Source organism: Falsirhodobacter halotolerans (assembly GCF_022899245.1).
Classification (GTDB): Bacteria; Pseudomonadota; Alphaproteobacteria; order Rhodobacterales; family Rhodobacteraceae; genus Falsirhodobacter; species Falsirhodobacter halotolerans.
Window position 1 is genome coordinate 1,064,545 of record NZ_JALJAZ010000001.1, and the last position, 54,273, is coordinate 1,118,817.

Below are 54,273 nucleotides of genomic sequence, written 5' to 3' on the forward strand. Positions count from 1 at the left end.
TGTCTGGGCTTGGGATGCACGGCCATTTCCGGCCTTTCCCAATCTGGTCGATCTTTGGAGCGATGGGGAGAACTACCCTCGGGGGCATTGGCTGAACGGGCGGGCGTCGTCGCAACCTCTGGCTTCGGTCGTGGCAGAGATATGCCGCCGCGCGGGTGTGCGCCGGATTGATGTTTCGGATCTGTTTGGGATCGTACGGGGATATTCGATTGCGCAGACGGGATCGGCGCGGGCGGCGTTGCAGCCGCTGATGCTGGCGCACGGATTTGACGCGATCGAGCGGCAAGGGACGCTGTGTTTTCGTATGCGCGGGGGCGGGCCGAATGCCGTCTTGAATCCTGAGCGTTTGGCGATCACGGCCGAGCTGGATGGAACGGTGGACGTCGTGCGCGCTTCGGAGGCCGAGATGACGGGGCATATCCGCCTTGGTTTCGTGGGTGCCGAGGGGGATTATGCCGTTCAGCAAGTCGAAGCGGTGTTCCCGGATGAGGTCAGCCATTCCATATCCCAGAGCGATCTGGACATGGTTCTGACGGCGGCCGAGGCGCGGGGCATTGCGGAACGCTGGTTGGCCGAGGCGCGGATTGCACGGAATACGACGCGCTTTGCCTTGCCGTGGTCGGTTCAGGCAGGCGCAGGGGATACGGTAAGCCTGAACGATGCCCTGTGGCGAATTGATCGCATGGAACGGGGGGAATGCCTTTTGGCGGATGCAGTTCGGGTTGAGCCGCACGTTCATGTCCCGTCCGACGCCGTTGAGGAGCGGGTCGTGCCGAGGGCGTTTGTGGCGCCGGTGCCGACCTTTCCCCTTTTTCTGGATCTGCCCCTGCTGCGGGGGACTGAGGTTGCACATGCACCGCATGTTGCCGTGACGGCAACGCCTTGGCCCGGAACGGTTGCCGTGTGGAGCGCGATGGAGGACGCAGGTTACTCGCTGAACCGCCTGGTGGAGCGGGGGGCGGTCATCGGCGTGACCGAAGACCCGCTGCTTCCGGCACCGACGGGTGTATGGGACATGGGCGCGCCCCTGCGGGTGAGGATGTTTGGGGGCACCTTGGCCTCGGCTTCGGACTTGCAGGTGCTGAATGGTGCGAATGCGATGGCCATCGGGGATGGTAGCCCGGACGGGTGGGAGGTGTTCCAGTTTGCGGACGCGGTCTTGTCAGGGGAAGGGGTGTATGATCTTCGTCGCCGCCTGCGCGGGCAGTTGGGAACCGAGGCCACGATTCCGGTCGAGGGTTGGCCCGCAGGGAGTTATGTCGTCCTTCTGAACGATGCGGTGCAACAGATTGATCTGGCGCCGAGTGCGCGCAGTCTTGCCCGTCACTATCGTATCGGTGGGGCGCAACGGGGATATGATGATCCATCTGTCGTACATCAGGTATTGGCGTTTCCGGGTGTTGGATTGCGTCCCTACGCGCCTGTCCATCTGCGGGGATCCGGCGACAAGGACGTCCGCCTGACATGGGTGCGGCGGACCCGTATCGACGGGGACAGCTGGGAATCATATGAGGTCCCATTGGGGGAAGCGCGTGAAGAATACCTGATCCGTGTTTCCGTTGGCGGGCAGATTCGGCGGGAGGTGACGGTAAGCGGGGCCGAATGGACCTATACCGCCGCGATGAAGGGGGCGGATGGGGTCGCCGGAACATACCATGTGGAGGTGGCGCAGATTTCCGACCGGTTCGGGCCAGGCGCGTTCGCCCGCCTGACCCTCACCTAATCCTCATCCCCTGGGCGGCGGAGCGTGATTTCGCCCGCCGCCTCCATCTGGCGCAAGGCCTCCACCACGGCGTTCATTGCGGCTTCGGCGTCTTTGTCCCGTGGCGGACCGCGTTCGGCCACCCCATCGCGCAGGGTTTGCGCCATGCGTTGAGAAAGGTTGGCATAGATGAATTCGGCGGTGTCGGGGGCGGCGGAAAGCGCGGTCAGAAGTGTCGGCGGATCGAGGGGGCGGATGATCCTTGGCACATCGGCAGGGGCCAGCCGTTCAGGGATGTGGGCGAAGGTGAAAATGGCCTTGCGCACCTCGGCCGAGAAAACGGCGTCTTCGGTATCGAGTGCGGCAAGGACGTCGTTTCGCGTCTGACTGGGCGAGACATTCAGGATCGCACCGACCCGTTCACCCGGACCGGCGGCGAAGGCCCGGGGTGCGGCGCTTTCGAGTTGGTGCGACAGGGTTTGTCCGATCCGACGGACGGTCATCGGATCGACATCCCCCGTCTGGGAGACGGCATAGGCCACGCGGCGCGCCTGGGGGCCGGGGAGTTTTCCCAAAAGTTCCGCGGACTTTGTGACCGGAAGTTTCGACAGGACGATCGCCGCCACCTCTACCGATTCGTCCTGCAGCACATGGACCAAGGTATCGAGCGGAAGGGCACTCAGCCGTTCCCATGGATCGGCGGGACCTGCTCCGGCCCGGCGCAGGCGGCTGGCGGCTTCGTCCGATATATGGCCATCCATGGCCTTGAGCGCACCTTCCATGCCGCCGGGGAAAGCAAGGCCCACCCCCTCAAGCTCCAGAAGGAATTCTTCGACCACCGAAAGCAGGGTGTTTCGGTCAATCAGGCGAAGCTGTCCCATTTCCTGGGTCAGATCGGCCTGCATGTCTTCGGGAAGGGCCGTGACGGGGATTGGACTGCCTTCGGACAGCAACAATCGCACGATTATCGCAGCCTTTTGCGGCTGCGACAGTGACTGCGGCACAATGCGAACCGCGCGTTGCGCAGGTTGTATCCTCGCCAAGGCCTGAGACATTCTGCCCCCCATTCGTTGAGGGGCAGAATGTCACGCGTTCCCTAAGAAAGAATTAGCCGAAAACGCGTTTAAAAATCGTATCGACATGTTTGGTGTGGTAGGCGAGGTCGAACTTCTCCTCGATTTCCGCGGGCGAAAGAGCGGCTGTCACCTCAGCATCGCCCAGCAGTTCGGTTTTGAAGTCCGCGCCTTGCTCCCAGACCTTCATCGCGTTGCGTTGCACGAGACGATAGCTGTCTTCGCGGCTGACACCGGCTTGGGTCAGGGCAAGCAGCACGCGCTGGCTCATGACCAGACCGCGGAACTTGTTCATATTGGCCAGCATGTTATCGGGATAGATGACCAGCTTCTCGACAACGCCTGCCAAACGGTGAAGGGCGAAATCCAGCGTGATGGTCGCATCCGGCCCGATGGCACGTTCCACGGAGGAATGGCTGATGTCCCGTTCGTGCCACAGGGCGACGTTTTCCATTGCGGGAATGACCGCCATGCGGACCAGACGGGCAAGGCCGGTCAGATTTTCCGTCAGGACGGGATTGCGCTTGTGCGGCATTGCCGAAGAGCCCTTCTGGCCAGCCGAGAAAAACTCCTCGGCCTCCAGCACTTCGGTCCGCTGCATGTGGCGCACCTCGATGGCGATGTTTTCGATCGAGGAGGCGATGACCCCGAGGGTCGCGAAGAACATCGCATGGCGGTCGCGGGGGATGACCTGGGTCGAGATCGGCTCGGGCAAAAGGCCCATCTTGGCGCAGACATGCTCCTCCACCGCGGGGTCGATGTTTGCGAAGGTGCCAACGGCGCCGGAGATGGCGCCGGTCCGGATTTCCTCCCGCGCGGCGACCAGACGATCGCGTCCGCGCGCCATCTCGGCATAGAAACGGGCGAAGGTCAGTCCCATCGTCGTGGGTTCGGCGTGAATTCCGTGGCTGCGACCGATGCGGACGGTGTCCTTGTGCTCCATCGCCCGGGTCTTCAGTGCCGTCAGGACGCGGTCCATGCCAGCCAGAAGAAGATCCGACGCGCGCACCAACTGCACGTTCAACGTGGTGTCCAGCACGTCCGAGGACGTCATGCCCTGATGGACGAAACGGGCATCGTCCGCGCCCACATGCTCGGCCAGATGGGTCAGGAAGGCGATGACGTCATGTTTCGTCACGGCCTCGATCTCATCGATGCGGGCCACGTCGAACTGCACATCCTTGGCGCGCCAGACGGCGTCGGCATTCGCGCGCGGGATCACGCCCAGATCGGCCTGCGCGTCGCAGGCATGGGCCTCGATCTCGTACCAGATGCGGAATTTCGTCTCGGGCGACCAGATGGCGACCATGTCGGGGCGGGAATAGCGGGGGATCATCGGCGGGCCTCTCCTGACGGGTTCGCGTGCGTGATACTGTGCGCGGGGGCGAAGGGCAACTTACTTGCAGGTGGGTCTTTGTCGTGTATAAGGGCGCATCTTTCCGCAATCACGAAACCGGCGCAGCCTCTCGTGGACGGGGGCGGAAGATTTGGCCCGTCCTATGAAATGCGCCTGAACAGGAGTGCACATGCCGCTTTACGAGCATGTCTTCATCTCGCGTCAGGACCTGTCCAACGCGCAGGCCGAAGGGCTGATCGAACATTTCTCCACGGTGCTGGCCGACAACGGCGGTAAAGTTGTCGAACACGAGTACTGGGGCGTCAAGACGATGGCCTACAAGATCAACAAGAACCGCAAGGGCCACTACGCGTTCCTTCGCACGGATGCGCCGTCGGCCGCCGTGCAGGAGATGGAACGTCTGATGCGCCTGCATGATGACGTGATGCGCATCCTGACCATCAAGGTCGATGAGCATGCCGAAGGCCCGTCCGTGCAGATGCAGAAGCGTGACGAACGCGAAAGCCGTGGGGACCGCGATTCGCGCGGCGACCGTGGCGGTTTCCGTCGCTGATCGAAAGGACCTGACACATGGCAAACAAACCGTTTTTCCGTCGTCGCAAGGTTGATCCGTTCGGGGGCGAGAATGCACCCGCGATCGACTACAAGGACACGCGCACCCTGCAACGCTACATTTCCGAGCGTGGCAAGATCGTGCCGTCGCGCATCACCGCCGTTTCGGCCAAGAACCAGCGCAAACTGGCCGCGGCCATCAAGCGCGCGCGGTTTCTGGCGCTGCTGCCCTACGCCGTGAAGTGAGGACACCGACATGCAAGTGATCCTTCTGCAACGCGTGGCCAAACTGGGCCAGATGGGCGACGTCGTTTCCGTCAAGGACGGCTATGCCCGCAACTTCCTGCTGCCGCAGGGCAAGGCGCTTCGTGCCAACGACATGAACATCAAGTCGTTCGAGACGCGCAAGGCCCAGCTGGAAGCCGACAACCTCGAATCCCGCAAGGAAGCCGAGGTCGTGGGTCAAAAGCTCGACGGTCAGCAGTTCGTCGTCATCCGTTCGGCATCCGACTCGGGCGCACTTTACGGGTCGGTCACAACGCGTGACGTGTCCGACGTCGCCACGGCCGAAGGCTTTACCGTTGATCGCGGTCAGGTCGTTCTGGATCGTCCGATCAAGGATCTGGGTCTGCACCCGGTCACGGTCGTTCTGCACCCGGAAGTGTCCGTCAAGGTGACGATCAACGTCGCCCGTTCGAACGAGGAAGCCGAGCTTCAGGCGTCGGGCAAGTCGATCCAGGAGCTGGCCGCGGAAGAAGAAGCCGCCGCCGAGTTCGAGATCTCGGAACTGTTCGACGATCTGGGCGGCGCCCAGGGCGACGACGAAGACGACCGGTCGTAAAACCACCAAGCCGCGCCCCGAAAAGGGCGCGGTTTTTTCGTTCTGTCGGAACGACGTCCTGCCGCTTCGCGTTCACACACAAATGTGACGAAAAGGGGACGCGGCATGCAAAGATCACTCAAATCATGGATGCTTCTTGGCGGCGGCGTTCTTGCCCTTTCATTGCTTCGACCGAACCGCAGCCAGACCGAAGTGACATCCCCATCGGCCACAGGCCACGATGCGACATCGCCGTTGGAAATCCCACGGGACGGGTGGTGGCAGATCGCGACCCGTGTGGCCGGGGCGGTAATGGAGGATCGGGTGATGGCCGTCGCGGCGGGTATGACATTCTTCCTGCTTCTGGCCCTCGTCCCCTCGGTCACAGCTTTCGTATCGATCTATGGCTTGTTCGCCGACCGTGCGACGATCACCGATCATATCGCGTTGATGGCACAGGTGCTGCCGGCAGATGCCCTTTCCATCGTGGCCGATCAGGTGACCCGGATCGCTTCGACCGATTCGACAACCATGACATTCGCGTCGATTTTCGCGCTTCTGGTCGCGATGTGGTCGGCCAATGGCGGTGTGAAGGCCATGATCGAGGCGCTGAATGTCGCGTATAATGAACGTGAGAAACGTTCCTTTTTCCTGCTGAACGTCATTTCCATGCTGATGATGTTCGCGGGGGTGGCCATCATTCTGACGATGATCGCCGTGGTCGCGATCCTACCCGCCGTTCTTGGTTATCTGTCGATCGAGACAGGAACGCCCCGCTCGTCGGCCCTGTTCATCCGCTGGCCGGTCATCTTTCTGGTGATGATGGTGTCTCTGGCCGGCCTGTATCGCTTTGGTCCCAGCCGGCACGCCGCACGCTGGCGCTGGATCAGCCCCGGTGCGATTTTTGCATCCTTGGCGCTGGTGGTCTTTTCGATGCTGTTTTCGGTCTATGCGTCGAACTTTGCCAATTTCAACGAAACCTATGGCTCGCTGGGCGCCATGATGGCTTTGTTGATGTGGCTGTGGTTGTCCTCCATCATCGTGCTGGTCGGTGCGGAGATCAATTCGGAAACCGAAAAGCAGACCGCGCATGACAGTACGACGGGCCCCGCTCGCCCTATGGGCGAGCGGCAGGCCTATGCCGCCGATACGGTCGTGGACTAGAAATCCCAGTCCTCATCCTCGGTCGCGACCGCCTTGCCGATGACATAGGACGAGCCCGAACCCGAGAAAAAGTCGTGATTTTCGTCCGAATTGGGCGAGAGGGCTGCAAGAATGGCCGGGTTTACATCCGTGACCGACGCCGGGAACAACGCCTCGTATCCAAGGTTCATCAGCGCCTTGTTGGCGTTGTAGTGAAGGAACTTCTTCACATCCTCGGTCAGGCCGACACCGTCATACAGTTCCTCGGTATAGGCTTCCTCGATCTCATAAAGATCGAACATCAGGGCAAAGGCGAAATCCTTCACCGCCTGCCGTTCCGCCTCGCTCACCTTCTCCAGGGCGCGCTGCAGCTTATAGCCGATGTAGTAGCCGTGCACCGCTTCGTCGCGGATGATCAGCCGGATCAGATCGGCCGTGTTGGTCAGCTTGGCCCGGCTGGACCAGTGCATCGGCAGATAGAAGCCGGAATAGAACATGAAGGATTCAAGGAACACGCTGGCCACCTTGCGTCGCAGCGGATCATTGGCCTTGTATTCCGTCAGGATCAGGTTCGCCTTCTTTTGAAGGTGCGTGTTTTCCTCGGACCAGCGGAAGGCCTCGTCGATTTCCTGCGTCGAACACAGGGTCGAGAAGATCGAGGAATAGGACCGCGCGTGCACCGCCTCCATGAAGGCGATGTTGGTCAGCACGGCCTCCTCATGCGGGGTGACGGCGTCGGGCATCATCGACACCGCACCGACCGAGGCCTGAACCGTATCCAGCATCGTCAGTCCGGTGAAAACCCGGATGGTCAACTGACGCTCATGATCCGTCAGCGTCGCCCAGGACGGGATGTCGTTCGACAACGGCACCTTTTCCGGCAACCAGAAGTTGGAGGTCAGGCGGTTCCAGACCGTCAGATCCGTCTCGTCCTGCACACGGTTCCAGTTGACGGCGCGGGTCACCTGACGGCGGATGGGGCTTTGGGTGTTCATTAGGTGCGTCCTGTAACACGAGGGCGAGCTTTAGAGCCCGCCCTGAATCGCTTTGTCACAGTCTACCGCTCAAAATTTTATGAGGAAACCACTCATCCCTCTTATCCACAATATATAGTGGAGTAAGAATTTTATCTTACAATGTGCAGCTCACGCAACCCTGCACCTCGGTCCCCTCCAGCGCAAGCTGGCGCAGACGGATGTAATAGATCGTCTTGATGCCCTTCTTCCACGCATAGATCTGGGCGCGGTTGATGTCGCGCGTCGTCGCCGTGTCCTTGAAGAACAGCGTCAGCGACAGCCCCTGATCCACATGCTCGGTCGCGGCGGCATAGGTGTCGATGATCTTCTCCGGCCCGATCTCATAGGCGTCCTGATAGTATTGAAGGTTGTCGTTATCCATGAAGGCGGCGGGGTAGTAGACACGCCCGATCTTGCCCTCCTTGCGGATTTCGATCTTCGACACGATCGGGTGGATCGAACTGGTGGAGTTGTTGATGTAGCTGATCGACCCGGTCGGCGGCACCGCCTGAAGGTTGCGGTTGTAAAGACCACCCGCCATGACCTTCGCCTTCAGATCGGCCCAATCCGCGCGGGTGGGCAGCGTTACGCCGAACTTCTCGAACAGCGCGGTCACCGTGTCGGTTTCCGGCAACCAGTCCTGTTCGGTGTATTTGTCGAAGAACTCGCCCGTGGCGTATTTCGATTTGTCGAAACCGACGAAGCTTTCGTTCCGCTCCACCGCCAGAAGGTTCGATGCGCGAATGGCGTGGAAGGCGATGGCCGCGAAATAGGCGCGGGTGAAGTCGATGCCTTCCTCAGACCCGTAATAAATGCGCTCACGTGCCAAGAACCCGTGCAGGTTCATCTGGCCCAGACCGATCGCGTGGGATTCGTCGTTCCCCCGCCGGATCGACGGCACCGAATCGATGGCCGACATCACCGATACCGCCGTCAGCGCGCGCACCGCCGTTTCCACCGTTGCGCCGAAATCCGGCCCGTCCATCGTCTTCGCGATGTTCAACGACCCAAGGTTGCAGGAAATGTCCGTGCCCATATGGCTGTAGGACAGATCGTCGTTGAACTCCGACGCCTCGTTCACCTGCAGGATTTCCGAACACAGGTTGGACATGGTGATGCGGCCCGCAATCGGGTTCGCGCGGTTCACCGTGTCTTCGAACATGATATAGGGATAGCCGCTCTCGAACTGGATCTCGGCAATGATCTGGAAGAAGTCGCGTGCCTTGATCTTCTTCTTTTTTATGCGCGGATTGTCCACCATCTCGCGGTATTTCTCGGTCACCGAGATTTCCGAGAAGGGCACGCCGTAAACCTTCTGCACGTCATGCGGCGAGAAGAGATACATATCCTCGTTCTTCTTCGCCAATTCGAACGTGATGTCGGGGATGACCACGCCCAGCGACAATGTCTTGATGCGGATCTTTTCGTCCGCATTCTCGCGCTTGGTGTCTAGGAACTTCAGAATGTCGGGGTGGTGGCAGTTCAGATAGACCGCGCCCGCGCCCTGACGCGCGCCCAGCTGGTTGGCATAGGAGAACGAATCCTCCAGGAGCTTCATGACCGGAATGACGCCCGAGGACTGGTTCTCGATCCCCTTGATCGGCGCGCCCGCCTCCCGCAGGTTGGTCAGCATCAGCGCCACGCCACCGCCGCGCTTGGACAGTTGCAGCGCCGAGTTGATCGACCGCCCGATCGATTCCATGTTGTCTTCCAGCCGCAGCAGGAAGCACGAGATCAACTCGCCCCGCTGCTTCTTGCCGGCGTTCAGGAAGGTGGGCGTTGCCGGTTGGAAGCGGCCCCCCATGACCTCCTCCATCAACTGCATCGCCAGCGTCTCGTCCCCTTGCGCCAGGGTCAGGGCCAACATGCAGACGCGGTCCTCATACCGCTCCAGATACCGCTTCCCGTCCTTGGTCTTCAGGGTATAGCTGGTGTAATACTTGAACGCGCCGAGGAAGGTCGGGAACCGGAACTTCACGGCATAGGCGGCGTCCCAGATCCCGCGGATGAAGGGCCGGGAATACTGGTCCAGCACCTCGGTTTCGTAATACCCCTCGCGCACCAAGTAGCCGAGCTTTTCCTCCAGCGAGTGGAAGAAGACGGTGTTCTGGTTCACATGCTGAAGGAAATACTCCTTCGCCGCGCGACGGTCCGCATCGAAGCGAATCTTGCCGTCCCCGTCATACAGGTTCAGCATCGCGTTCAACGCGTGATAGTCCAGCGAGGGGCTCTCTACGGGGCGGTCGAGCGTTGCCGTGTCCAAAACCTGTCCAATCCTTGGCTGACCCGCGCGACATCCTCATTGGTGCCCGCAAGTTCGAATGTGTAAAGCAGGGGAACGTTGCACTTGGCGGCGACGATCTTGCCGGCCCAGGCGAAATATTCCCCGAAATTCAAGTTCCCCGTGCCGATCACGCCACGGATAAGGGCCCGGTTCCCCGGGTCGTTCAGAAAACGGATGACGGGCTTGGCCACAGCGCCACGCCCCTCACCATCGGAATAGCTTGGGGTGATCAGCACATACGGCTCGGTCACCCGCGTCTCGCCCTGAATGCGGATGGCCGGACGTCCCAGCCGCTCCACAAACCGTTCCGTGTTTTTCGAGCCAGACGAGTAATAGACCAGCCCGCTCACATCTCAGGCCAATGCGCCGATCTTGTCGGGGCGAAAGCCCGCCCAATGGTCGGTTCCGGCCACCACCACGGGCGCCTGGCGGTATCCCATGCCGGTCACCAGTTCCAGCGCGGCCGCGTCTTCCGACAGGTCGATCAGGGTATAGGCCACGCCCTGCTTGTCCAACGCGCGCTTGGTCGCGTCGCATTGCACGCAGGCAGGTTTGGAATACAGCGTGATGGTCATGGGCGTCGTCCTCATGCGGATGGGCACAGGTCCGGTGCGAGGGATCAGCCCCGCCACCGGGCGGCGTGCCCGTGGTCGATAGATTCGTGTTTCGGTCGCCTGCCGTCCAGATATGGTGGTTCGCCAGACTGCGGGAAAGAGCCAACCCTAGTTATTTCAGGGCCTTTTCCGTCCGCACACCGCAACCCCTAGAGGGGGCATTGGTTCCCGTTCGCAATATATAGCTTTGAAGGGGGGCGCGCTGTCAACCGCCAAACCACCCCCGGCGCGCAGTTTCCGGGGGGTGGTTCTGTGGGTAACTTCAGGCGGATTCCACACGATCTTCCGCAGAGGCCGGAATATAATTGAGGATTGGCATAAGCCAGCGTTCCGCCTCGGCCACGGTCATGTCCTTGCGCGCGGCATAGTCGGCCACCTGATCGCGTTCCACTTTTGCAACACCGAAGTAATAACTGTCGGGATGGCCAAGATAGATGCCCGACACGGACGACCCCGGCCACATCGCCAGCGACTCCGTCAGATGGACGCCCGTCCGCGCCTCGGCCTCCAGCAGGCGGAACAGCGTCGTCTTTTCCGTATGATCCGGCTGGGCCGGGTATCCGGGGGCAGGGCGGATGCCGCGATAGGGTTCGCCGATCAGTCCGGTCGGGGAATAATCCTCGTCCGGGGCATATCCCCACAACTCCTTGCGCACCATCTCGTGCATCCGCTCGGCAAACGCTTCGGCAAAGCGGTCGGCCAGCGCCTTCACCAGAATGGCGGAGTAATCGTCCTTCGCCGCTTCGAAGTCCTTGGCGATGGCGATCTCCTCGGCTCCGGCGGTTACGACGAAGCCGCCGACATAATCGCGCACGCCCTCCGGCCCCACGAAATCCGACAGCGCCACATTCGGCCGTCCATCGCGCTTTGCCACCTGCTGGCGCAGCGTGTGCAATGTGGCAAGCGGCGCTGTCCGTCCCTCATCGGTCCACAGCCGGATGTCATCCCCCACCGCGTTCGCAGGCCAGAACCCCACAACGGCCGCGGGGCGGAACCACTTTTCGTCGATGATCCTGTTCAGCATCGCTTGCGCATCGGCAAACAGCGCCCGCGCCGCTTCACCCTGCTTTTCATCCTCAAGGATCTTGGGATAGACGCCCTTCAATTCCCATGTCTGAAAGAATGGCGTCCAGTCGATATAGCGGGCGAGGTCCGCCAGATCCCAATCGTCCCAGTGCCGCAGGCCGAGGAAAGAAGGCGTCGCCACCTCATAGCCCGTCCAATCCACCTGAAAGGCGTTGGCGCGGGCCGAGGTCAGCGGCAGGCGCTTCTTTTCCCGCTCGGCCCGCGCGTGGTTCTCGGCCACCTTGGCGTATTCCTCACGGATGCTGGCCACATAGTCCGGCTTCTGGCTGTCCGACAGCAAAGCGCCAACAACCCCCACGGCGCGGCTGGCATCGGTGACATAGATCGCCTGGCCCCGATTGTATCTTGGATGGATCTTCACGGCCGTATGCACACGCGACGTCGTGGCTCCGCCGATCAGCAGGGGAATGTCGAACCCCTCCCGCTCCATCTCGGAGGCCACATGCACCATCTCGTCCAGCGACGGCGTGATCAGACCCGACAGGCCGATGATGTCGCAGCCCTCGGCCTTCGCCGTCTCCAGGATCTTCGTCGCAGGGACCATCACGCCAAGATCGACGATCTCGTAATTGTTGCAGGCCAACACGACGCCGACGATGTTCTTGCCGATATCGTGGACATCGCCCTTCACCGTCGCCATCAGGATCTTGCCCGCCGATTGGCGGCCTTCGCCCTTCTCCTCCTCCATGTAGGGCAGAAGAACCGCCACCGCCTGCTTCATCACCCGCGCCGATTTCACCACCTGAGGCAGGAACATCTTTCCCGACCCGAACAGATCGCCGACCACGTTCATCCCGGCCATCAACGGCCCCTCGATGACGTGAAGCGGACGTTCGGCGGCCAAGCGCGCCTCCTCGGTATCGGCGTCGATGAATTCGGTGATGCCGTTGACCAGCGCATGTTCCAGCCGTTTTTCGACCCGAAGCTCGCGCCACGACATGTCGCGTTCCTTGGCGGGGCCGCCCGCCTGACCGCGATACTTTTCGGCGATCTCCAACATCCGCTCGGTCGAATCCGCGCGGCGGTTCAAAACCACATCCTCACACGCCTCGCGCAGGTCGGCGTCGATCTCGCTATAGACCGCCAGCTGCCCCGCGTTGACGATCCCCATATCCATCCCGACCTGAATGGCGTGATACAGGAAGACCGCATGCATCGCCTCGCGCACCGGCTCGTTCCCGCGGAACGAGAAGGACAGATTCGACACGCCGCCCGACACATGGACATGGGGCAGGGTGTCGATGATGCGCCGCGTGGCCTGGATGAAGTCGACGCCGTAATTGTCATGCTCCTCGATCCCGGTGGCCACGGCGAACACGTTGGGGTCGAAGATGATATCCTCGGGGGGGAAGCCCACCTCCTCGGTCAGAAGCTTGTAGGCGCGGCTGCAGATCTCGACCTTGCGATCCTCGGTATCGGCCTGTCCCACCTCGTCGAAGGCCATGACCACGACGGCGGCGCCATAGGCGCGACACAGGCGGGCCTGATGCAGGAACGCCTCCTCGCCCTCCTTCATGGAGATGGAGTTGACGATCGGCTTGCCCTGAACGCATTTCAGACCCGCCTCGATCACCTCCCATTTGGAACTGTCGATCATCAGTGGCACCTTGGCGATGTCGGGTTCCGAGGCGATCAGGTTCAGATACTCGATCATCGCCTGTTTCGAGTCGATCAGGCCCTCGTCCATGTTCACGTCGATGATTTGGGCGCCGTTCTCCACCTGATCGCGGGCCACCTCCAGCGCGGTGCCGTAATCGCCATTGGTGATCAGCTTGCGGAAACGGGCCGATCCGGTGACGTTCGTGCGTTCGCCCACGTTGACGAACGGGATGTCGCGGGTCAGCGTGAACGGCTCCAACCCCGACAGGCGCATCAACGGGGCCTGTTCGGGAAGGGCGCGCGGCGGATATTTCGCCACCACCTTGGCGATGGCGCGAATATGGTCCGGCGTCGATCCGCAGCAGCCGCCCACCACGTTCAGCAACCCGTCGCGGGCGAAATCCTCGATCTGGGCGGCCATCGCCTCGGGCGATTCGTCATACTGGCCCATCTCGTTCGGCAGGCCCGCATTGGGATAGGCGCAGGTGAACGTGTCCGCGATGCCGGAGATCTCGGCCAGATGTTCGCGCATCGCGGCGGCGCCAAGGGCGCAGTTCAGGCCGATGGTGAAGGGGGCCGCGTGGCGCACCGAATACCAGAAGGCGGTCGGTGTCTGTCCCGACAGGGTGCGGCCCGACAGGTCGGTGATCGTGCCGGAGATCATGACCGGCAGGCGGATGCCACGGTCCTGAAACACCTCCTCGCAGGCGAAGATCGCGGCCTTGGCGTTCAGCGTGTCGAAGATCGTCTCGATCAGGATGATGTCGGCGCCACCCTCCATCAGACCATGAATCTGCTGGGCATAGGCGATGCGAAGATCGTCAAAGGAAACAGCGCGGTATCCGGGGTTGTTCACATCCGGGCTGATCGACGCCGTGCGGTTCGTGGGTCCGAGCGCACCCGCGACGAACCGTTCGCGCCCATCCTCGGCCGTGGCGCGATCCAGCGCACGCCGCACCAGACGCGCGCCCTGAACGTTCAGATCATGAACCGCCCCCTCCATCCCGTAATCGGCCTGCGCAATGGTCGTGGACGAAAACGTATTGGTTTCAACGATGTCCGCGCCGGCCTTCGCATACCTGTAATGGATATCCTCGATCGCGTCGGGCTGGGTCAGGATCAAAAGGTCGTTGTTGCCCTGCTGCGGATGATCGGACGGGTGGTGACAACCGCAGCCGCCATGCCCCAGAAACTGATCCTCGCCGAAGCCCAGATCCTGGATCTGCGTGCCCATCGCGCCGTCCATGATCAGGATCCGTTCCCGCGCGGCGGCCTCCAGACGGGCGAAAACTTCGGAACGGACGGGCGCAGGCATGGGCATCTCCTCTGGATCGTCTGAGTTATAGGGGAAACCGCCCCCAAGGGAAAATCGAACTGGTTCAAGATCAGGATGAACCGTGCGCAACCTTTCCAAGCGGTTTGGGGCATGATAAAGCGCCACGGCAAATTGACCTTTTCGAAATGAGGACCATCATGGCCACCGAACGCACCCTGTCGATCATCAAGCCCGACGCCACGCGCCGCAACCTGACCGGCAAGATCAACGCCAAATTCGAGGAGGCGGGCCTGCGCATCGTCGCGCAGAAGCGTCTGCACCTCTCCACCGCTCAGGCCGGCAAATTCTACGAAGTTCACAAGGACCGTCCGTTCTATGGCGAACTGGTGGAATTCATGGCGTCCGAGCCGGTCGTCGTGCAGGTTCTGGAAGGCGAAGGCGCCATTGCCAAGAACCGCGAAGTGATGGGCGCAACCAACCCTGCCAACGCCGATGCGGGCACCATCCGCAAGGAATTCGCACTGTCCGTCGGCGAAAACTCGGTTCACGGCTCGGACGCGCCGGAAACGGCCAAGGAAGAGATCGCGTTCTTCTTCTCGGGTCTCGAACTGGTCGGCTGATCCCGCCCATTTCGCACAGAACCTGTGCGGCGCGTTCCCTGTTCGGGGGACGCGCCGTTTTTTATTGTCATGGCAGTCGTAAAAGGATCCGCCATGACCGAATTTCCGACCCGCATCCGCAACGTGACCCTGATCGTCAACGATCTTGCCCGGATGACCGAATTTTACCAGCGCGCCATCGGGCTGGAGGTGCTGACCCGCGACGGGAGCGAAGCGATCCTCGGCGCGGGCGACGCCCCGTTTCTGACCCTGCGGGCCGACCCCACCGCGCGCCGCGCCTCCCCATCCGAGGCGGGGCTGTTTCATACCGCGTTTCTGCTGCCAACCCGTTCGTCGCTGGGCGCGTGGCTGCGCCATGCAAGCGACAGCCGCCTTCGCCTTGGCGCCGCCGACCATGATGTAAGCGAGGCGCTTTATCTTCATGACCCCGAGGGGAACGGGATCGAAATCTATTGCGACCGCCCGAAGGCAGGCTGGATCTGGACGGACGGCCTCGTGAAGATGGGCACCTATGCGCTGGACCTTGACGATCTGGCGCGGACGGGCGGCGAATGGCGTGGGATGCCGACGGGGGCGACGATCGGCCACGTTCACCTTCAGGTCGGCGCCATTCCCCCGGAGGAGGAGTTCTTCGGCACCTTGGGCGCCGCGGTCACCCATCGTTATCCGGGCGCGTCCTTCCTGTCTTGGGACGGGTATCACCATCACATCGCGGCCAATGTCTGGAACAGCCGGAATGCGGTTCCGCGCATGGGTCCGGTCACGGGGCTGGCGCAGGTCGATCTGAACCTTGAGCACCTAAAAGGAATCGTTGTCGATCCGTGGAACATTCCGTTCGCGCTATCATGAACCATCGTGTGCCAAGGGATACCACGTTGACGGGTTGAAACCTCACGTAAGCGTGTGCTTACTGTCGCGCAATCTTACCACCGAAGGGGATGGCGACTTGAAAATAGGAGCGGCGAGGGAGCTGTTTGCAGGCGAAGCGCGGGTGGCGATGACACCCGACAGTGCCCAGCAGATCATGAAGCTGGGGCATGAATGCCTGATCGAGGCCGGGGCAGGTGCGAAAGCGGGTTTCGCCGATGACGCATATCGCGCGGCCGGTGTCACCGTGGTGGACACGACCACGCTTTATGCGGACGCCGATGTCATCGTGAAGGTGCGCGGACCGGAACCGTCCGAGGTGGAGCATCTGCGCGCCGGTCAGACCCTGATTTCGTTCTTCTGGCCCGCCCAGAACGCCGATCTTCTGGAGGCCGTGCGTGCCAAGGGCGCGACGGTCATCGCGATGGACATGGTGCCCCGGATCAGCCGCGCGCAGAAGATGGACGCGCTGTCCTCCATGGCGAATATCGCCGGTTATCGCGCCGTGATCGAGGCGGGCAACAACTTCGGCCGCTTCTTCACCGGGCAGGTGACGGCGGCGGGCAAGGTGCCCCCGGCAAAGGTTCTGGTCGTGGGAGCCGGCGTGGCGGGTCTTGCCGCCATCGGCACCTCCACCAGTCTTGGCGCGATCACGCTCGCCTTCGATGTGCGCCCCGAAGTGTCCGAGCAGATCGAGTCGATGGGGGCGGAGTTCGTCTTCCTCGATTTCGAGGAGGCGCAGACCGATGGGGCCGCGACGGGCGGATACGCCGCGCCGTCCTCGCCCGAGTTCCGCGACGCGCAGCTGAAGAAATTCCGTGAGCTTGCGCCCGAGGTGGACATCGTCATCACCACCGCCCTGATCCCAGGTCGCCCCGCGCCCAAGCTGTGGACAGAGGACATGGTCGCGCTGATGAAGCCCGGTTCGGTCATCGTGGACCTTGCGGCCGAACGCGGCGGCAACTGCGACCTGACGGTGCCCGACCAGAAGATCGTGACGGACAATGGCGTGACCATTGTCGGCTATACCGATTTCCCAAGCCGGATGGCGGCGCAGTCCTCCACGCTTTATTCCAACAATATCCGTCATATGCTGACCGATCTTACACCAAGGAAAGATGGTGTGATCGATCAGAATATGGAAGACGACGTCATCCGGGGCGCAACCGTCGCCCATGACGGGGCGATCACCTTCCCGCCGCCGCCGCCCAAGGTGAAGGCCATCGCCGCGCAGAAACCGCGCGAGAAGGCCAAGCCCCCCACCGCCGAGGAACGTCGCGCGACCGAGGTGGCCGCATTCCAGAAGCAGACGAAGATGCAGGTCGGCCTTCTGGCGGGCGGCACGGCGCTTCTTCTGCTGGTCGGTCTGGTCGCGCCCGCCAGCTTCATGGCGCATTTCGTGGTCTTTGCCCTGTCCTGCTTCATCGGCTTCCAAGTGATCTGGGCGGTCAGCCACTCGCTCCACACGCCGTTGATGGCCGTGACCAATGCGGTGTCGGGGATCATCATCCTCGGATCTCTGGTGCAGATCGGATCGGGCGGGTTCCTTCTGGTCACCCTGTCCACCATCGCCATCCTGATCGCCACGATCAACATCGTGGGCGGTTTCCTCGTCACCCGGCGCATGCTCGCCATGTTCCAGAAATCGTAAGGGGGCGACATGGATATCGCATTGATTCTGGCGGCCTATGTTGCGGCGGCCATCCTGTTCATCCTGTGCCTTGGCGGTCTTTCCGGACAGGAAAGCGCCAAACGCGCCGTGTGGTACGGCATTGCCGGTATGGCGCTGGCGGTGATCGCCACCCTGTTCGGGCCCGGCATGGGCTATCTGCCGCTGGTGATGCTGGCGATCCTGATCGGCTCGGCCATCGGCTGGTATCTGGCCAAGACGGTGGAGATGACGGCCATGCCGCAACTGGTCGCGGCGCTGCACAGCTTCGTCGGTCTGGCGGCGGTGATCATCGGTTTCAACACCCATATCGTCATCGCGCGGGTGGCGGGGCTGGACGGTGACCTGCTCAGCGGGTTCGAATGGCTGGTCGCACATAAGACGCCCGCCGAGCTTGCCATCCTGAAGGTCGAGACCTTCCTGGGCGTCTTCATCGGCGCGGTGACCTTCACCGGTTCGATCGTCGCGTTCGGCAAACTGTCGGGCAAGATCACCAGCAAGGCGCAGAAGCTGCCTGGCGGGCATATGCTGAACGCCGGCGCGGCGGCGCTGTCGCTGATCCTGCTGATCGCCTATATGAACGGGGCAGGGGCCTGGGCGCTGCTGCTGATGACGGTTTGCGCCTTCTTCATCGGATACCACCTGATCATGGGCATCGGCGGGGCGGACATGCCGGTCGTGGTGTCGATGCTCAACAGCTATTCCGGTTGGGCGGCGTCGGCCATCGGCTTCAGCCTGTCGAACGATCTGCTGATCGTGACGGGGGCGCTGGTTGGCTCCTCCGGGGCGATCCTGTCCTATATCATGTGCAAGGCTATGAACCGTAGTTTTGTCAGCGTGATCCTTGGCGGGTTCGGCACGACCGACGGCCCGGCGATGGAGATCGAGGGCGAGCAGGTGGCGATCGATGCGGAGGGCGTGGCCAATGCGCTGAACGATGCGGACAGCGTCGTCATCGTTCCGGGATACGGCATGGCGGTCGCGCAGGCGCAGCAGGCGGTCAGCGAACTGACCCGCAAGCTGCGGGCGTCGGGCAAGACCGTGCGCTTCGGCATCCACCCCGTTGCCGGACGTTTGCCGGGCCACATGAACGTTCTGCTGGCCGAGGCGAAGGTGCCCTACGACATCGTGCTGGAGATGGACGAGATCAACGACGACTTCGCGTCCACGGATGTGGTGATCGTCATCGGCTCGAACGACATCGTGAACCCCGCGGCGCAGGAGGATCCCAACAGCCCCATCGCCGGAATGCCGGTTCTTAAAGTGTGGGAGGCCAAGCAGGTTTTCGTGTCCAAGCGCGGGCAGGGGACCGGCTATTCCGGGATCGAAAATCCGCTGTTCTACAAGGAAAACACGCGGATGTTCTATGGCGACGCCAAGGACTCCATCGGCCGCCTGGTCAACCTGGTCACCTGAGACGCAAACGCCCCGCATCACTGCGGGGCGTTTTGTTTTGGAACGGGTGCGGCCCGTCCGGCGTTGGCATGAAAACAGGAGGTTTATATGCTCAAGTTCATCGGCGGCACCATGGGTGTCATTTTTCTGATCGGTCTGGTCGTCGTCATCCTGCTTCTCAAGCTGATCTTCTAATCCGGCACGCGGGCAAGATCGTCCAGCCAGACCTGCGGCGATCCGTCGGACGGGGCGCGCCAATCCCCCCTTGGGGACAGCGCGCCCCCGGCAGACACCTTCGGCCCGTTCGGAATGGCCGAGCGTTTGAACTGGCTGAACCCGAAGAACCGCTTCGTGAACACTCCAAGCCACGATTTGATGGTCGCCCTGTCATAGGCGACCTTTTTCGCGTCCGGATACCCGTGCGGCCAAAGACCGACCTCAAGGTCCGACCACGCCCGTTCCGCCAGAAAGGCGATCTTGCTGGGGGCGAACCCGTATCGCAACGTGTGAAACAGAAAGAAGTCATGCAGCGCATAGGGGCCGATGATGCTTTCCGTCCCCTGCAACTCCGCCCCCGGCACCAGTTCGGGCGAGATTTCGGTGTTCAGAATCGCGGTCAGGATGTCGTCCGTCGCGGCATCGAACTGGTTCGAGGTGACGGCCCAGCGGATCAGATACTGAATCAGGGTCTTCGGCACACCGGCATTCACGGCATAATGGCTCATGTGATCGCCCACGCCATAGGTGCACCAGCCAAGCGCCAGTTCCGACAGATCGCCGGTGCCGATCACGAACCCGCCGTGATGATTTGCCAGCCGGAACAGATAATCGGTCCGCAAGCCCGCCTGCACATTCTCGAACGTCACGTCATAGACGGGCTGCCCATCGGCGAAGGGGTGCCCCATGTCGGCCAGCATCTGCCGCGCGGCGGGACGGATGTCGATCTCCGCCCCCTCGACCCCCATCGCGCGCATCAGGGCCCAGGCGTTGCCCCTCGTCTCCTCGCCTGTGGCAAAGCCGGGCATGGTATAGGCCAGAATCGTGGACCGGGGCAGGCCAAGGACATCGCAGACTTTCGCCGCAACGATCAGCGCGTGGGTGGAATCGAGCCCGCCTGAGATGCCCAGAACCATCTTGCCCCCGCCGGTGGACAGAAACCGGCGGCGCAAGGCGTCGACCTGGATGTTGAACGCCTCGAAACAGTCCTGATCGACCTTGTCCGCGCGGTTGGGGATATAGGGAAAGCGGCGCTGCGGGCGATGAAACCCGATATCGCCATTCGCCACTTTGTGCGCGAAGGTGATCCGTCGGAAGGCCGCGTCGCCCGTCGCATCGTTGAACGTGCCGGTGCGCATCCGTTCCGACAGGATGCGGCCCGTGTCCACGTCGGCGATGCACAGCTCCGGCGACGTGTCAAAGCGCGCCGATTGGCCCAGCATGTCGCCCAGTTCATAGATTGCGCCCTGACCATCCCATGCCAGATCGGTCGTGCTTTCCCCGGCCCCCGCCGCGGAATAGGCATAGGCCGCCATGGCCCGCATCGATTGGCTGATGCACAGCGTGTGCCGATCGTCCGCCTTGCCAATCGTTATGTTGGACGCCGACAGGTTCGTCAGGATCACCGCCCCCGCCAGCGCCGCGGCGGTGGACGGTGGGGTGGGGGCCCAGAAATCTTCGCACACCTCCATATGGAACACGAAGCCGGGCAGGCTGTCCGCCTGAAAGATCAGATCGGCGCCAAAGGGCACGTCGACCCCGTTCAGGCGGATCTGCCCCGTGGTGCCGCGCCCATGGGCGAACCAACGCTTTTCATAATATTCGCGGTAGTTCGGAAGGAAGGATTTCGGAACCACACCCAGAACCCGACCGCCGCCGATCGCAATGGCGCAGTTGTAAATCCGGCCGTCGCGCCGCAACGGGGCCCCGATCAGGGTGATGGGCGACAGATCGGCCGTGCGCGCCGCAAGGACGCCCACGGCCTTTTCCGCCGCTGTCAAAAGCGCATCCTGCATGTGAAGATCGTCGATGGCATAGGCGGTGACGCACAGTTCCGGGCACACCATCAGATCGACATGCGCACGATGGGCTTCCTCCATCCGCTCGGCAATCGCGTCGGTGTTGAACCGCACGTCGGCGGGTCGGACCAAAGGCGTCGCGGTGGCCACGCGGACAAAACCGTGCGTGTGAAGGGAAGCGAAGGTGCGCGGATCCATGGCAATCTCCCGTATGCCCGTCCGGTTCTATCGCATCGGGCGGGGGGCGCAATGGAAACGGGTGGGTTGGATTGCGGGGAAAAAGCCGCTAGACTTTCGGTCGGAGGACGACCTTCGCATTCGGTTTCACCCGGGACGGCCCGGCCATATGGGAAACGCCATGCGCACCGCTCCGGATCGTCTTCGCCACGCCATCAGTTTCGAGGTCATCGGCCTCATCCTCGTGATCCCGTTGGGGGCGATGGGGTTCGGGATCCATGCCGGCGATGTGGGGGTGATCGCGGTGGTGGGGGCGACGATCGCCACCTTCTGGAACTACGCCTTCAACCTGATGTTCGATCACGGCCTTTTGCGGATGCGCGGACGGCTGGACAAGCGCCTGAGTGAACGTGTCCTTCACGCGCTGCTGTTCGAGCTGGGCCTTCTGGTTGCGACGCTGCCGCTGATCGCATGGTATCTGTCCGTGAGCCTTATGGACGCGCTGATCCTGGATCTGGCTCTCGTCGTCTTCTATCTGGTCTATGCGTTCGTGTTCAATTGGGCCTATGACCGGATATTCCCCATCCCGACGGATCCGGGGGCAATCCCCCCGCAACGCCCCGGCCTGTCGCAATGACGTCAAAATAATATGGGAACTTATCCGCGTCGGCCGCGTTGGGCGGCCGACCCTGCGAGGAGTGTGCCATGTCGGCCTGGATCAAACCCATTGTATTCGATCATGGACCGGCTGGCACTGCAGTATCCTATGAAAGCACCGACGACGCGCTGGCGGCCCTGAACGGGGACTGGCCGACGCGCAGCGGGCGCGACTATCTTTCGGCCAAGTCCATGTGCGAGGCCGCGGTGAAGGGGCGCGAGTGCCACTCCCGGGCGCGCGATGCGTTTTTGTTCGCGGCGGAAGAGGTCGGCCTTTTTCCGCGATTCTGATCTTCATGCGATCAGGCGGGTCTTGTTCTTCGGTCGCGCCTGCGGCAGAGGGGTCCGATGGCCCGCCGCAAGACATCCCCTCGTATTCCCGGTCCCAAAGTATGGGCCATTGCCGTGGCGCTGGTTCTGGCGGGCTGGGTGTTCGGCAGCGACGATCCGCAGATGCGGCAGACCTTTTTCCGCATGGCCGAAGACCTGCTGAGCCATCGCTCCGCCCCGCCCGAGGTCGTGGCCGGCGGTGCGCGCATTCTGGACGGCGACACGGTCGATCTGAACGGCACGCGCATCCGTCTTTACGGCATAGACGCGCCGGAAATGGCCCAGACCTGCACCTTTGGCGCGCGGGACTGGTCCTGCGGGGTGGAGGCGCGGGACGCCTTGGCCGCGATGATCGGCGACCATCCTCTAAGTTGTGAAAAGCGCGATACCGACCGATATGGGCGCACCGTCGCCACCTGCAGCGCGAACGGGATCAGCGTGAACACCTGGATGGTGCGCAACGGTTGGGCCTTGGCCTATCGCCAATATGGCGGTGCGATCTATGACGCGAACGAGCGCGCCGCCCGTGACGAAAAGCGCGGCATATGGGCAAGCGAGTTCACCGCCCCATGGGACTGGCGCGCCGCCCAGCGCAATTGATCCGGATGGTCGTGCGGGGAGGGGGTGGTAGGCCCGGAGGGAGTGTTGATTCTGTGATATTTCAGGCGGTTGCACAGTAAATGGGGCAGGGTGGCAGTCACAGGATATCAATAGGTTAGGCTTGCTACTGTAAACCAATAACCGCCACTTAATCGACCGAACATTCCATAAACACCTGTTGACGTATGGGGGGGCTTTCACGTTAAGGGTGGAGGATAGTTCCTCTAACGTTCTGGTGCTGCCATGCCTGACGATGCCTACCCAATCGATGTGATTCACGTCCCGCGCCAGATGCCGCTGGCGGCGACCCCCGTTCCGGCGGGCTTTCCGTCCCCCGCAGGGGATGATCTGGAGGATAGCATCGATCCCATCGCATGGGTCGTGCGTCAGGAGCGGTCAACCTTCTGGTGGCGGATCGAGGGCGACAGCCTGGAGGGCGCGGGGATCTTCGATGGCGATCTGGTCGCCGTCGATCGCGCCGGCCACCGGCGCAAGGGCCGGATCGCGGTGGCGGTGGTCGATGGCGCAATCACCATCAAGCGGCTGGCGTTGCGGGACGGGCAGTGGTTCCTCGATCCCTGCGCACGGCGCGAGGGCTACAAGTCCATCCCCGTGACCGAGAGCACCGAGATCTGGGGCGTAGTGGCGGGCGTCGTGCGCCGCCTGCCGATCGAATGACGGGGCGATGATCGTCCCCGGCACCGACCCGATCGCCCTGATCGACTGCAACAACTTCTATGTGTCTTGCGAGCGGGTGTTCGACCTCTCGCTGCACGGCATCCCCGTGATCGTCCTGTCAAACAATGACGGCTGCGCGGTGGCCCGGTCGGACGAGGCGAAGGCCCTCGGAATCAAGATGGGCGCGCCGGTCTTCAAGATGCGCGATCTGATGCTGCGCCACGGGGTGCGGGCGCTGTCGAGCAACTATACCCTCTATGGCGACATGAGCCGCCGCGTGGGCGAGGTGCTGCAGGACTTCTCCCCCCGGCTGGAGACCTATTCGATCGATGAGACATTCGTGGACCTGTCGGGCTTCGGGGATCGCATGATCCCGCAGGCGACGGCCATGCGCGCGGCGGTGCGGCGGGCCACCGGGATCCCGACCTGCGTTGGCATCGGCCCGACGAAGACGCTGGCCAAGCTGGCGAACTTCGCGGCCAAGAAGAACCCGATCTTCGGCGGCGTCTGCAACTTCATGGATGAGATGATCCGCGACTTCGCGCTGGCCCGCATCGCGGTGGGCGAGGTGTGGGGGATCGGCAGCGCCACGCAGGCCAAGCTGGCCGCGCAGGGCATCCGCACCGTGGCGCAGCTGCGGGACATGCCGCTGGCCCTTGGCCGCAAGACGGGCACCGTGGTGCTGGAGCGCACCGTAGCCGAGCTACGCGGCGTCCCTTGCATCGACTTCGAGGACGTGGCCCCGCAGCGCAAGGGCATGGCCGTCACCCGATCGTCGGGCACCCCGATGATGACCTTCGACGTGCTGGCCCAGGCAATCGCGGCCCACGCCACCCGCGCGGCGGAAAAGCTGCGCCAGCACGGGCTGGTGGCGGGCACGATCACGGTCTTCTACCACACGAACAAGCACAAGCCCGACCGGCCGCAGACCTCCGCCTCGCGCAGCGTGAAGTTGTCGCCGATGACCAACAACACCTTCGACATGGTGGCAGCGGCAATGCGCGCGGCGAAGGCAGGCTGGAAGGGCGATCCGGCGGGCGGGGTCTATGGCTACACCAAGGCCGGGGTAATCCTGGGCGATCTTCTGGCCGAGGCGGAGGCCCCGCAGTTGCTGTTCCCGCCCGACCGCCCCCGTGACGCGCGTCTGATGGACGCGCTGGACACGATTAACGATCGGTTCGGGAAAAAGACGCTGGTGCTGGGTCGTGAGGGATTCGGGAAGTCATGGGTGACGAAGGCGAACCTGCGGTCACCGCGCTACACCACGCGGATCGAAGAACTTCCGGTTGTAAAGGTCTAAGATTTGTCTAGCATATCCTGACTTTTATTAATTAAGCCGAGGCGTACATGCGGATTAAAGACGTTGTAGTTTTGAAAAATGTTTCCGAACTTGTGCCTGGGGAACTGTTTTCGTGGAGTAATTTCCATGATCGATACCTCGGGTTTGCTATTTCCCAAGAAGGTGAACGTTGCAAAGTACTCTTGCTTGGCAAAGGCAATGAGACCTCTCACGAGGGAACAAAGCTTTATAATGATGAACTTGTTATTTCCTTTGGAAATGATTGGATTTTAGAACCTATCCATAAATGGCAGAACATCATAGTGCCTGGTGAAGGTCGCGAAATCGGAAAAGTCATCATTACCAAGGATGGGGTTTATCTAAAATATAGGTTCACTCCGCACGGCGGATTTGTTGAGGATGCTTGGATAAATCCCGCCGACCTTTCGGTAATTCAGTACCCGCCGCAAGATAGGGCGGTTCCATCAGGGTATGCAATTTGGAGAAACATGGAGGACAGTCTTGAGACAAAGGAGCCATTATTCGTGATGATGAGCGCACCCGTACAAGCCTGACAACCAGTACTGAAAATAGGTTAGGGGGCAGCCGCCCATCGGTTGCCCCCTTTGGTCTTAAATCAGCCGTTCCACCACGCCGACATTCGAGATGATCAGCTCTGCCGCATCCGTCGCGCCCGCACTCCCTACGGTATACTTCAGCCGGACCTCATCCGCCTCGAATGCCCCGAAAAGACCGCGGATCTCCGGCGTATCGTTGATCGACAGCACGAACTTACCCCGGATGCCCGCCAGTTGCTCTGCCATCTTTGCGAACTGGTCGCGACCGAACATGTCCTTCCCATAATCATCTTCGCCCCCGAAATAGGGCGGGTCGAGGTAGAATAGCGTGTCCGGCCCGTCATAGCGCCGGATCAGTTCGGACCAGTCCAGCGATTCGAACACCACCCCTTCCAGCCGCTCATGCGCGGCGTCCAGTATCGGCTCCAGCCGTGCGAGGCTGAAGCGCGGTCCTTGGTCGGCGGCAACACCGAACACGCCGTTCAGCTTGCCGCCGAAGCCAAGCCGCTGGAGATAAAGAAACCGCGCCGCCCGCTCCAGATCGGTCAGGGTGCGCGGGTCGGTAATCCGCAGCCGGTCGAACTCCCGGCGCGAGGCGATCTGAAACCGCATCACGTCCATCAGCTGGGGATAGTGGCGCTGCAGGATCCGAAACAGGTTCACGATCTCGCCGTTCAGATCGTTGGCGACCTCAAGCCGGGGTTTGAATCGGCGGCGGAGGAACACCCCGCCCATGCCCACGAAGGGTTCGGCATAGGTCTTATGGGGGATCGCATCGATCTTGGCGATGATCTTGGGGTGGAGGGCTTTCTTGCCTCCCAGCCACGGCGCAACAGGCGCCGCAGGTCTTACTTGCATCATGGTATGATTCTGCTCCATGGGATGCCCGCCCTCGCGAGGGGTGCGGGCGACCTTGAAGCACACTCGGGTCGGCGCGGTCCGTTGTGAGAAATGTGGCCGCGTGGTGATGATCGTTGACGCGATCAAAGCCCCCGCCGTGCAGGGCACGGCGAAGGGCATTCGGTTGTCGTGATGGTGAAATGCTCTTTGGGCGCTACCTTTAGAGATGTTCGTCATTCGACGCGCAGAACCTGGAGGACCGCATGTCCGAAGAACCCCACATCTCTGCCACCGTGAAACGCCGCAACGCGTTCGAGGAAACCCACCGTGCATCCCGTTCGATCATCGACGCCGAACAGTCGGCCCGCGACGAGAAAACCGCGCGGCTTCGTAAACTGCGCGAAGAAGCCACGAAGGGCGCGAAGGGCTGATCTTACCGGGCAGGTGCCGACCTTCGACACCCCGCATCCATTGTGGCGATCAGCGCCTGCCCCGTCACCACCACCCGATCGCTGCCCTCATCTGCCAGCGCCGTTGCATGGGCTGCGCGGGGCGCGCGGGTGGCATCGCAGAGCGCATCACCGCTGGTTCGGGGGGCGCTTGTGCAGCCAGCTGCGAGCATCGCCAGGGCGAAACTGAATATCCGCATTGTCTGTGTCCTTTCGTGTGTCCGCGTAGCCATGCGCGGCCTTGTCCTGTTCCACCTTGCGCCCCGAGGCGCGCCCCCGCTGGAAGGCCGCGAACAGGCCAGCCAGCGCGGCGATGATCCCGCCGAAGATCCATTGCACCCCGAACATCACCGCCGCCTCGCAAAGCGCGACGTGATGAAGGTGCCGATGAACACGACCGCGCTGCCGAGGAAGGTGGCGATCTGGTCGAGGTTCAGCGTCAGCGTTCCCGCTTCCGCGTCGTGCACGGCATAGCCGTAGCCCGCGAGGAACGAGGACGCGGTATAGAGCGCCATCCGAATGATCAGGAACATGGGTCAGCCCTTTCCGAAGATGCGCCGCAGCGCGGCGGTGACGGCGATGACGAGGCCCGCGAAGGGGGGAGGGGCCGTCAGCACCGGCGGGGCGTCCAGAGCTTTCAGTTTCAGCGTCAGGCGGCGGCGCAGCTCATCCCCCACCACCACCGGATCATCGACGCGGGTCATCCCCGGCAGGACCATGAAGTCCCACTTGTTGCGCTGCGCGATGCCGAGGTTGGCCTGCACCTCCGCATGGCTCAGCGTGGTTTGCCGCGAGACAGGGATGCCGTAGCGGCGGCAGTAGTAGGCCGTGCGATCGAGCATCGCCTCGACCTGCGCCTCGGTTAGGGGATTGCTGCCCCAATCCAAGGGCCGTTCCTGCGCCCCGGCCATGGCATCGCAGGCGATGCCGATCGCATGGCTGTTGGCGTTCAGGGTATGGGCGGCATACTGGCCGGGGCGCAGGGGCGGGATGTTCGCCTCCACCGGGAACTGCCCCCGCTGCACGGTGCCGTCCGGCTGGATGATCTCGTGATAGCTGTCGGCCTCGATCTGGATCATGCCGGGGGCACCCGCCGTCCAATGCCAATGGACACGTTTCATAAGGATCACCTTACTTTCTCGCTGAAATGCGCTAAATTTGTGGAAGTGGTGCTTGACTAGTAGCGCCATCGGCGCTATATCTATTCTTGTCGAAGGGGCAATGAAGCCCGCCAAAACAGGAGATCGACATGACCCATGCTGAACAGAGCCTTGCTGACGACAAGATGCGCGCCGAGATCGCGAACCTGATCGCCGCCACGTCGAAGTTGAACGCCGAGACTTCCAAGATCACCCGCGAACGCTTCTGGATCCCATTCACCGTCTTTGCCGGTGTGATCGTGGCGATCGTGTCGATCGTCCCCCGGCTGATCCAATGACCTCCGAAGAATTCAAGGAGGCCCGGCGCAAGCTGGGCCTTACCCAATCCGAACTTGGCGCGCTGCTGGACACGGCCCCGCAGACGATTCGGAAATGGGAAATGGCCGACACACGCTCGACCGCGCGCAGTGTGAACCCCGTCGCGGCTCGCGCGATGGAGTGGTTCCTGTCCGGCTTTCGCCCTGACGGGTGGCCGGAGCCCAAACCATGACCAATCTCGTCAAAGCCATTCTGCACAAGGACAACACGAGTGCGTTCGGTTTAACCTTTCCAGATTTGCCAGGATGCTTCGCAGCGTCCGACACATCGGACGGTATCCCCACTGCTGCCAAGGAAGCCTTGGATCTGTGGCATGAGCAAACCCGGGACCTTTCCCGCTAGCCCCCCCCCACGTCCGGCGCAGCAGGTTTAGCAAAACGCTGATCCGCCATTCGCTAGACGCGGGATACCACGGCGCGGGCAACATTTAGCCGTAGCCCAACGGCGCGGAAACTCATAGCTGGATAGCCTTTTCCGAGTTCCTGTAGGCGTAGCAATAAAGGCAGCAAATATATTTCCACCAGATTAATGTGCTATTAAGGGCACAAATGGCGCTTATATCCCCTTAAGGGACGATTAACCTTCGCTCACAACCTCAGATTGTTGACGATGGAACCACGAACCCTCGAACAATCAGTCAGTAGCGGAAATCATCATGGCAACTTTCGACTTTGTGTACCTTGGCAACAGAGGTGCGGACAACGCGGCCCTCATTGGAGAATACGGATCCGCCGATGCCCCACTTCTGGAGACCAACATTTCCCCTACAACGTTCGGCGGCCCAGACACCAGCAACCTCAGTTCAGGTGACGCGCTGTCTTATGTGGTGGACGGTGCAAACGTTTCATCCACAGTCGCGTCGGTTCGGCGATATAATTCAGAACTCACTCTGACGGATGGCAGTGTCCAGACAGTGAACCTCTTCCTGGTGCAGACCGCGGCGGGGGATGTACTGATGGTACCCGGCAGCCTGACTGCTCCGTTCTTTGCCGATGGAGCAGGCCTCGTTTCGGTGGAAGTTCTTTCCTTTTCAACGAACGCCGGGGGTGTAACAAATATTACGCCTACCCAATGGGCCTGCTTCGTCAAGGGAACACACATCGAGACGGACAAGGGCAAGGTGCCGGTCGAACAACTCAGCGTTGGTGATCTGGTCATGACGGCCGATCATGGCCTGCAACCCATCAGATGGATCGGTTCCAAAAAACTGGACGGTATTGATCTCAGCGAAAGCACAAACCTTTACCCGATCCGGATCCGTCGCGGGGCGCTCGGGGATGGCCTTCCGACCTCCGACCTGCTCGTGTCTCAGCAGCACCGAATTCTCGTACGCTCGAAGATTGCGATGCGCCTCTTCGGGTCCTCCGAAGCACTCGTCGCGGCAAAGCACCTGACGCTGCTTGAAGGCATCGAGATTTTCGACACGACGAAGGAAGTCGAGTACTTCCATATCCTGTTCGATGGCCATCAGGTGATCTTCGCGGAGGATACCGCCACGGAATCGCTGTATGTCGGGCCGATGGCACGGCAGGGTGTTGGGCCTGAAGCTCTGGAAGAAATTTACTCCCTTTTCCCTGAACTCCGCAACTACCGCGATGGCATACTGCCGCAGCCGGCAAGGCCGTTTATCCCCAGAAAAGTCGCTATGCAGATCGTGCACAAACACATCGAAAAGGAACGGTCCATGCAACCCGCAGCGTGACATACGTTCGTTTGTTGCTGCTCTGCATCTATACTTGAAGCCAAAATCAATGGGCGCATGATTGTGCCCATTGTGCTCACTCGCGTGATAGCAACTGATACACGACCGTATCCGTCCGATCGAATACGGTCTTGCCGTCACAGTCATATTCCAGCGCCAGATAAAGTTCGATCCGACCGGGGCGCAGGTTGACCGGCGGGGCCAAGCGCAGCCGCAGGCGGGTCTGTTGTTCGGCCAGGCGCTGCGTGGCGGCGGGGATCGCAGAGCCGGGGGTCATCACGCCCCCGTCTTCGGTGAACAGCGATTGCCCCCCGAGGAAGTTGCAGCTGGCCCCGAGTGTCGTGCGCTCAATCACCAAATTGAACACCACCTCCTCTCCGACGTGCACCGGCTCGGTGACGTAGCTGAGGCCGCGCGGCTGGCGGATCACCCGGTCATCGCCCGTGGCCTGCGCCACCTCGCCGCGCAGTTCCGCCACCTCCAGCGATATGGCGGCAACCTTTTCCGGCACCTCGATCATGGCCGAGGCCCATTGGGATATGGGCGTGAAGATCAGCACCACCACCGCCCCCGTGGCCCATATGACGAACCCGGTCAGAGCAATGATGATGCGGTTCGAGAGATAGGCCCATGCCTTCGCCAGCCACGCGGGCGGAGCGTTCGTCCGATCCGTCACGCCACCGCCCCCACCACGTTCACGACCAGATACCCGCCATTGGGCACCGTCTCGATCGCCCCATCCGCGCGAATGATCTCGAACTCCGCCTCATGCAGCCCCGGCACGGCGGTGTCGTCGTCGTGCCAGAAGTAGACGACTACGTTGTCCTCCCGGATCTGGCAGGGCTGGCGGTTCACCACCACCGGCCCGCCGTAGGGGCGCCGCATCGAGAACGTCACCCGGTCCCCCAAGCCCAGGTCGATCAGCCCCGCCGCCGTCTCCACCACACGGGCCAGCGCGGGCGAGGTATCGCCCTGCTTGATGGTGAATGTGTCGGCCATGGTGCCCCTCGATGTCATGTGAAGCGCCGACCCGGATCACGGGTCCGGCTACGGCTGTGTTCGGCACGGGCCACGCGGCCCCGGATGATGTAAGGAAGGGCAAGCCCCGCCACGACCGCCGCCCCCACCGTGGGGGCGGAGAGGCCCAGACCGGCCCGCCGCAGGGCGAGGGCCGAGGTAGAGGCGCTGACCGCGCCCATGGGGACCAGCACCGCCACGCTGCGCACCGCGCGGGCCAGTGCGGCGGCGGCAGGTGCGGGCATTGCACCCGTCACCCCCGCCGTGCGCACGGCATGTCCAGCCCCCGCTCCCTGCGCCGCCGGAGTGGCCACGCCGATCGTCAGCGTCTGGCGCAGCACATAGCGCACCAGCACCACGCCCGATTGCGCGGCATAGGGATCGATACCCGCCCCGCCGCCCGCGCCGGGATTGGTGAAGCCCTCGGGGCGCGACAGGGGCGTTCCGTTCTCCACCGATCCATTGCCCCCGGGGGCCAGCACCCACCGCGCGCTGGTCCAATTGACCACCACCCCCGGCGCACCCGCTCCGGGCACACTGTAAGCCGCATCCCCGCCCGCTGCCGTTGTGGACCCGCCACCACCGCCCGCCCGTATTCCGCGCCCGCCACGCGAATTGCGGCCGCCATTATTGCCGGGGTTGCCGATACCACCGATGGTGATCGGGACGTTGCCGCCAGTGCCGCTGGACCCGCTGCCGTTACCGCCATTGCCGGAATTGCCGCCACCCCCGCCGGGGGCGGTCAGGCCGAAGGCCGAGGTGGTCCCCCCAAGCGCGGCGGCAGCCGAGGGCGCGGATCCCACGGTGATCGCGATGTCCCCCGGCGCGATGTCGAGCCACCGGGTCAGGAGATAGCCTGCGCCGCCACCGCCGCCTTCCGGGGCCGATGATCCCGTGCCTCCCGCGCCGACCAGTATCACCTCGGCCCGCCCCGCGCGCGTGGCGCGCAGGGTGCCCGACACGGGCAGGACGCCCACGCGATACCGGATCGGCCCATCCTCAACGGTGGACCAGCTGCCTAAGCTTTCGTCAAACATCGGCATCCTCCACCGGCGGATTGGGATCGATGAATTCACCGTCGCGATAGAGCCAGCCGATCCACGCGCCCCCGGTCAGGGGGACGTGATCCGGCCAGTCGGGCGTGGCCGCGTCCGCTTCGATCACGTTGACCACGATCCCGCCCTCGATGCGGGCCAGCTGCATTAGCCCACCACGACGTTCGAGGCGGGCACGGTCAGGGTGATCGAGGTCACCCGCGCTTCCTCGCCATTGGTGACGGTGGGATTGGGCATGATCGCCTCGCCCCCACCGTCCGGCGCGCTGACCGGGCCGCGTAGCACCCACGCCCCCGTGCTGTCGCGCAGTTCGTAACTGGAGGCGATGCCGGTGGCGGTCACGGGGGCATCGGCGGGCAGGCCCGTGGCCGAGATCACCCCGCCCGCCGCCGCATCGAAGGCGAGGTTCGGCAGGGTGAAAAGATCGACCCCGCCCGCATCGCGGAACACGGTCACCCCGCCATAGAGGCGGGTGCGCAAGGTGTCGGCCAGCGCATTGCGGGCCTCAAGAGACAGGTCGGGCATGGGATAGGCTCCAGATATGAAAAAGCCCGCCGGGGGCGGGCGTTTTGGGATCAGGCGGCGGGCGCGGGATCGGGCGGCGTGTCGGTGATCGGCTCGCCGCCCAGTTCCTTGATCCGGGCGTTGGCGAGGGCCAGCTTTTCCGCCATATCGTCCAGCGTGATGCCCAAGGTCAGGCAGCGCTGTTCCAGCTGTTCTTTATGCCACTGCAATTCGCGGTTCTGTGCGACGATGCCCTTGACGCTCATTTCGTGGTCTCCTTCGTGGTGGTGGCCGTCTTATCGGCGGCAGGTTCGGCGGTGCTGGCCGGATCTTGGACCGCGCTGTCATCGGGATAGGCGTAATCGACCACGCCGTCGCCAAACGATCCGCATCCCACGCCTTCCGCGTTATAGAAGCGAACGCCCGAGCCGTCGCGTTCCTCGCGCACGGCGTCCGCAAGGGTGATGACCCGGCCAGTTTTCAGATGCACCTTGTAGCCCATGGGCTGTCCTTTCGTGGTGAAGCGCGGGCGCGGACCATTCCGCCCCCCGCGATGTCAGGACGACAGCGCCGCGCGCGCCGAAGCACGGCGGGCGATGATGTCGTCGGGCACGGGCTTGCCGCCCTCCGCCGCCCGGATGACCATCCAGTCGGTGTCGGCCAGATACGCTGTCGCCTTCGCGCGGGATTGCGCGTTGGATTCGGCGGTGATCTCCGAGGCGGTGCGCGGGTCCGTCCATTGCTCTTGGGTGACGTCGAACACCGCCCACGGGCCGGGGCGTGGGGGGTAGGGGATCAGTTGCCCGTCACGCACATAGTCGAGGAGCGGATCGGGGCGGCGATCGAAGGCGGATAAAGCAACGCATTCGCCCACCTCGGCATTCGCGATCTGCGCTGCGTCGATCGACACATGTGTGCCGCTGCCGAGGATGGCACCACCGCCCGTTTGAACAATGATGAACTCGATCATTTCATAGATGCCACTGCCATGAGGTTGCGTTGCCCAAGGTTCAGCACGGGAGCGCCTTGCCCCCCGAACCACATCACCCGGATCGTGTGACGCCCCCGTCCGACCGAAAAGCTGGCCGAGACCGCCATGAAGTCCTGACGGTTGCCGACATCGCCCTGATTGCCGGTAATCCGCTCCCACCGGACATCCCCATCGCAGAGGATGCGGATCCCGAAGCCGGGGTTTCCGGTGCCGTCCTGATAGTAGTGCTGCCCCGTCCAGGAGACCGCGCACTCTGCCGGGGACGACACGTCAAACGTGACCGAGTTCGCCTCCCGCCATTGATTGCCCCCGCCCGTCAGAGCGGAAAACAACGTTTGCGACACCGGCACGGTGACTTGATTGTCCCCAATGTTGAACGTCTGAACAGCCAGTGTATCAAGCGCACCATTTTGTGCGGTGATTGATCGAGCCGCCGTTGCGTTGGCTGTCACCGACCCCGCCGCCAGTTTGGAGGCAAGGATTGCCCCCGCCGCGATAGCATCCGCCGTCACGGAGGCGACATCGAGCTTGCGGGCCGTGATCGCCCCATCCACAATCAACTCGCCGCTGTTGCGCAGACGCATTTCGAAGCCCGCCAAATAGGCCCGCCCCGCCGTGGCGTCGTTGCCAAGGGTGATGTTCAGGGCGTTCACCCCGTCCGGCACCCGGAACACCGCGCTCCGCTCCGCCCAATTGGACGAGGTGAAGTGCGGCAGATCCCCGGCGGCGTAGGAGATGGACGCGAGGAACCCCCCGCTCTGATCCCCGATGCGAAGCTTGGAGTTGGCCGATTGCCCATCCCACGAGGAATCGCGCACCCCGTAGAACCGGATGAAATACTCCGCCCCCGGCGTGACCGGGAACGAGGGCATCTCATAGGCTGTGCCCGACCATTCTCCGGCAACGACGATCGCCGCTTGGCCGCGATAGCCGGTCTGGCCCGACGCGCTGGACCAATCACCACGCCCGCCATTCGCCCCCGATCTCGGAAGGAAGGGGCTGGTGGCCAGCGCGTCCGCCCCGTCGAACAGGTTCTCCAGATTGGAGACAGCCAGCTTCGACGTGGCGATGGCCTTGGCGGCGATCTGTTCCGCCCCCACGGCCCCTGCGGCGATCTTGGCCGCCGTGATCGCGTTGGCGGCGATGGCCCCCGCCGTGACCGAGTTTGCCGCAAGGGCATTCGCGCTCACGCTGCCCGCCGCCAATGCCCGTGTGGTCACCGCGTCGGTGGCGATCTTGTCGGCCACCACCGCGCCCGCCGCCAGAAGCGCCGTGCTGATCGAGGCCGACTGGATCTCGCGCGCCGTGATGGCATTGGCCGCGATCTTGTCCCCGGTGATGGCCGAGGCCGTGATCTTGGCCGTGGTGACCGCCAGAGCGTCTAGCTTGGCCGTGGTGATGGCCCCGCTGGCGATCTCGGCCGCAGTGATCGTCCCCGCCGCGATGGCCGCTGCCGTGACGGCATTGGCCATGAGCTTCGCCGCGGTGATCGCGCCGTCCACGATCAGTTCGCCCCCGTTGCGCAGCCGCATCTCGAACCCGGCCAGATAAACCGTGCCCGAGCTGCCGCTGTTGCCGAGGTGGATGTTGAGCGCATTCACCCCGTCCGGGACGCGGAACACCATGCTCCGCTCCGTCCATGTGGAGGAAGTGAAGTGCGTCACATCGTTCGCGGCGTAGGATAGCGAGGCAAGAAAGCTGCCGTTCTGATCCCCGAGCCGCAATTTCGAGTTGCCCGATTCCCCGTCCCAGGACGAATCCGAGGCGGCGTAGAACCGGACGAGATACTCCGCCCCCGGCGTGACCGGGAACGAGGGCATCTCATAGGCCACCCCGGACCACGATCCCGAGACCATCAGCGCCGATTGGCCCCGATAGCCGGTCTGTCCGGCGGCGTCCGACCACGCGCCCTGACCCCCATTCGCGCCCGCGCGGGGCACGAAGGGGCTGGTCGCCAAGGCATCCGCCCCGTCGAACAGGTTCTCAAGGTTCGCGATCGCCAGCTTCGTCGCATTGATCGCTTTGGCCGCTATGGCATCCGCCCCAATCGCCCCGGCGCGGATATGCCCCGCCTCGATCGCATTGGCGGCAATCGCCCCCGCCGTGACCGCGTTCGCCGCCAAGGCCAAGGCCGTGACGCTTGCCGCCGCGAGCTTGCCTGCCGTGACCGCAAACGCCGCCAGCGTGTCGGCCACCACCGATCCGGCGGCGAGGATGGCCGTGCTGACCGATCCCGCCGCCATCTTCCCCGTGGTGATCGCCCGGTCGGTGATCTGGGTGCCGGTGATCTGCCCGGTCAGCTTTGCCGCCGCGATGGCCGCGATCTGATCGTTGCCCAACTGCCCCGACACATCCGCCGCCGGAACGCTGGCCGTCCAGCCGCTGCCGGTGTTGCGGTAGAGCTTGCCGCCCTCCGTGGTCAGCGACACCACCCGCCCGAGGACGTGCGGCGCCCCCGGCAGGGAGGTGACCCGCTCGATCGGACGCAGCCCGTCCGCGAACTTCGACAGCGACAGGGCGGCGTCCGCGATCTTGTCGTTGGTGACCGCGCCCTTCGCGAGTTTCCCCGCCTCGATCGCCGCATCCGCGATCTTGCCCGTGGACACCGCCCGGTCGGCAATCTGCACCGATCCGATCTGGCCGGTCAGCTTCGCCGCCGCGACGGCCGCGATCTGGTCGTTGGTTAGCTGACCGGTGACGTTCACTGCAGGGACATCGGCGCTGTAGCGGGTGCCGTCCCATGAGTAGAGCTGCCCCTTGAAGGTGATCGTGGTGGCGGTGCGGATCGTCGGAAGAGTGTCGCCCTCCACGTTCTGGATCAGCGCCAGCCCCTGGGCAATCTTGGTGGCGTCGATCGCCCCATCCGGCACCCCGGCGAAGATCGTGGTGACCCACGCCTTGCCGTCCCAGCGATAGAGCACCGCCTCGGGCATCTTCAGGACGATCTTGTCGGGCGTCGGCTTGGCCGGGAATGCGGTGACCGTCTCGATGCCCACCTTCGTGGCGATGTCGGTGAAGTTGTCCCAGACCTGCTGGCCGATATCGTCGGGCTGCAGCTTGACGTCCGGGGCTTTCACCAGCACCGGGTCGGCCCATTGCGGATCATACCCGCGCAGGTCAGGCCGGATGCGCGCCTCATAGGTCTCCCCCGGCACAAGGCCGTCAGAGATTGTCACCGATCCCGCCATGGCGTCGGCCACGGTGCCGCGCAGCACCTCGACGCTGCCCTGACGCCGCACCTCCCACAGGACCGCCGACAGCGCCTCGATCTCGTCGGTGTTCCACTCCAGGCGAAGCGCGGGGCGGCGGGGCTGGCCCTTGGCGTCGCCAAGGATCACCCCGGTGGCCCGAAAGCCCACCATCTCGATCTGCGGCACGTCCCCCCAGACGATGGGCGTGGGGGTGTAGGGTAGTTCGAACCCCGGCTTCCAGTCGTAATCCTCGGGGTCGCGCTCGCGCAGCGTGACGCTGACCAGCTGCGTGACCGGGTTGGTCGTGGTGGCCGAGACCTCGAACACCTTGGCGATGTAGCCGTTGCGCTCGCTGGTCCAGGTGATCGCGTCCAGCGGCTCCAGCGCGCCATAGTCCGGCGGCAGGACGAGGACATGACGGCGGAAGCGGCGTTCCTCCTCGACATAGGCCCGCGCCAGGCGCTGCACCTGCATCGCGTAGGGTGCGGCGGCCAAGGTGAGATCGGCGAACAACTCCTTACCGCGATCGGCGGCCACATAGTCCGAGCGGATGTAGAGCGGTGCTTCCACCGCCTCCCACCCCGAAGCGGGATCGGGAAAGCTGGCGGAGACGCCATTGAACGTGTTCTCCAGCGTCGGGAACATGTCAAACATCTGGTTGGCGGTCGTGACGATATCGCCATCGGTCATATGCGCCACCGGCACACCCGGCCCGCCGACGCGGATCCGCCACGTCCCGCCGCTTTCGGTCAGCTGGACCGACGCCGCCTTCGCCAGTTCCTCGATCACGCCCGCCGGTTCGTCCGACAGCATCACCTCATAGGACGTGCGCCAGGCTGGTTCGGTCGTGCCATCGGCATTCGTGACGACCCGGTCGCAGGCGTCCATCGCCGCCATCCAGTTCGTCAGGGGCAGCTGATCGTCCCGCGCCCGCCCGCCATAGACCACGCCCCCCGGCAGGGTGATCCCGCGCAAGAGGTTGTAGATCTGGACGGCGGTATTCTCGGACCCCTCCCATGTGGCGGGCTGCAACCAGCGCTGCGGGCCGTTGCCGCCCACGCTGCTGTCGCGGCGGGGATCGTAAAGCCCCGCGCCGTCCAGAATGAAGGTGGCCTGCGGGAAGCCTTGGAAGCCCTCCGGCCACCAACCATAGGTCATCACGGCATAGCAGATGCCGGTGCCGACCATGTCGGTGGTCCACGGGCGCGCATGGGGCGGGTGATACCGGGACACCAGCATCGGATCGGCAGCGGTCTGGGTGCCGTCATGGAACCGCACCCGCGCATAGCCCGTCCGGCCATCGATGCTGATCTCGCGCCCGTAGTCGGGATGCACCTGATCGGTGATTTCGACCGCCTTACCGTCGATCATCATGCCGACCAGCTTCTGCCCCGGACGCCCACCGAGGTGGATCACTTGGTTCATGATCGGATTGGGCGTCTTGTAGCCCGCGATCGAATGCGAATAGGGAGGGCACACATGCGAGCCTTTGACGGCATAGCGCCCCAGCACGAAGCTGTCGGGATTGATGTCCCCGCGCCCCGCATCCTGCGCCCGGATGCCCGCAGACTGCCCCGAGGACGGCTTGCCCGCGAGGGCGGCTGACAGCGCCGTGGCCGCGACCGAGGTCAGAAGCTGCCCGCCGATCGTTCCCGTCAGCGTGGCCTTTGCCCCCGCCATCCACGCCGCCGACAATCCCCCCGTGGCCCAAGCCAGACCGACGCCCAGACCGATGGCTCCGACAACTTTGGCCACCTTGCTCATGTCATACCTCGATGATGTGGGTCACGCGCGAGAGCGGCAGCGCCGCAAGTCCCGCCTCGCTCAGATGATGCGCGGCCTCGCCGCCCCAGATGCCCATCGCGGGGCCATCGCTGCCGTCCACCGCCACCAGATCGCCCGTCCGGGGCAAGCCGGTGCGGACGGGCAGAACCGCTGCGAAGAAGGCCACGTGATCGGTCAGGCCCCGGCGCTTCATGATGCGCAGCCCCCCGCGCAGCGTGGTGTAGCGCCCGATCAGCCCGTCCGAGACATCATGCCCCGTGCGCAATTCGACCCACCGGGCCGCAAAGGTGGCGCAGTCATGCTGGCCATAGGCAAACGGACGTGCCGCTGCCTCCGCCAGATAGCGGTGCAGGTCGATCATGGGATAGCCTTTCAGAAGGGAGGTCAGGCGTTCTTCGCACCCCACGGATCCCCGTTGGAGCCGGAGATCTTCGCGTATTGCAGGAAGGGGTCGTTCGGACGCCGCGCCCTCAGGCTTTCGTCCGAGCGTTTGCGCGGCAGGGACCGCGTCAGCATGACCGCGTTCGACAGGATCGACAGGGCAATCTTCGCGTCCCCGCCCTCCGCCGGGGTGGTGATGTTCACACCGGACACCTCCCCATCCACCACCATGATCGGCGGGGCCAGCAGGCGTTCGTCTTCGGTCGAGAACTCCGCGCGGTGGATCTCGCAGGGGGCCAGACGGACATCATAGCCGCGCACCACCAGCTCCACTTCCGGCGCGATGCCCGAGAAGGTCAGCTGATGCTCCCGCACCTGCACCCCGATCTCCTGCACGAACTCCGGCAGGGCCTTACCCGCCATCACGCCCGCGCCGTAATAGGTGCGGACCGTGCCGCCTATCGTGAAGTCCTGATGATCATCGCCCGTCCAGAAGCCGAGGGTGGCGTTATTGCCGGTGGCCCGATCGCGCGCTTCGATCCAGACCAGATGATGCGAGATGATGCCCGCGCGTTCGGCACGGGCAGCGGCGATGGCCGCAGGAATGTCGCGCATGTCGTTACCTTGGGGTTTGGATGACGTCGAAGCCCATGCCGCTGGTGATGCCGCCCTGAGACGTGCCGGGCGTGGCCGAGCCGGGAACGATCACCGCCTTTGAGAACGGGCGGGCCAGCACCACCGGCGTTCCGATCGACGCCCCAGGACGCAGGGCCGGGGTGACCTCAAAGACCGGCGTCGTGCCGCTGCCGCTGGCCACCGTCCGCATGCTGACGATGCGGTGAAAGGCATAGCGCACCGGGTTGCTGCCATAGGCGAACGAGAACCCGTCGCCCGCCGACAGGACATAGCCCGCAGGCAGGCCGGTCAGGCGCATCTCGCGGGGATTGGCAGGCAGTCCGCTGATTGTCGGTAGCGCCGATCCCAGCACCTGCCCCAGAGGATCGAGGCGGGGAAAGGCGCGGGGCAGGGGATGCACGAAGAGACTGCGCCCCGCCTCGCGCAGGATCGACAGCCGCGCCATGGTGGCATCGGCATCGTCCCAATAGGCTGGCGCAAGGGTGATCGAGGCCCGCCAGCGCCGCGCCCCGAGGCGGGCAGTCAGCCCGTCCCCGTCTTCGGTGAAACCGCTCGAGATGACGTTCTCCGTCAGGTCGAACTCGCAGGACTGGATCTTGAGACCGGCGAAGAAACTCTCCGCCGGCATCGGGAAAGGAAAGGCCATTATCCTCGGCTCCTTGGATTGGCAGCGTGATGGCGAACCTTGCTTCCAAGCCCGCTGTCATAGTCCTCCAGCATTCCGGTGCTGATCGCCCCGGCCCGCTCATCCACCACCGCGTCGAAATACTTCGACGGCACGATCTGCACCCGCGATCCCCCTTGCGACCTCCCGACCGCATCCGCCATCCTTTTGGAGATGTCGTTCGGGATCACCTGCCCACCTTTCGGCAGGTTGACGATCTCGCCGCCACGTTCGTGCAGACTGGTCCAGCCCCCGCGCCAGTTGTTCGTGCCGTTGGCGTTGCGCCCGATGCCGAAGCTGCCGAGGATCTTGCCGAAGCCCCCACCGGAGCCGAGGCTGTTGAACATCGAGTTGAAGGCGCTGTTGGCGACGATATCCAAGAGGCCGCTCAGGATCGACTTCAGCACATCCTTGAAGCTGCCGCCCTTGGTGATGAACTCGGACAGCGCCCCGCCGATGCTGTCGCGCCACTGGTTCGTGGCCGACTTCAGATCCTTCATATTCTGAATCTGGCGCATCTGCTGGTCGATGATCTGCCCGTTCGCGGATCCGGCATCGACCCCGGCCTCGAGCTGCTTTTGCCAGATCGAGGTTTCGAGATCATTCATCCCCGCCGTGGCCCGCGCCTCTGCCAGCTGGGCGGCAAGGTCATTCAGCACGGTCATCGAGGCGATGCCTTGCGTAAGCTTGATAATCTCGCGCCCGATGGACGAAGCCGCACCCACCCCGGCATCCCGCAGCGCCTGCCATGTGGTGACCTGCGCCTCGGTCATGCCCTTGGTTTTCTCAAGCGCGGTAAACTGCTCGCGCAGCTTGCCCACGACATCGGCGATCTTCTTGGCTGCACCACCACCACCGCTGGCCGGATCGACCGGGGGCGTTCCGGGGGGTGTTTCGGGGAGATCGGGCGGACGTTCCGGCCCGAACATCTCTGTCCGGGTGATGGAACGCCATATGGCCCCGACCGGAGCGAAGGCGTTCTTGATGCGGCTGGCCGATTCCTCCATCGACGTAGCGAACCCGTCGCCCGCGCTATCGGCGGCAGCGGTCATGTCTGCCGAAAACTGATTGGCCGAGGACAGGGCATCGTCCAGCGCCCCTTTCCACGGGGCGTCGATCTCCCACTTGAAACCGCCGATCTCCAGCATGTTGATCTGGCCGAAGTCGGAGATGACCGAGGTCAGGAACTTGGCCCACAGATCCGACAGCGAGGCGATAAGCCGCTGAAAGTCGGCCTTCACTACGCCCCACACGCCTTGTAAGGCAGGCGGAATGGCCCCGGCGCTGTCGATCATCGCCGTCCAGATTGCCCCTGCCAACGCGCCCATATCCGACAGAGCCTGCTTGAAGCTGCCGGTCGCGCGCACGAGGTCGATGAACTTGCTTACAAGGTAGCCCGCCGCGACGACAAGCGCGCCCACGCCGGTGGTGATGATGGCCCCCCGAAGAATGACCAGCGCTTTTGATACGGCGGTCACTGCCGCCGCCGAGAGATAGGCCGCCCAAGATGTGGCCCCAAACGCCATGTTAAGGCTGACCGCCGAAGGCACCGCGACAGCTGCGGCGTTGGCAAATGTCACGCTGAGCGCCGCTGCGTATCGGGTGATGATGACCCCCGCCACAATAGCGGCGGTGGCGGCGACCTGCTGGAACACCGCCGCGATTGTGCTGCCATGCGTGGTGACGAAGGTCGCCAGCGAGGACATGGCATCGGCCACCGCGACAAAGGCATTGGCCACCCCACCCGAGGCCATGAACACCCGGTCGAAGGCGCCGATCAGCGTGACGAAGCTGTTGCGGATCAGGGTGATCCCGTCGCCGATCGTCGCGGGCATGTCGCCCGCCTCGCGGCGCAGATCTTCCAGACTGCCCAGGAGGGCGCGCGAGATCACGTCCGAGGTGATCTTGCCGTCCTTCTGCATCTGCCGCAGGCCGCCCACGGTGGTGCCGAGTTCAGCCGCCAGCGCTTTCGCGATCCGGTCGCCGTCCTTCAGGACGGTGTTGAACCCGTCGCCCTCCATCTTGCCCGTCGCCATGGCGTCGGTGATGGCCTTGGTGACCGAGGCCGCGCGTTCCCCGCGTGCGCCGTTAATCACCAGGGCGTTGTTCAATGCCTCGGTGAAGTCGAGCTGGCGTTCGGTCGAGAACCCCAGCTCTTTGAGCGCGGTGCTGTTGCCAAGGAAGGCTTCGGTCGTCTGCCCCAAGTCGGAATAGGACTTCCGCGCCATCTGGCTGATGCGATTCATGACCGCCGGGGCCGCTTCCATGCTGCCCACCGCGTTACCGACGCGCGCCGACAGGTCTGACCATTGATCGGCGGCACGGGCGGTCGCGCCGACCGAGACGATGGCGGCGAAGGCCACACCGATGCGCTTGGCAATGCCCATCATATTTGACTGGAAGCTGCGGGCGCGCTTTTCCGAGCGGGAGAGACCCGTTTCGAAGCTGGCGCTGTTCAGCCCCAGATTGACGCGCAAGGCGGCGATAACGGAAGATGCGGCCATTTACGCCTCCATAACTGCCCCCCAATTCTTGGCGAGGGTGTCGCACATGGTCTGTTGGATCTCGGGTGTCTGGGTGGCCCCTGCCTGCAGGCCGCCGAAGACCTTCTCATAGGCAGGCAGCTTGCCCGCCATTGCGCCGCCGGTCAGCGCGGCGGTGTTCCACGCCTGTCGGTTGCTCATCTCGATCTGGATATCAATCCGCGCCCGTGCGCCCCGCATCAGCGTGACGTAAAGGCGCGGGGTCAGCGTCCAGAACCCCGCCGGATCGAACCCCGCCGCCGTGTATTCAGCCAGCAGGGCCAAAGGCGTCAGGGGCGTGTGCCGGTCTTGGCCCGCGTCGTTTTCCGCCCCGGTTTCGGGGCCGGGACGTTTCCCCCATCGCCCTCCTGCGGCATCATCAGGGCCGCCGCTTCGGCGATGGCGTTGATGTTTTCTGCAAGGATATGCCCTGCGAGCGGCAGCGTCATGTCGGGGTGGAATTGTTTCAGCCCCGCCCACATCAGCGCCCGCATGTCGCGGGCCGACACCTCGCCGCTTTCCATACCGTCAAGCGCCTGAAGGGCGTTTTTGCCGGTCTGGTCCTCGAAGTCGCAGAGCGCGTTGAAGTCCAGCGCCATGGTGTAGGTTTTGCCGTCATGCGTGACGGGCACTTGGCCTTTGAAGCTGTTTGCCATGATCAGGATCCTCCACTCGCCGGGGGACCGGCCAGCGTGGCCTGTCCGCTGCACTTGATCGTCAGGGTGGCCGTCATTTTCGTGTCGGAAACGATGTCGCCCCATTCGTAGCCCGTCACGATCCCCTTAAAGGTCATGGTGACCTTGTTCGGGAAAGTGATCTGGAACTCGCCCGAACCGGCTTGGAACGCTGCCAGAAGCGCGTCCTGCACCGCCGGGACATATTGAATGGTGACGCTCGCCTCGCCCATTTCAGCCAGACCGGCGATGAACTCCTTGGTGCCGTTCGGGCTTTCCATATGCGTGGCATCGACCGTGTCGCGGGTCATGCCGGGCGGCGTCAGGTTGGTGATCTCGGCCACTTTCGTGAAGGTAGTCGCCTTCTCGATCTTGATGCCGAAGGTGGACAGATGCCCGATCTGGGCTTTGGTTTCACTCATGATGCGCTCCAATGCGTGGCGAAGTCTTTGGAAATTCGGAAGGGGCGATCGGGCGCGTCGGACTCATGGCCGTCGCGGGTGCCGAGCAAGAACACCCCCTGAAAACGGTCGTCGTGATAGCCGTGCAGCCATGTCTGGACGCGACGGGCGAGGAGCTTGGCCTCATCATAATCCCGCCCGTAGCAATCGACCTGCACGCGTCCCTCCCAATGCCCGTCTGGGCCGTTGAGGGTCAGGGTATCGAGGTTGTCGATTACGTTCAGGACGATACCCGGCCAGCCTTTCCCTTGGGGGTGGCTGCCGAAGTTGATGCGGGCGGGCGGCAGATCCTCTGCGGCGTGACGCAGTATGGCAAGGAGGTCCTCTTCCATCATCCACCCCCATCTCGCGCGGCCTTGCGCGCCGCCCGGATCGCCGCGCGCTTGGCCGTCTTGGTGATCTCTCCGCCCATGATCGTGCCGATCCGGGCAAGCGTCGGGACGGCCTCGGCATCCCAAGCGGGCCGCATGAACGGCTGGGGCGCGTGATGGGCGGTGCCGAACTCCTGCAGGTGCGCCTGCTTCAGCGGCCCGGCACCGACATACATCTCCACAGCATGCTTCATGCTGCCGAACATCTTGCGGTGCCGCGTCTTCTGGCGACGCGTCAACCAATCACTCACGCTGACCGAAGGCTTGAGGCGCTTGGTCTTGCCCTCCGGGGCCTTGGCTTCGGCCATATCCGCCATGGGCTGCGCGGCCTCCTTCAAGGTCCGGCGCATTACCCCCTTGGCGGTGGAGGTTTTCATCTGGTTCAGCGCCTTGGCGAGGTCGGCCAGCCCTTCCATCTTCATCGTCGTTTTCACAGGTCGGTCCTCGCGCTGGCGGTGATCTCGAGAAAGGCACTCCGGCCTACTTCGCGAAGGCCGATGATTCGGAACACGCGCCCGCCCTCACGCAGGGTGTCTTTGGCGGTGATGGTGCGGGTGAACTCGGTCGAACGCAGAGTGAAGCGGGCCGAGACCTCGCCATAGACCGTCGCGGCCTGCGCCTTTTCATCCGATCCGACATCCTCCCGTGCCGCCCGCTGTGGAGGGCCGTAAGGGGCAAGCGGACCTGTTTTGGTGGAAAGGCCGGTGGTAACGGTGCCTGCGCGCAAGATCTGCACCCGGCGGTTCATTGCCTTGACCATTACGCCACCTCGCGCGGGCGGCGGTAACGATTCTGGCGGATCAGGCTGCGCACTCCAAAGGACAGCACCGGGGCCTCGATCTTGCCCTCGATCGCCAGATCCGCATCGCACCATTCCTTGGCGAGCAGGATCACCGCGCGGCGCAGCCCGAGCGGGACCGCGTCGGTGGTATGCCCCGCCGTCACCCGCACCCGAACCTCGCGATCCACAACCCCGCCATCGCGCCAGACTAGCTGAGGTTCGTCATGGCCACGGGCGAGGCGGTAGCGAGACGGATCGACCGCCTCCCACGTCTGGCCGTCGCGGTGCAGGACTTCCACCGAGGCGATGGATATGACGGGGGCGATCGGCAGCCACCAGCGCGACCACGCCCCCTCGGGGGCGGTTAGTTCCAGATCCCGCCGTGCGAGGATTCGCCCCGCGCCGCGCTCCACCACATCGGTCGCGGCGGCGAGCTTGTCGGCGATCGCCATCAGATCGTCGGGATCGGCCACCGGCACGGAGGCCAGGAACTGTTCGGGCGTGACCGCCGGGGGATATGAGGCGATCACGCGCATGGCTTACTTCCCTTTCTTGGCCGTGCCCTGCTGGGGCAGATCATCTTGATTTTCGCCGGTGGGCGGGGTGGCCCCGTTCGGCGGTTCGGGTCCGGTGCCGTCGCCCGCCGGGGCCGGATCGGCGGTATCGGGATCGCCACCTTCTGCCGCGTCCAGTTCCGCCAGCCTTGCCGCAAGATCGGCCTCGCGCCGGTCAAGATCGGCCTCGCGAGCATCGAGCCGGGTGGTGATTTCGCTCTCGCGCTGTTGGATGCCGTCTGCCAAACCCTGCAGGCGCTTTTCCTCGCGGCCAGCGAAGGCTTTCACTTCCGCCATTGCCTCGGTCGCGGCAGCCGTGTCCATTTTCAAGTTCAGCGTGGTGGGGGCCTTGACGTGCTTCACCGCGATGCGGCCATGGATCAGGCTATTGGCGGTCAAAGGATCGAACCCCGCCACCTCGCCCGCGTTGTAGCGGCTGTAGGGCTTCAGGAAACGGACAACGGTTTTCTCGGTCATGGTGACCTCCATAAAAAAGCCCCGGCGCTCAGGTCGGGGCGGTGTCAGGAAAGGAACGGATCAGAGCGACCAGCCCACGGCGTTGAAGCCGCAGAACGCCTCATCCCGTGCCGTGGCGAAGTCATGCTCCGAGATCGCGCGCATCAGCGTCAGATCGTTCTGGAAGGCCGAGATCATGTCGCCCTTCGAATCGATGTAGGCCGCTTCGGTGCTGCTGCCGATCTGGAGAACCATGCTGTCGCCGATCATCGCCTCGTTGAAGTCGCCGAAGTAGATCTCCGTCTCGTTGCCGTCTTCGCCTAAGTTGTCGGGGATCTGCGCCGTGGTGCGGATCGGATAGCCCAGAAGCGTCCCGTTCTGCTCGATCGAGGGGAACAGCTTGAAACCGATCGGATCGCGCAGGTTCGCTAGCCAGTTTTTGGCCCCGCCGCGCATCACCCAGCTGGGGTTGATCATCCCCACGCCCGCATCCTCGACCCGTGACACGGCGGTGCGCAGCATCGTTTCCGCCGATCCGGGGGTGGCAGCGGCGGTGGTCAGCCAGAGCCGCGCCGGGATCCAGCTGCGCAGGCCGGTCGGCACCAGACCGCCCGCACCGCGCAGGAAGGCGAGGTCTTCGCGCAGCGCCATGACGTTCAACAGATCGTCCCGCACCGCCTGCGCCATGGCGATGCCCGAATGGCGCAGGAGCGAGTTGCCGATTGGCACGAGGCCCGTCAGCTTCTTGAACCCCATATCCATCGCACCGAAGGCCGGTTCGCTGGGCGGGATCGGTGCGTTCTCCGCGATGTAGCTGGCCGTCGCGGGCGCGATCTGCTTGGCGTGGCGCATCTGACCGGCGGGCATCGGGAAGGTCCGCGCCCCCGCCGCCCGCACCACGACGCGCGGGCGCAGGAGGGCAATAAGCCCTTCGGCCTGCGGGCGCGGGATCGTCACGCCGCCTGCCGACTGCTCGGCCCCCGACAGCGCCGCCGAGAGACCGCTATGGCCCTGCGCTTCGAGATCGGCGGCGGCGTCCGCGCGGCGACCTCCGTGGCGGGCCAGAGCGTGAACCATGAAGCCAAGCTCTACCCCGGCCATTGCTGGATCGGCAGGTGTGGCGGGCGTGGTCGCGCTCGGAGCGGCGGGGGTGTTCGGCTGGTTCTGATCGCCACCCGTCGCGGCAGCGGCCAGCGCGGCCTCGGTGGTTTCCGCGCGCTGGAGCGATACGCCAAGGGCGGTGAATTCAGCCTGCGCCGCCTCAAATTCGGTGATGGCTGCGACCATGGCCGCATCGTCGGCGGCGGTGTTGTCCGCTTCCAGACCGGCGATGGTGGCCGAGGCGGTTTCCATACGCTGCGCGGAGGCGGTGCGCTTGCGGCGAAGATCGGCGATATGCTTGGGCATCGGGTTACTCTCATGATGGCCGCGCAGCGCGCAGCAAGAAGCGCCCCGCCGGATCGGCAGGGCAGGGGACATGTCGGAGGTGACGGGTTAAAGGGTGGCCGCGAGGGCAGCCGCCGCGCGGGCTGCATAGCCCCGCGAGGCGGTGGTGCGGGGCTTCGACGCATAGGTGCCAAAGACCCGATCGTAGAAGGCGGCGCGGGTTTCGGCTTGGTCGGCCAATCCGCGGGCGATCGCATCCGCCGGGGCAAAGGTTGCGCCCCCGTCGCGCGGATCATCGGTGACGCTCAACCGGGCCGCCAGATCCTCAATGGGGATGCCGCGCCCCGCCGCCACCACGGCGTGGAACTGCGCCTCCGCCTCATCCAGCGAGCGCTGCAATTCCGCCCGCCCGAGATCGGTGGTCGGATCGGGCCGCTTGGCGCGGGCATGGGTCGAGGTCAGAACGAAGGTTTGATCCCCCTCGCTGTCCGGTTGCATCGGGGCCGATGCGTTCACCACGATCCCGATCGAGCCGACCACGCTGCCGGGGGTCATGGAGATGTCGGTGGCCTGGCTCAACAGCCAGTAGCCCCCGGATGCCGCCAGCGGCGACACCAACCCATGCACCGGCTTCACCGCCGCGCACTCCGCAACCGCCTGCGCCGCCGCGTCAAGGCCGGTGACGAACCCACCGGGGCTGTCGCCTTCCAAGACCACGCTAGCCACGTCCGGGTTGCGGGCGAGGTCGGTCATCGTCTCGATCAGCCCAACATAGGTGGTCCAACCGAGATACCGCTCGAGCATCGGGTTGTTGAACGTCAGCAACCCCCGCACCGGCACCACCGCCACGCCGCGCTGCACGGTGAACCGTTCCACGGCGGCGGTCATCGCGCCCCCGCGCTGCGCCGCCTCAAAGCCTCCCGGCAGTTCGGCGGAGAGATGGGCATGGGCGTAATCCATCGCCATGGCGACCGGGGCCGAGCCGAGCAGGCTGGCGATCAGGGGCCGGGTCATTCCTTCACCATGGGAATGCCGACTTCCTTTGGGGACACGCCAAACACGCGCGCGACATCTTCAACGGCAATTTTCCGAACCTGAAGCGCCAAGATATCGGCGTCCGAGACCGCGTTCGGGATCGGAAATGGGACTGGATAACGCATCATTCTTTGTCCTCCTTCGGTTTCGGCCCGCCGTCTTCGCGGGTCATGTTCGGGGCGGGGTTCAGCTGATTGCCCTCGGGACGCGGGGCCAGACCGTCGATCCGCCGCGCCTCGTTCGGGGTCATGAACGGACCGCCTACCGCCTTCTGCAGCGATTCGTAGCGTTCCTTCGTCGTCGGGCGCAGCAGCGTGTCGAAGTCATGGCGCAGGAAGAACCCCGACCGCCGTTCCTCTTCGGTCAGGATCGACAGCGCCAGCTGATCCTCCACCTGTTTGCCCCAATGCAGCAGACAGTCAGTCAGGTAGTCGATCGCCGCCTGTTCCGCATTGGCTTTCACCCCGTGTTCGAGGATTTGCAGCTTCGACGGCGGAACGCGCCACATGGAGGCGATTTGTTCGCGATCGACGCGGCGGCTGGCCAGCAGTTCAATATCGGACGCCTTGATGTCCAGGGCGGTGATCTTGTCGTTGACCCCGACGATCGGGAAGCCTTCCACCTCGGGATTGCGGAGCGAGTTCGCCACCCGCTTCTGGGCGCGGGAGAACTCCTCGTCGTTCTCGTAGAGATCTTACATCTGGATATAGGCCCGCATCGTCGTGCCAGAGGCCGCGCGTGCGGCGGCTTCCTGCCCCGCCATCGCCAGACCCATGCTTTCAAATGCCACCTCAATCGGCGACCGGCCCGTCCAGCCGTCCTCCGCGTTGTAGCGCATATGGACCATGGACCGTCCGGGGGCGCGGCGGATCGTGTCGCTTCCGTCGCGGAAGTCATAGAACCGCGCCCGCCCGTTGCGCAGAACCGACACGCCGTTCTGCGCGATCGTTTCGATCAGCTCCAGTTCGCCCGCTCCGTCGCGCGGGGCATAGGCGAAGGACACGCCCCGCAGCGCAAAGGCATAGACCATCATGTAACGGGTCACGATCGCCGGAACGCCGGGGGAGGATTCCACGTTCAGAAGATAGGCGGCGGGGTGATCCCGCACCCGCTGCTCCAAGCCGTCGCCCTGCCGCTGGTAGAGTTTCAGCGTCACCTTGGACAGATCGCCCGCGATGACGTTGCAGCAGGAATAGACCGTCGCGTGGCGCTGCGCCGCCGTGGGAGTGACGCGTTCCAGCGTCTTGACCCGACTGACGCCGCCAAGCCCGCCCCAGCCGATTTCTTTCATCCAACCTGCCGGGTGGCGGGTGCCGCTGACATCTTCGGCCACGGCGCTGGCGGTCAGAACCGGTTCGGCGCGGGGCACGTCGGACGCGGTCGGCCCGCGCCCCATGATCCGACTGAGCAAGCTCATAGCACCTCGATTTCCCGCGCGCGGCGTTTGCGTTCCCCGGCCACCGCGCGGCCCACCGCCATGATGGCCGCGACCGCCGGATCAATCCGGCCTTTCGACTTCTTTTTGTTCGGGCTGATGTTCTCGGCCTTGTCCATGTCCACCATGACGTTGCCGACCGCCCATGCGAGGACGGGGTTGCCGCTGTGGCGAATGCGGGTTTCGATCACCAGCTGCTCGAAGGTTTTCATCGGGCTGGACATGCTGACCGCCCCCTGCCCATGTTCGACCAGCGGGAACTTGCGGCGCTCCAATTCGCGGCGCATGTCCCGCATGCCCCAGCGGTCGAAGGCCAGCTCCTGCAGATCGAACTTGGAGCGGATCAGCTCGAGCCGCTTGATCAGCTTGTCGAACTCCATCGACCCGCCCTTGCCGTTGTGGACCTCGAGCCAGCCCGCATCCCGCCACGCAACGTAATCGCGGTTCTCCCGCTGCGCCCGCGCGATGAACCCCTTCTCGCCCGCAGGCAGGAAGGAATAGGTGATCAGGTAGATCTGCCCCTCATGCGGGACCGCCACCACGATCGAGGTCATATCCGTGGTGCGCGACATATCAAGCGCCGCCCACGCGCGCTTGCCGTAAAGCATTCGCACATCAAACTCAGCATCACCGCGATCCCAGCTGTCCCGCCCGATCCATGTCTGCTCGCCCTCTGTCCAAAGGTTGAGATGCAGGCGACGGAAGTTCGGCATTCGGCCTTGGATGGCTTGCGCGCCGGTCAGGATTTCACGGAAGGATTCCTCGGTGAAGGCCACCCCAAGGTTCGGATTGCCCATCTTCCACGCCACCGGATCAGCGGGATCCGCATCCTGCGGCGGCTCGGCGACATAACCGAAGAAGCTGTCATCCTGCACCGCGCCGTTCACGACACGCTCGGTATATTCGCGGAGTTCGCCGCAGATCGTGTTGCGGTCCGCCCCCGCCGTGGTAATGGCCCAATCGATCGGCTGCGCGCGCGCGATCATCGAGTTGGTGACCACCTCGGCCAATTCGCGATCAGTCCAGCGGTGGACCTCGTCCCGTGCTGCAAAGTGCGGGTTGATGCCATCCGAGGTGCCGCCATCGCGCGACAGCGACTTGATGTAGCCCGAGGTGGGCGGCGTATCGATCTGCGCCCGCCAGGGCCGCATCATCGCCGACAGGGCAGGCGAGGCGCGGATCATCCGCTTGATTTCATTAAACAGAAGCCCCGCCTGTTCGCGGGTGGTCGCGGCACAATAGCCCTGCGGCGCGGCCTCGCCATCGAACAACTGCGTAAAAAGCATAGGCACTGCGGTATCGGTGGTCTTGCCGTTCTTCTTGGCCACCTGATGGTAGGTCGATTTGAACCGGCGCAGGCCCGTCGCTTCGCGCTTCCAGCCAAAGACCGAGCCATGCCGGAACACCTGCCATGGCTCAAGCGCCAGCGGCTTGCCTGCCATTGGCCCCGTGGTGTGGCAGATCATTTTGGCAAAGCGCGTGATCCGAGTTGCTGCCTGCACGTCGAAGTAAAGCCCGCGATCGCGCCCCGTTTCCAGATCGGTCAGATGGCGCAGACAGGCCTTGGTCACCAGATCGCCCGCGATGATGCGCCCCTCGATCACGTCAAGGGCGTAGCGGGAAACCGGGTGATCAATCGGGTGCATTCAGCGCGTCCATCATGTCCTTGAAGAAGTCGCCCTGCGCCCCGACCGACAATCGCGCCTCGTCCACCGGCGTCATGCCAAAGCGCGCCGCTAATTGATTCATGACCGAGATCGCGTCCTGCCGAAGACCCCAGACCGCGCGCTTCTTCTGCTGCAAACCATTGCGGGTCTTCACTTCGTAGTAATGCCCGAAGGCCGCGAGATCGCCGGTGAACCGGATGACGTCCGACACCGCCTCGCAGTAGACGGCGAACGGGTGGTGGTGATGCGGCTCGAGGCGTTTCTTGCGGATCATGACCGGGGCCAGCTCGCGCCAAGTCGCGCGCCCGTCTTCGCTCATCCACTCCGGCGCGTTCGGCACTGCATCCGCAATATCTTCCTTCATCGAAATGACGTTGCCGAGGTTTGGCTTGGCTCCTCTCATCTCGATCCCCTTTCACAATGGGCTTTTTTTCCTAAATCCCCGCGCGTGTGTGCGTAGGTAAGTGCGCCGGTGGGGGCGGGATCGGGGCATTTTTTCGGCACCCCCCGGTGGGGTGGGTCGGATCAATCCGCCCCGTCGCGCCCTGCGCCGTGCCACACCTCGCGGGCCGTCTTGCGGGAGTGGCAAGGCTTGCACAGCCCCTGCCAGTTCCGCCGATCCCACATCAGCCGCGCATCCCCGCGATGGGGCGTGATGTGATCGACCTCCGTCGCCGCCACCACTTGCCCCAGCGAGCCGCAATCGGCGCAGAGCGGGTGACGGGCGAGGAAGGAAAGACGGCCCGCGCGCCAGCGTTCGGTCCGGTAAAACTCGGCACCGGCCCGCGCCGCTGCCCCTGATTTGGCCGCTGCCTTGCGCCCCGCCTGTTTTGCAAGCCATGGGGCGAGATGTTCGGAGCAACGATTGCGGGCCGGTTCAGCCAGATCATCGCATCCCGGCTCGCAGCACAGCTTACGCACGGCGGCTCAGCCAGTACGCAAGACGAACCAACCAATGAGGTCTACATACGTATGTCACCGTGAACCATCCTGCTTTATCGCGAAGAGCCGCGATCCCTACAGGATATCGTCCAATCCAAAGGACCACGAACTTGATCATAAAAGAATCCTTGCGTGACCCAGTCACGCTGCTTCAATCGCCGCTTAAGAAATGAGGAATTGAATGTTACGAGCTTTGAACGGCGCTGCGACGGTAAAATCGACAAGTGGAAAGGCGTATATCGGCACGGCCAACATACGCTTCTATTTCGAGGGGCATTTGAAAACAGGTGATGGCACGTTCACCAGCGACGATGCACTCGCTGCAGGAATGGACAACGGCAGAACAACTTTGGAATGCCAAGGCTATGAAGTGGATATAATCATCACCAGCGTAGATCCCGGAGAGCCAGCACATCTACGAACTTCTGGACCACCACGCCGCCTATAGGATACGAAAAAGCCCGCGAGGCGCGAACCTGCGGGCTTTTAATTGAATAGTACTTTGGTCAGCGGCGCAGGAACTCCAACAGCGCCGTGTTGAATTCCTCGGGATGGCTGACATTGCACCCGTGTGGAGCATCGGGGATCACAACCAGTTCGCTGCCGGGAATAGCAGCGTGAGTGCGCTTTCCCGATCCCTCGAAAGGCACAGTTCCATCCCCGGCACCATGCAGGACCAGTGTCGGAACAATCACAGTAGGCAGATCACCACGAAAATCGGTAGTGCCAAAGGCCTTCATGCATTCCAGCGCGGCGGTCTGGTCCGACTGGCGGCACAGTTCGATAGCTTTTTGGCGATCCTCCTGATCCACCTTCAGGGACGATCCAACGCTGAAAAATTCGGTCGTGAACTGATCGAAAAAGGCGTTGCGATCCGAGCGGAGATTGCTCTCCATCTCGTCAGCCTTTTCTTTTGTCAGCGGGCCATCGGGATTGTCATCGGTTTTCAGCATGTAGGGAGGCACAGCAGAGGCGAACACGACGCTATGGATACGGTCCCGCCCATATCGTGACATATAGCGAGCAACTTCGCCGCCTCCCATGGAAAAGCCGACCAACGTCACATCTCGCAGATTTCGCGCCTCAAGGAGTTCTGACAGATCGCTGGCCAATGTGTCGTAGTCATACCCCGACGACGGCTTTTCCGACTGACCGAAGCCCCGGCGATCATATGCGATGACGCGAAAGCCTGCACCCTCAAGCGCAGGGATCTGCTTTTCCCAGGACTCGCCCGAGAGAGGCCAACCATGGATAAGCACAACAGGGCGCCCATTTTCAGGGCCGTATTCGTTGATGTTAAGCTTTACGGACAATGTAGTTCCTCCGGTGACATATTGCCGGATCAACACTGACCTGCATAACCATGTTCCGTCTAAGCAGCAAAAAGCCCGCGAGGCGGAAACCTGCGGGCGCAATGATGGATGATGTCTTCGCTTATGCCGACGGCGGAGTTAAGCGTCAATCCCCTTTTTACGAAATGCCCTGCATCCGTTCCAGAGCGGCGGCTAGGGCGGCACGAAGGGCCTCACGTGGCTTGCTGAAGGTTGCCCACCCATGCCGCTCCAGCACCGCCGTCACGTCCATACCGCCAAGGCAGACCATATCCACCAACCGCCGATCGGTGATCCCAAGCCGGGTGCCCCGCGCCGAAGGCCGAACCCGCCGCACCGCCATCGCCTGACCCGCGCCGATCCGCCGGTGGATCATGTCCAACTCGCGCCCCTCCGCCAGAAACACGTCCATGAACTCGCCGCCCTTGCCGCCGCCCGTGGTCGGCCCGATCGCCATACACTTCATCCCGCCCGCCGCGTGGCGTTCGGTCAGGGTCGCATACCGCTGCCCCATCTGCACCTGCCCCGGCGTGAAAGGCGGCACGAACGGCACGTCCCGCCCGTGCTTTTTCACATGC

General features: G+C 63.6%; 62 protein-coding genes and 1 pseudogene (2 of these 63 cut by a window edge). 21 read left to right on the forward strand and 42 right to left on the reverse strand.

Annotated features, from left to right (window positions below):
- Nucleotides 1-1,723: the end of a baseplate multidomain protein megatron gene (locus MU449_RS05565; protein ID WP_244737007.1), read on the forward strand. 2,132 nt of this gene lie to the left of the window's left edge; only the last 1,723 of its 3,855 coding nucleotides appear in the window; its start codon lies beyond the left edge, outside the window; it ends in the stop codon at nucleotides 1,721-1,723.
- Here MU449_RS05565 and MU449_RS05570 read toward each other — a convergent pair.
- Nucleotides 1,720-2,769 carry a flagellar motor switch protein FliG gene (locus tag MU449_RS05570; protein WP_342345644.1) on the reverse strand — a complete coding sequence of 350 codons (1,050 nt, stop codon included), beginning with the start codon at nucleotides 2,767-2,769 and terminating at the stop codon, nucleotides 1,720-1,722. The two genes, MU449_RS05565 and MU449_RS05570, sit on opposite strands and share 4 nt — an antisense overlap.
- A 40-nt stretch (nucleotides 2,770-2,809) precedes the next feature.
- Nucleotides 2,810-4,111 carry an adenylosuccinate lyase gene (gene purB / locus MU449_RS05575; protein ID WP_244737009.1) on the reverse strand — a complete coding sequence of 434 codons (1,302 nt, stop codon included), beginning with the start codon at nucleotides 4,109-4,111 and terminating at the stop codon, nucleotides 2,810-2,812.
- 190 nt (nucleotides 4,112-4,301) lie between these two features.
- On the opposite strand from purB, the gene rpsF reads away from it, so the two are divergent.
- The 4 genes from rpsF (at nucleotide 4,302) to MU449_RS05595 (ending at nucleotide 6,668) form a co-directional block, all read left to right on the forward strand.
- Entirely contained in the window at nucleotides 4,302-4,685 is a 384-nt protein-coding gene (rpsF, locus tag MU449_RS05580) for a 30S ribosomal protein S6 (protein ID WP_244737010.1), read from the forward strand.
- A gap of 17 nt (nucleotides 4,686-4,702) precedes the next feature.
- Nucleotides 4,703-4,930 carry a 30S ribosomal protein S18 gene (gene rpsR / locus MU449_RS05585; protein ID WP_136682342.1) on the forward strand — a complete coding sequence of 76 codons (228 nt, stop codon included), beginning with the start codon at nucleotides 4,703-4,705 and terminating at the stop codon, nucleotides 4,928-4,930.
- A gap of 10 nt (nucleotides 4,931-4,940) precedes the next feature.
- On the forward strand, nucleotides 4,941-5,525 hold the full coding sequence (gene rplI, locus MU449_RS05590) for a 50S ribosomal protein L9 (protein ID WP_244737011.1): 585 nt from the start codon (nucleotides 4,941-4,943) through the stop codon (nucleotides 5,523-5,525).
- A gap of 105 nt (nucleotides 5,526-5,630) precedes the next feature.
- Nucleotides 5,631-6,668: a YihY/virulence factor BrkB family protein gene (locus MU449_RS05595; RefSeq protein WP_244737012.1), complete on the forward strand. Its 1,038-nt coding sequence runs from the start codon at nucleotides 5,631-5,633 to the stop codon at nucleotides 6,666-6,668.
- On the opposite strand, the gene nrdF is transcribed toward MU449_RS05595, so the two are convergent.
- From nrdF to metH, 5 genes are all read right to left on the reverse strand, one after another.
- On the reverse strand, nucleotides 6,665-7,642 hold the full coding sequence (gene nrdF / locus MU449_RS05600; RefSeq protein WP_244737013.1) for a class 1b ribonucleoside-diphosphate reductase subunit beta: 978 nt from the start codon (nucleotides 7,640-7,642) through the stop codon (nucleotides 6,665-6,667). The genes MU449_RS05595 and nrdF overlap by 4 nt on opposite strands.
- Nucleotides 7,643-7,778: 136 nt before the next feature.
- Nucleotides 7,779-9,860 carry a class 1b ribonucleoside-diphosphate reductase subunit alpha gene (gene nrdE, locus MU449_RS05605; protein WP_244738974.1) on the reverse strand — a complete coding sequence of 694 codons (2,082 nt, stop codon included), beginning with the start codon at nucleotides 9,858-9,860 and terminating at the stop codon, nucleotides 7,779-7,781.
- Nucleotides 9,861-9,895: 35 nt separating this feature from the next.
- Nucleotides 9,896-10,297 (reverse strand): class Ib ribonucleoside-diphosphate reductase assembly flavoprotein NrdI, encoded by a 402-nt coding sequence (gene nrdI, locus MU449_RS05610; RefSeq protein WP_244737014.1) that lies wholly within the window; start codon nucleotides 10,295-10,297, stop codon nucleotides 9,896-9,898.
- A gap of 3 nt (nucleotides 10,298-10,300) precedes the next feature.
- Nucleotides 10,301-10,522 (reverse strand): glutaredoxin-like protein NrdH, encoded by a 222-nt coding sequence (gene nrdH / locus MU449_RS05615; protein WP_244737015.1) that lies wholly within the window; start codon nucleotides 10,520-10,522, stop codon nucleotides 10,301-10,303.
- A gap of 301 nt (nucleotides 10,523-10,823) precedes the next feature.
- Nucleotides 10,824-14,567 (reverse strand): methionine synthase, encoded by a 3,744-nt coding sequence (gene metH / locus MU449_RS05620; RefSeq protein ID WP_244737016.1) that lies wholly within the window; start codon nucleotides 14,565-14,567, stop codon nucleotides 10,824-10,826.
- Nucleotides 14,568-14,719: 152 nt separating this feature from the next.
- Here metH and ndk point away from each other — a divergent pair, with 152 nt between their 5' ends.
- The 5 genes from ndk to MU449_RS15945 all read left to right on the forward strand — a co-directional run bounded on the left by ndk (nucleotide 14,720) and on the right by MU449_RS15945 (nucleotide 19,268).
- Nucleotides 14,720-15,142, forward strand: a complete 423-nt coding sequence (gene ndk / locus MU449_RS05625) for a nucleoside-diphosphate kinase (protein WP_244737017.1) — start codon at nucleotides 14,720-14,722, stop codon at nucleotides 15,140-15,142.
- A 93-nt stretch (nucleotides 15,143-15,235) separates the two neighbouring features.
- Nucleotides 15,236-15,991, forward strand: coding sequence for a VOC family protein (locus MU449_RS05630; protein ID WP_244737018.1), 756 nt, complete (start codon nucleotides 15,236-15,238; stop codon nucleotides 15,989-15,991).
- 97 nt (nucleotides 15,992-16,088) lie between these two features.
- A complete protein-coding gene (locus tag MU449_RS05635) occupies nucleotides 16,089-17,660 on the forward strand; it encodes a Re/Si-specific NAD(P)(+) transhydrogenase subunit alpha (RefSeq protein WP_244737019.1) in 1,572 nt (523 codons plus the stop codon).
- A gap of 9 nt (nucleotides 17,661-17,669) precedes the next feature.
- Nucleotides 17,670-19,094: an NAD(P)(+) transhydrogenase (Re/Si-specific) subunit beta gene (locus MU449_RS05640; protein ID WP_244737020.1), complete on the forward strand. Its 1,425-nt coding sequence runs from the start codon at nucleotides 17,670-17,672 to the stop codon at nucleotides 19,092-19,094.
- Between the two features lie 87 nt (nucleotides 19,095-19,181).
- A complete protein-coding gene (locus MU449_RS15945; RefSeq protein ID WP_483299408.1) occupies nucleotides 19,182-19,268 on the forward strand; it encodes a small membrane protein YohP in 87 nt (28 codons plus the stop codon).
- Here the strand turns inward: MU449_RS15945 and MU449_RS05645 are convergent.
- Nucleotides 19,265-21,286 (reverse strand): NAD(+) synthase, encoded by a 2,022-nt coding sequence (locus tag MU449_RS05645; protein ID WP_244737021.1) that lies wholly within the window; start codon nucleotides 21,284-21,286, stop codon nucleotides 19,265-19,267. The two genes, MU449_RS15945 and MU449_RS05645, sit on opposite strands and share 4 nt — an antisense overlap.
- A gap of 160 nt (nucleotides 21,287-21,446) precedes the next feature.
- Here MU449_RS05645 and MU449_RS05650 point away from each other — a divergent pair, with 160 nt between their 5' ends.
- The 6 genes from MU449_RS05650 to MU449_RS05675 all read left to right on the forward strand — a co-directional run bounded on the left by MU449_RS05650 (nucleotide 21,447) and on the right by MU449_RS05675 (nucleotide 25,384).
- Nucleotides 21,447-21,902: a PACE efflux transporter gene (locus tag MU449_RS05650; RefSeq protein WP_244737022.1), complete on the forward strand. Its 456-nt coding sequence runs from the start codon at nucleotides 21,447-21,449 to the stop codon at nucleotides 21,900-21,902.
- Nucleotides 21,903-21,970: 68 nt separating this feature from the next.
- Nucleotides 21,971-22,213 (forward strand): DUF982 domain-containing protein, encoded by a 243-nt coding sequence (locus MU449_RS05655; protein ID WP_244737023.1) that lies wholly within the window; start codon nucleotides 21,971-21,973, stop codon nucleotides 22,211-22,213.
- 57 nt (nucleotides 22,214-22,270) lie between these two features.
- Entirely contained in the window at nucleotides 22,271-22,852 is a 582-nt protein-coding gene (locus MU449_RS05660) for a thermonuclease family protein (RefSeq protein WP_244737024.1), read from the forward strand.
- Between the two features lie 243 nt (nucleotides 22,853-23,095).
- Nucleotides 23,096-23,530, forward strand: a complete 435-nt coding sequence (locus MU449_RS05665) for a LexA family protein (protein ID WP_244737025.1) — start codon at nucleotides 23,096-23,098, stop codon at nucleotides 23,528-23,530.
- 7 nt (nucleotides 23,531-23,537) lie between these two features.
- Nucleotides 23,538-24,830 (forward strand): Y-family DNA polymerase, encoded by a 1,293-nt coding sequence (locus MU449_RS05670; protein WP_244737026.1) that lies wholly within the window; start codon nucleotides 23,538-23,540, stop codon nucleotides 24,828-24,830.
- Nucleotides 24,831-24,877: 47 nt separating this feature from the next.
- Nucleotides 24,878-25,384: a hypothetical protein gene (locus tag MU449_RS05675; protein ID WP_244737027.1), complete on the forward strand. Its 507-nt coding sequence runs from the start codon at nucleotides 24,878-24,880 to the stop codon at nucleotides 25,382-25,384.
- A gap of 57 nt (nucleotides 25,385-25,441) precedes the next feature.
- Here MU449_RS05675 and MU449_RS05680 read toward each other — a convergent pair whose 3' ends face one another.
- Complete coding sequence (locus tag MU449_RS05680; RefSeq protein WP_244737028.1) at nucleotides 25,442-26,248, reverse strand: DNA adenine methylase; 807 nt, start codon at nucleotides 26,246-26,248, stop codon at nucleotides 25,442-25,444.
- Between the two features lie 242 nt (nucleotides 26,249-26,490).
- On the opposite strand from MU449_RS05680, the gene MU449_RS05685 reads away from it, so the two are divergent.
- A complete protein-coding gene (locus MU449_RS05685; RefSeq protein ID WP_244737029.1) occupies nucleotides 26,491-26,658 on the forward strand; it encodes a hypothetical protein in 168 nt (55 codons plus the stop codon).
- A gap of 147 nt (nucleotides 26,659-26,805) precedes the next feature.
- Here the strand turns inward: MU449_RS05685 and MU449_RS05690 are convergent, their stop codons facing one another.
- Genes MU449_RS05690 through MU449_RS05700 form a run of 3 tightly spaced genes read right to left on the reverse strand, consistent with a single transcriptional unit; the run spans nucleotide 26,806 to nucleotide 27,797 of the window.
- Nucleotides 26,806-27,024 carry a hypothetical protein gene (locus MU449_RS05690; RefSeq protein WP_244737030.1) on the reverse strand — a complete coding sequence of 73 codons (219 nt, stop codon included), beginning with the start codon at nucleotides 27,022-27,024 and terminating at the stop codon, nucleotides 26,806-26,808.
- Entirely contained in the window at nucleotides 27,024-27,209 is a 186-nt protein-coding gene (locus MU449_RS05695) for a hypothetical protein (RefSeq protein ID WP_244737031.1), read from the reverse strand. The genes MU449_RS05690 and MU449_RS05695 overlap by 1 nt, the downstream gene beginning before the upstream one ends.
- Before the next feature lie 3 nt (nucleotides 27,210-27,212).
- The gene (locus tag MU449_RS05700) at nucleotides 27,213-27,797 is read right to left on the reverse strand and encodes a peptidoglycan recognition protein family protein (protein WP_244737032.1); all 585 of its coding nucleotides are present in this window, start codon (nucleotides 27,795-27,797) and stop codon (nucleotides 27,213-27,215) included.
- Between the two features lie 128 nt (nucleotides 27,798-27,925).
- Here MU449_RS05700 and MU449_RS05705 point away from each other — a divergent pair, with 128 nt between their 5' ends.
- The 4 genes from MU449_RS05705 (at nucleotide 27,926) to MU449_RS05720 (ending at nucleotide 29,856) form a co-directional block, all read left to right on the forward strand.
- A complete protein-coding gene (locus MU449_RS05705) occupies nucleotides 27,926-28,114 on the forward strand; it encodes a hypothetical protein (RefSeq protein WP_244737033.1) in 189 nt (62 codons plus the stop codon).
- The gene (locus MU449_RS05710) at nucleotides 28,111-28,326 is read left to right on the forward strand and encodes a helix-turn-helix domain-containing protein (RefSeq protein WP_244737034.1); all 216 of its coding nucleotides are present in this window, start codon (nucleotides 28,111-28,113) and stop codon (nucleotides 28,324-28,326) included. The genes MU449_RS05705 and MU449_RS05710 overlap by 4 nt, the downstream gene beginning before the upstream one ends.
- Entirely contained in the window at nucleotides 28,323-28,496 is a 174-nt protein-coding gene (locus tag MU449_RS05715; protein WP_244737035.1) for a type II toxin-antitoxin system HicB family antitoxin, read from the forward strand. Before MU449_RS05710 ends, MU449_RS05715 begins: the two co-directional genes overlap by 4 nt.
- A gap of 313 nt (nucleotides 28,497-28,809) precedes the next feature.
- Nucleotides 28,810-29,856: a Hint domain-containing protein gene (locus tag MU449_RS05720; protein WP_244737036.1), complete on the forward strand. Its 1,047-nt coding sequence runs from the start codon at nucleotides 28,810-28,812 to the stop codon at nucleotides 29,854-29,856.
- Between the two features lie 76 nt (nucleotides 29,857-29,932).
- Here MU449_RS05720 and MU449_RS05725 read toward each other — a convergent pair whose 3' ends face one another.
- The 30 genes and pseudogenes from MU449_RS05725 to MU449_RS05870 form a co-directional block, all read right to left on the reverse strand.
- Complete coding sequence (locus tag MU449_RS05725; protein WP_244737037.1) at nucleotides 29,933-30,532, reverse strand: hypothetical protein; 600 nt, start codon at nucleotides 30,530-30,532, stop codon at nucleotides 29,933-29,935.
- Nucleotides 30,529-30,855, reverse strand: coding sequence for a hypothetical protein (locus tag MU449_RS05730; protein WP_244737038.1), 327 nt, complete (start codon nucleotides 30,853-30,855; stop codon nucleotides 30,529-30,531). The genes MU449_RS05725 and MU449_RS05730 overlap by 4 nt, the downstream gene beginning before the upstream one ends.
- Nucleotides 30,856-30,869: 14 nt before the next feature.
- The gene (locus MU449_RS05735; RefSeq protein ID WP_244737039.1) at nucleotides 30,870-31,910 is read right to left on the reverse strand and encodes a glycine-rich domain-containing protein; all 1,041 of its coding nucleotides are present in this window, start codon (nucleotides 31,908-31,910) and stop codon (nucleotides 30,870-30,872) included.
- Nucleotides 31,903-32,076, reverse strand: a complete 174-nt coding sequence (locus MU449_RS05740) for a hypothetical protein (RefSeq protein WP_244737040.1) — start codon at nucleotides 32,074-32,076, stop codon at nucleotides 31,903-31,905. The genes MU449_RS05735 and MU449_RS05740 overlap by 8 nt, the downstream gene beginning before the upstream one ends.
- The gene (locus MU449_RS05745) at nucleotides 32,076-32,453 is read right to left on the reverse strand and encodes a hypothetical protein (RefSeq protein WP_244737041.1); all 378 of its coding nucleotides are present in this window, start codon (nucleotides 32,451-32,453) and stop codon (nucleotides 32,076-32,078) included. The genes MU449_RS05740 and MU449_RS05745 overlap by 1 nt, the downstream gene beginning before the upstream one ends.
- Nucleotides 32,454-32,503: 50 nt before the next feature.
- A complete protein-coding gene (locus tag MU449_RS05750) occupies nucleotides 32,504-32,698 on the reverse strand; it encodes a hypothetical protein (protein WP_244737042.1) in 195 nt (64 codons plus the stop codon).
- Entirely contained in the window at nucleotides 32,695-32,934 is a 240-nt protein-coding gene (locus MU449_RS05755) for a hypothetical protein (RefSeq protein ID WP_244737043.1), read from the reverse strand. Before MU449_RS05755 ends, MU449_RS05750 begins: the two co-directional genes overlap by 4 nt.
- Before the next feature lie 54 nt (nucleotides 32,935-32,988).
- The gene (locus MU449_RS05760; protein WP_244737044.1) at nucleotides 32,989-33,402 is read right to left on the reverse strand and encodes a hypothetical protein; all 414 of its coding nucleotides are present in this window, start codon (nucleotides 33,400-33,402) and stop codon (nucleotides 32,989-32,991) included.
- A complete protein-coding gene (locus MU449_RS05765) occupies nucleotides 33,399-38,378 on the reverse strand; it encodes a phage tail protein (RefSeq protein ID WP_244737045.1) in 4,980 nt (1,659 codons plus the stop codon). The genes MU449_RS05760 and MU449_RS05765 overlap by 4 nt, the downstream gene beginning before the upstream one ends.
- A gap of 1 nt (nucleotide 38,379) precedes the next feature.
- Nucleotides 38,380-38,760 (reverse strand): DUF6950 family protein, encoded by a 381-nt coding sequence (locus MU449_RS05770; RefSeq protein WP_244737046.1) that lies wholly within the window; start codon nucleotides 38,758-38,760, stop codon nucleotides 38,380-38,382.
- Nucleotides 38,761-38,783: 23 nt separating this feature from the next.
- Nucleotides 38,784-39,395, reverse strand: coding sequence for a hypothetical protein (locus MU449_RS05775; RefSeq protein WP_244737047.1), 612 nt, complete (start codon nucleotides 39,393-39,395; stop codon nucleotides 38,784-38,786).
- Between the two features lie 4 nt (nucleotides 39,396-39,399).
- Nucleotides 39,400-40,062 (reverse strand): hypothetical protein, encoded by a 663-nt coding sequence (locus tag MU449_RS05780; protein WP_244737048.1) that lies wholly within the window; start codon nucleotides 40,060-40,062, stop codon nucleotides 39,400-39,402.
- On the reverse strand, nucleotides 40,062-42,584 hold the full coding sequence (locus tag MU449_RS05785) for a tape measure protein (RefSeq protein ID WP_244737049.1): 2,523 nt from the start codon (nucleotides 42,582-42,584) through the stop codon (nucleotides 40,062-40,064). Before MU449_RS05785 ends, MU449_RS05780 begins: the two co-directional genes overlap by 1 nt.
- Nucleotides 42,585-42,887, reverse strand: a complete 303-nt coding sequence (locus MU449_RS05790) for a hypothetical protein (protein ID WP_244737050.1) — start codon at nucleotides 42,885-42,887, stop codon at nucleotides 42,585-42,587.
- Nucleotides 42,888-42,892: 5 nt separating this feature from the next.
- A complete protein-coding gene (locus MU449_RS05795) occupies nucleotides 42,893-43,258 on the reverse strand; it encodes a GTA-gp10 family protein (RefSeq protein WP_244737051.1) in 366 nt (121 codons plus the stop codon).
- A 2-nt stretch (nucleotides 43,259-43,260) separates the two neighbouring features.
- Complete coding sequence (locus MU449_RS05800; protein WP_244737052.1) at nucleotides 43,261-43,698, reverse strand: phage tail tube protein; 438 nt, start codon at nucleotides 43,696-43,698, stop codon at nucleotides 43,261-43,263.
- Complete coding sequence (gene gp17, locus MU449_RS05805) at nucleotides 43,695-44,072, reverse strand: tail completion protein gp17 (protein ID WP_244737053.1); 378 nt, start codon at nucleotides 44,070-44,072, stop codon at nucleotides 43,695-43,697. The genes MU449_RS05800 and gp17 overlap by 4 nt, the downstream gene beginning before the upstream one ends.
- Nucleotides 44,069-44,542, reverse strand: coding sequence for an HK97-gp10 family putative phage morphogenesis protein (locus tag MU449_RS05810; RefSeq protein ID WP_244737054.1), 474 nt, complete (start codon nucleotides 44,540-44,542; stop codon nucleotides 44,069-44,071). Before MU449_RS05810 ends, gp17 begins: the two co-directional genes overlap by 4 nt.
- Entirely contained in the window at nucleotides 44,539-44,856 is a 318-nt protein-coding gene (locus MU449_RS05815) for a phage head completion protein (RefSeq protein ID WP_244737055.1), read from the reverse strand. Before MU449_RS05815 ends, MU449_RS05810 begins: the two co-directional genes overlap by 4 nt.
- A gap of 11 nt (nucleotides 44,857-44,867) precedes the next feature.
- Nucleotides 44,868-45,425, reverse strand: a complete 558-nt coding sequence (locus MU449_RS05820; RefSeq protein ID WP_244737056.1) for a head-tail connector protein — start codon at nucleotides 45,423-45,425, stop codon at nucleotides 44,868-44,870.
- A gap of 3 nt (nucleotides 45,426-45,428) precedes the next feature.
- Nucleotides 45,429-45,920, reverse strand: a complete 492-nt coding sequence (locus MU449_RS05825; RefSeq protein ID WP_244737057.1) for a hypothetical protein — start codon at nucleotides 45,918-45,920, stop codon at nucleotides 45,429-45,431.
- Nucleotides 45,921-45,980: 60 nt separating this feature from the next.
- Nucleotides 45,981-47,306 carry a phage major capsid protein gene (locus MU449_RS05830; RefSeq protein WP_244737058.1) on the reverse strand — a complete coding sequence of 442 codons (1,326 nt, stop codon included), beginning with the start codon at nucleotides 47,304-47,306 and terminating at the stop codon, nucleotides 45,981-45,983.
- Between the two features lie 87 nt (nucleotides 47,307-47,393).
- Nucleotides 47,394-48,299: a S49 family peptidase gene (locus MU449_RS05835; RefSeq protein WP_244737059.1), complete on the reverse strand. Its 906-nt coding sequence runs from the start codon at nucleotides 48,297-48,299 to the stop codon at nucleotides 47,394-47,396.
- Entirely contained in the window at nucleotides 48,296-48,448 is a 153-nt protein-coding gene (locus tag MU449_RS05840; protein ID WP_244737060.1) for a phage portal protein, read from the reverse strand. Before MU449_RS05840 ends, MU449_RS05835 begins: the two co-directional genes overlap by 4 nt.
- Nucleotides 48,445-49,737, reverse strand: a pseudogene (locus tag MU449_RS05845) (phage portal protein). The gene MU449_RS05840 and the pseudogene MU449_RS05845 overlap by 4 nt, the downstream one beginning before the upstream one ends.
- Nucleotides 49,734-51,401 (reverse strand): terminase large subunit, encoded by a 1,668-nt coding sequence (locus tag MU449_RS05850; protein ID WP_244737061.1) that lies wholly within the window; start codon nucleotides 51,399-51,401, stop codon nucleotides 49,734-49,736. The pseudogene MU449_RS05845 and the gene MU449_RS05850 overlap by 4 nt, the downstream one beginning before the upstream one ends.
- Nucleotides 51,388-51,825, reverse strand: coding sequence for a P27 family phage terminase small subunit (locus MU449_RS05855; protein ID WP_244737062.1), 438 nt, complete (start codon nucleotides 51,823-51,825; stop codon nucleotides 51,388-51,390). The genes MU449_RS05850 and MU449_RS05855 overlap by 14 nt, the downstream gene beginning before the upstream one ends.
- Before the next feature lie 122 nt (nucleotides 51,826-51,947).
- Nucleotides 51,948-52,343 carry an HNH endonuclease gene (locus MU449_RS05860; protein WP_244737063.1) on the reverse strand — a complete coding sequence of 132 codons (396 nt, stop codon included), beginning with the start codon at nucleotides 52,341-52,343 and terminating at the stop codon, nucleotides 51,948-51,950.
- Between the two features lie 527 nt (nucleotides 52,344-52,870).
- Nucleotides 52,871-53,710, reverse strand: coding sequence for an alpha/beta fold hydrolase (locus MU449_RS05865; RefSeq protein WP_244737064.1), 840 nt, complete (start codon nucleotides 53,708-53,710; stop codon nucleotides 52,871-52,873).
- A gap of 124 nt (nucleotides 53,711-53,834) precedes the next feature.
- Nucleotides 53,835-54,273, reverse strand: the 3' portion of a protein-coding gene (locus MU449_RS05870) for a hypothetical protein (protein WP_244737065.1). The gene runs 428 nt beyond the window's last position; 439 of the gene's 867 nt are visible here — the last part of the coding sequence; its start codon lies off the right edge, out of view — the gene reads right to left on this strand; the stop codon is at nucleotides 53,835-53,837.

Excerpts from the sequence above, each read along its gene's own strand:
- MU449_RS05695 (WP_244737031.1), bottom strand. The coding sequence starts at position 27,209 with ATGTTCCTGATCATTCGGATGGCGCTCTATACCGCGTCCTCGTTCCTC.
- rpsF (WP_244737010.1), top strand. The coding sequence starts at position 4,302 with ATGCCGCTTTACGAGCATGTCTTCATCTCGCGTCAGGACCTGTCCAAC.
- MU449_RS05850 (WP_244737061.1), bottom strand. The coding sequence starts at position 51,401 with ATGCACCCGATTGATCACCCGGTTTCCCGCTACGCCCTTGACGTGATC.
- MU449_RS05770 (WP_244737046.1), bottom strand. The coding sequence starts at position 38,760 with ATGATCGACCTGCACCGCTATCTGGCGGAGGCAGCGGCACGTCCGTTT.
- MU449_RS05640 (WP_244737020.1), top strand. The coding sequence starts at position 17,670 with ATGGATATCGCATTGATTCTGGCGGCCTATGTTGCGGCGGCCATCCTG.
- nrdF (WP_244737013.1), bottom strand. The coding sequence starts at position 7,642 with ATGAACACCCAAAGCCCCATCCGCCGTCAGGTGACCCGCGCCGTCAAC.
- MU449_RS05815 (WP_244737055.1), bottom strand. The coding sequence starts at position 44,856 with ATGAACCGCCGGGTGCAGATCTTGCGCGCAGGCACCGTTACCACCGGC.
- nrdE (WP_244738974.1), bottom strand. The coding sequence starts at position 9,860 with ATGCTGAACCTGTATGACGGGGACGGCAAGATTCGCTTCGATGCGGAC.
- MU449_RS15945 (WP_483299408.1), top strand. The coding sequence starts at position 19,182 with ATGCTCAAGTTCATCGGCGGCACCATGGGTGTCATTTTTCTGATCGGT.
- MU449_RS05700 (WP_244737032.1), bottom strand. The coding sequence starts at position 27,797 with ATGAAACGTGTCCATTGGCATTGGACGGCGGGTGCCCCCGGCATGATC.
- MU449_RS05755 (WP_244737043.1), bottom strand. The coding sequence starts at position 32,934 with ATGGGCTACAAGGTGCATCTGAAAACTGGCCGGGTCATCACCCTTGCG.
- MU449_RS05630 (WP_244737018.1), top strand. The coding sequence starts at position 15,236 with ATGACCGAATTTCCGACCCGCATCCGCAACGTGACCCTGATCGTCAAC.
- MU449_RS05715 (WP_244737035.1), top strand. The coding sequence starts at position 28,323 with ATGACCAATCTCGTCAAAGCCATTCTGCACAAGGACAACACGAGTGCG.
- MU449_RS05655 (WP_244737023.1), top strand. The coding sequence starts at position 21,971 with ATGTCGGCCTGGATCAAACCCATTGTATTCGATCATGGACCGGCTGGC.
- MU449_RS05775 (WP_244737047.1), bottom strand. The coding sequence starts at position 39,395 with ATGCGCGACATTCCTGCGGCCATCGCCGCTGCCCGTGCCGAACGCGCG.
- MU449_RS05745 (WP_244737041.1), bottom strand. The coding sequence starts at position 32,453 with ATGCCCGACCTGTCTCTTGAGGCCCGCAATGCGCTGGCCGACACCTTG.
- rplI (WP_244737011.1), top strand. The coding sequence starts at position 4,941 with ATGCAAGTGATCCTTCTGCAACGCGTGGCCAAACTGGGCCAGATGGGC.
- MU449_RS05740 (WP_244737040.1), bottom strand. The coding sequence starts at position 32,076 with ATGCAGCTGGCCCGCATCGAGGGCGGGATCGTGGTCAACGTGATCGAA.
- MU449_RS05665 (WP_244737025.1), top strand. The coding sequence starts at position 23,096 with ATGCCTGACGATGCCTACCCAATCGATGTGATTCACGTCCCGCGCCAG.
- MU449_RS05685 (WP_244737029.1), top strand. The coding sequence starts at position 26,491 with ATGTCCGAAGAACCCCACATCTCTGCCACCGTGAAACGCCGCAACGCG.
- MU449_RS05690 (WP_244737030.1), bottom strand. The coding sequence starts at position 27,024 with ATGTTCGGGGTGCAATGGATCTTCGGCGGGATCATCGCCGCGCTGGCT.
- gp17 (WP_244737053.1), bottom strand. The coding sequence starts at position 44,072 with ATGATGGAAGAGGACCTCCTTGCCATACTGCGTCACGCCGCAGAGGAT.
- MU449_RS05650 (WP_244737022.1), top strand. The coding sequence starts at position 21,447 with ATGCGCACCGCTCCGGATCGTCTTCGCCACGCCATCAGTTTCGAGGTC.
- ndk (WP_244737017.1), top strand. The coding sequence starts at position 14,720 with ATGGCCACCGAACGCACCCTGTCGATCATCAAGCCCGACGCCACGCGC.
- MU449_RS05840 (WP_244737060.1), bottom strand. The coding sequence starts at position 48,448 with ATGATGCGTTATCCAGTCCCATTTCCGATCCCGAACGCGGTCTCGGAC.
- MU449_RS05785 (WP_244737049.1), bottom strand. The coding sequence starts at position 42,584 with ATGGCCGCATCTTCCGTTATCGCCGCCTTGCGCGTCAATCTGGGGCTG.
- MU449_RS05710 (WP_244737034.1), top strand. The coding sequence starts at position 28,111 with ATGACCTCCGAAGAATTCAAGGAGGCCCGGCGCAAGCTGGGCCTTACC.
- MU449_RS05750 (WP_244737042.1), bottom strand. The coding sequence starts at position 32,698 with ATGAGCGTCAAGGGCATCGTCGCACAGAACCGCGAATTGCAGTGGCAT.
- MU449_RS05765 (WP_244737045.1), bottom strand. The coding sequence starts at position 38,378 with ATGAGCAAGGTGGCCAAAGTTGTCGGAGCCATCGGTCTGGGCGTCGGT.
- MU449_RS05800 (WP_244737052.1), bottom strand. The coding sequence starts at position 43,698 with ATGAGTGAAACCAAAGCCCAGATCGGGCATCTGTCCACCTTCGGCATC.
- MU449_RS05570 (WP_342345644.1), bottom strand. The coding sequence starts at position 2,769 with ATGGGGGGCAGAATGTCTCAGGCCTTGGCGAGGATACAACCTGCGCAA.
- MU449_RS05720 (WP_244737036.1), top strand. The coding sequence starts at position 28,810 with ATGGCAACTTTCGACTTTGTGTACCTTGGCAACAGAGGTGCGGACAAC.
- MU449_RS05780 (WP_244737048.1), bottom strand. The coding sequence starts at position 40,062 with ATGGCCTTTCCTTTCCCGATGCCGGCGGAGAGTTTCTTCGCCGGTCTC.
- MU449_RS05675 (WP_244737027.1), top strand. The coding sequence starts at position 24,878 with ATGCGGATTAAAGACGTTGTAGTTTTGAAAAATGTTTCCGAACTTGTG.
- rpsR (WP_136682342.1), top strand. The coding sequence starts at position 4,703 with ATGGCAAACAAACCGTTTTTCCGTCGTCGCAAGGTTGATCCGTTCGGG.
- MU449_RS05760 (WP_244737044.1), bottom strand. The coding sequence starts at position 33,402 with ATGATCGAGTTCATCATTGTTCAAACGGGCGGTGGTGCCATCCTCGGC.
- MU449_RS05595 (WP_244737012.1), top strand. The coding sequence starts at position 5,631 with ATGCAAAGATCACTCAAATCATGGATGCTTCTTGGCGGCGGCGTTCTT.
- MU449_RS05705 (WP_244737033.1), top strand. The coding sequence starts at position 27,926 with ATGACCCATGCTGAACAGAGCCTTGCTGACGACAAGATGCGCGCCGAG.
- MU449_RS05795 (WP_244737051.1), bottom strand. The coding sequence starts at position 43,258 with ATGGCAAACAGCTTCAAAGGCCAAGTGCCCGTCACGCATGACGGCAAA.
- MU449_RS05835 (WP_244737059.1), bottom strand. The coding sequence starts at position 48,299 with ATGACCCGGCCCCTGATCGCCAGCCTGCTCGGCTCGGCCCCGGTCGCC.
- MU449_RS05730 (WP_244737038.1), bottom strand. The coding sequence starts at position 30,855 with ATGGCCGACACATTCACCATCAAGCAGGGCGATACCTCGCCCGCGCTG.
- purB (WP_244737009.1), bottom strand. The coding sequence starts at position 4,111 with ATGATCCCCCGCTATTCCCGCCCCGACATGGTCGCCATCTGGTCGCCC.
- MU449_RS05660 (WP_244737024.1), top strand. The coding sequence starts at position 22,271 with ATGGCCCGCCGCAAGACATCCCCTCGTATTCCCGGTCCCAAAGTATGG.
- MU449_RS05830 (WP_244737058.1), bottom strand. The coding sequence starts at position 47,306 with ATGCCCAAGCATATCGCCGATCTTCGCCGCAAGCGCACCGCCTCCGCG.
- MU449_RS05670 (WP_244737026.1), top strand. The coding sequence starts at position 23,538 with ATGATCGTCCCCGGCACCGACCCGATCGCCCTGATCGACTGCAACAAC.
- MU449_RS05645 (WP_244737021.1), bottom strand. The coding sequence starts at position 21,286 with ATGGATCCGCGCACCTTCGCTTCCCTTCACACGCACGGTTTTGTCCGC.
- metH (WP_244737016.1), bottom strand. The coding sequence starts at position 14,567 with ATGCCCATGCCTGCGCCCGTCCGTTCCGAAGTTTTCGCCCGTCTGGAG.
- MU449_RS05680 (WP_244737028.1), bottom strand. The coding sequence starts at position 26,248 with ATGATGCAAGTAAGACCTGCGGCGCCTGTTGCGCCGTGGCTGGGAGGC.
- MU449_RS05735 (WP_244737039.1), bottom strand. The coding sequence starts at position 31,910 with ATGTTTGACGAAAGCTTAGGCAGCTGGTCCACCGTTGAGGATGGGCCG.
- MU449_RS05820 (WP_244737056.1), bottom strand. The coding sequence starts at position 45,425 with ATGCGCGTGATCGCCTCATATCCCCCGGCGGTCACGCCCGAACAGTTC.
- MU449_RS05855 (WP_244737062.1), bottom strand. The coding sequence starts at position 51,825 with ATGAGAGGAGCCAAGCCAAACCTCGGCAACGTCATTTCGATGAAGGAA.
- MU449_RS05825 (WP_244737057.1), bottom strand. The coding sequence starts at position 45,920 with ATGACCGAGAAAACCGTTGTCCGTTTCCTGAAGCCCTACAGCCGCTAC.
- nrdH (WP_244737015.1), bottom strand. The coding sequence starts at position 10,522 with ATGACCATCACGCTGTATTCCAAACCTGCCTGCGTGCAATGCGACGCG.